Genomic DNA, 54,399 nt, shown 5'->3' on the forward strand with positions numbered 1-54,399 from the left:
GGAGATCGCCAAGGCGGCCACGGACCACGGCACCCCGATCCGGATCGGGGTCAACGCCGGCTCGCTGGACAGGCGGCTGCTGCAGAAGTACGGCAAGGCCACCCCGGAGGCGCTGGTCGAGTCCGCGCTGTGGGAGGCGTCCCTCTTCGAGGAGCACGGCTTCCGGGACATCAAGATCTCCGTCAAGCACAACGACCCGGTCGTGATGATCGAGGCCTACCGCCAGCTCGCCGAGAGCTGCGACTACCCGCTGCACCTCGGCGTCACCGAGGCCGGCCCCGCCTTCCAGGGCACGATCAAGTCCGCCGTCGCCTTCGGCGCGCTGCTCTCCCGGGGCATCGGCGACACCATCCGCGTGTCGCTGTCCGCCCCGCCCGCCGAGGAGGTCAAGGTCGGCATCCAGATCCTTCAGTCCCTGGGGCTGAGGCAACGGCGGCTGGAGATCGTCTCCTGCCCGTCCTGCGGACGCGCCCAGGTCGACGTGTACAAGCTGGCCGAGGAGGTCACGGCGGGCCTGACGGGCATGGACGTCCCGCTGCGCGTCGCGGTCATGGGCTGCGTCGTCAACGGCCCGGGCGAGGCGCGCGAGGCCGATCTGGGGGTCGCCTCCGGCAACGGCAAGGGGCAGATCTTCGTGAAGGGCGAGGTCATCAAGACCGTGCCCGAGTCGAAGATCGTTCAGACCCTGATCGAGGAGGCCATGAAGCTCGCCGAGCAGATGGAGCGCGGCGGCGTCACGGCAGGCGCCCCCACCGTCACGGGGACGCCGACGGTGACAGTGAGTTGAAGCACGGCACGGACCTAGAGGGGGCCCAGCGTGACCATTCTGGAGAGCATCCGTGGACCTCGCGACCTGAAGGCGCTGTCCGAGGCGGAACTGGGTGAACTGTCCGACGAGATACGTGAGTTCCTGGTGCACGCGGTCGCCAGGACCGGTGGTCACCTCGGACCCAATCTGGGCGTGGTGGAGCTCACCGTCGCGCTGCACCGGGTCTTCGAGTCGCCGGTCGACCGGATCCTGTGGGACACCGGACACCAGAGCTACGTACACAAGATGCTGACGGGACGTCAGGACTTCTCCAAGCTGCGCGGCAAGGGCGGCCTGTCCGGCTATCCCTCGCGCGAGGAGTCCGAGCACGACGTCATCGAGAACAGCCACGCCTCGACCGCGCTGGGCTGGGCCGACGGGCTCGCCAAGGCACGTCAGGTGCAGGGGGAGAAGGGGCATGTCGTCGCCGTCATCGGGGACGGCGCGCTGACCGGCGGGATGGCCTGGGAGGCACTGAACAACATCGCGGCCGCCCGCGACCGGCCGCTGATCGTCGTCGTCAACGACAACGAGCGTTCCTACGCGCCGACCATCGGCGGCCTCGCCAACCACCTGGCCACCCTGCGCACCACCGACGGCTACGAGAAGTTCCTCGCCTGGGGGAAGGACGTCCTGCAACGGACGCCGGTCGTGGGCAACACCCTCTACGAGTCGCTGCACGGCGCGAAGAAGGGCTTCAAGGACGCGTTCGCGCCGCAGGGCATGTTCGAGGACCTGGGGCTGAAGTACCTCGGCCCGATCGACGGACACGACATCAGAGCCGTGGAGTCGGCGCTGCGCCGCGCGAAACGCTTCCACGGGCCGGTCCTGGTGCACTGCATCACCGAGAAGGGCCGCGGCTACGAGCCCGCCCTGGCCCACGAGGAGGACCACTTCCACACCGTGGGCGTGATGGACCCCCTGACCTGCGCACCGCTGGCCCCGGCCGGAGGCCCGTCCTGGACCTCCGTGTTCGGCGACGAGATCGTGCGGATCGGCGAGGAGCGCGAGGACCTCGTGGCGATCACCGCCGCCATGCTGCACCCGGTGGGCCTGGACAGGTTCGCCGAACGCTTCCCGGACCGGGTCTGGGACGTCGGCATCGCAGAACAGCACGCGGCCGTCTCCGCGGCGGGCCTGGCCACCGGTGGCCTGCACCCGGTCGTCGCCGTCTACGCCACCTTCCTCAACCGTGCCTTCGACCAGCTGCTGATGGACGTCGCGCTGCACCGCTGCGGGGTCACCTTCGTCCTGGACCGGGCCGGTGTCACGGGCGTCGACGGCCCCTCCCACAACGGCATGTGGGACCTGTCCGTGCTCCAGGTGGTGCCCGGCCTCAGGATCGCCGCGCCGCGCGACGCCGACCAGCTGCGGGCGCAGCTGCGGGAGGCCGTCGCCGTGGACGACGCGCCGACGCTGGTGCGGTTCCCGAAGGAGTCGGTGGGCCCGGAGATCCCCGCGATCGACCGGGTGGGCGGCATGGACGTCCTGCACCGGGCCCAGCGGCCCGAGGTGCTGCTGGTGGCCGTGGGTGTCATGGCACCGGTGTGCCTGCAGGCCGCCGAGCTGCTCGAGGCCCGCGGCATCGGCTGCACGGTGGTCGACCCGCGCTGGGTCAAGCCCGTCGACCCGGCGCTGCCGGGCCTGGCCGCCGGACACCGGCTGGTGGCCGTGGTCGAGGACAACAGCCGGGCGGCCGGGGTGGGCGCCGCCGTGGCCCTGGCACTCGGCGACGCCGAAGTGGACGTACCGGTGCGGCGGTTCGGCATCCCGGAGCAGTTCCTCGCGCACGCCAAGCGCGCGGAGGTGCTCGCCGACATCGGTCTGACGCCGGTCGAGGTCGCCGGCCGGATCGGCGCGAGCCTGGCCGTCCGGGAGCAGGCCGGGGCCCGCCCGGCGCAGCAGATCGCCGGGGCGGCGGGGGCCGCCACGGCAGTCAAGGAGACAACCCAATGACCACGGAGTTCGACCTCGGCGCCCTCCTGGCCGAGCGCGGCGGCGAGCGCTACCAGCTGCACGCCAGGCACCTCAACCACCAACTGCCGCGCATGCTGCACACGATCGGCTTCGACAAGGTCTACGAGCGGGCCGAGGGCGCCTACTTCTGGGACGCCGACGGCAACGACTACCTGGACATGCTCGCCGGGTTCGGGGTGATGGGCCTGGGCCGGCACCATCCGGTCGTCCGCAGGGCGCTGCACGACGTCCTGGACGCCCAGCTCGCCGACCTCACCCGCTTCGACTGCCAGCCGCTGCCCGGCCTGCTGGCGGAGCGGCTGCTCACCCACAGCCCGCACCTGGACCGGGTGTTCTTCGGCAACAGCGGGACCGAAGCGGTGGAGACCGCGCTGAAGTTCGCCCGCCGCGCCACCGGCAGGCCGCGCGTGCTGTACTGCGAGCACTCCTTCCACGGCCTGACCACCGGCTCGCTGTCGGTGAACGGCGAGGAGGGATTCCGGGACGGCTTCGCCCCGCTGCTGCCCGACACCGCCGTGCCGCTCGGCGACCTCGACGCGCTCGCCCGCGAGCTGCGCAAGGGCGACGTGGCCGCGCTGATCGTCGAGCCGATCCAGGGCAAGGGCGTGCACGAGGCGCCGCCCGGCTATCTGCGCGCCGCCCAGGAGCTGCTGCACAAGCACAAGGCCCTGCTCATCGCCGACGAGGTGCAGACGGGCCTCGGCCGGACCGGGGACTTCTACGCCTACCAGCACGAGGGCGGCGTCGAGCCGGACCTGGTGTGCGTGGCCAAGGCCCTCTCGGGCGGCTATGTGCCGGTGAGCGCGACGCTCGGCAAGGACTGGATCTTCAAGAAGGTCTACTCGTCGATCGACCGGGTGCTGGTCCACTCGGCGAGCTTCGGGTCCAACGCCCAGGCCATGGCGGCGGGCCTGGCCGTGCTGTCCGTGATGGAGAACGAGCAGATCGTCGCGAACGCCCGGGCCACGGGCGAGCTGCTGAAGTCCCGGCTGGCGGCGCTGGTCGGCAAGTACGAGCTGCTGGCCGGCGTGCGCGGCCGGGGCCTGATGATCGGCATCGAGTTCGGCCGGCCGAACTCGCTGAAGCTGCGCGGCCGCTGGGCCATGCTGCAGGCGGCCCGCAAGGGCCTGTTCGCGCAGATGGTGGTCGTACCGCTGCTGCAACGGCACCGGATCCTGACCCAGGTCTCCGGCGACCACATGGAGGTGATCAAGCTGATCCCGCCGCTGGTCGTCGGCGAGCGGGAGGTGGACCGGTTCGTGGACGCCTTCACCGCCGTGATGGACGACGCGCACGGCGGCGGGCTGATGTGGGACTTCGGGAAGACGCTGGTCAAGCAGGCCGTTGCCAACCGGTGAGCACTGCCGGACGAGGAGTTTTTGCCTCTTAGGCAAGAAATTTGCCGCAGAGGCAAGACTGCGGATGAATGGGGGCATGAGCTCTTCCGAGTCCGAGCCCTCGGCGGGGCCGGTCGAGAACCTGCCCGCCGTCGCACCACAGCTGCGTGCGCTGCGCCGCCGCGCCTCCCTGACCCTGGAGGCCGCGGCCCGCGCCGCCGGGCTGTCGCCCGCCCACCTCTCCCGTCTGGAGACCGGACAGCGCCAGCCCTCGCTGCCGATGCTGCTCGCGCTCGCCCGCGTCTACGGTACGACGGTCTCCGAGCTGCTCGGTGAGTCGGTCCCCGGCCGGGACGCCGTCGTGCGGGCCGCGGAGATGGAACCCACCCGGGCCGGCGGCTGGACGTACTGGCAGACGGGCGCGTCCGGGCGCGGGATGCAGGCCCTGAGGGTCCGGGTGCCGCACGGCTCCCAGGGCGACATCGTGCGCGTCCACCCCGGCGAGGAGTGGCTGTACGTCCTCAAGGGCCGCCTGCGGCTGCGCCTGGGGGACGCGGCGCACCTGCTCGCACCGGGCGACAGCGCGCACTTCGACTCGCTCACCCCGCACCGCATCGCCGCCGAGGACCCGGACGGGCTCGAGCTCCTCTTCGTCCACACCCTGCTGCAGAGTCCCACGGCCGCGCTGTGCCTGGGCCCCCACACCGGAGAGACACCATGAGCAACATGGAAGAGAAGTTCCCGCGTGCCCTGTGGATCCGGCTCATCATCTACATCGCCGTCGGGCACCTCTTCGCCGCCTTCGTCTGGCTGCTGTTCGAGGTCGGCGCCAAGTAGCCGCGGGGCGGGCCGCCGGAGCCGGCCGGGTCAGTCGATCAGCCGTTCCCGAAGGCGCTCCCGGGTCCGCGGGGCGAGCCGCAGACCCCGCTCCAGGTAGGTGTCGACACCGCCCCAGGTCTCCTCGATGGTCTCCAGGGCCGCCGTCAGATACTCCGCCCGCGCGTCGAACAGGGGGCTGAGCAGCTCCATGACCTCGGGGGAGTAGGCCGAGGCCGAGGTGCCGCTGCGGTGCACCTTGTAGCGGCGGTGCTTGGCGTTGGACTCCAGGTAGTCCGCCACGATCGCCTCCCGCTCCACGCCCACGGCGAGCAGGGTCACGGCGATCGACAGCCCCGCGCGGTCCTTGCCGGCGGCGCAGTGCATGAGGGCGGGCACGCTGTCCTCGGCGATGGCGTGCAGCACCTGGGAGTGCTCGGCGGTGCGCTCCTTGATGATCATGCGGTAGGAGGCGATCATCCGGTCCGCGCCCTTGCCGTCGGCCAGGATCCCGCGCAGCTGGTCGAGGTCGCCGTCGCGCACCATCTTCCAGAACTCGGCGCCGTCCGCCGGGTCGCTCAGCGGCAGGTTCACATTGCGGACCCCGGGCAGCTCGACGTCCGGCCCCTCGAGCTTCTGGTCGGCCGCGTTGCGGAAGTCGAAGATGGTGTGCAGTCCCAGCGAGGACAGGAACGCCGTGTCCTCGCCGGTCGCGTGCGCGAGGTGGCCGCTGCGGAACAGCACTCCGTGCCGCACCCGCCGTCCGTCCAAGGTCGGCAGCCCGCCCACATCGCGGAAGTTGCGCACTCCGGCCAGCTCGGGCTCGGTCGACGGGACCTGCTGCGTCACGGGAACTCCTCCCTTTCGGCCCCGCCTTCGCGGCTCGTCGGCGGGCGCGGCTTCGACGATACGACATGGATTCCTGGGGCAATGAGTTGTCCACGTCCAAGCGCGGTGCGGTGTGTTCTCGGTGGCGAGAGCGTCGTCCCGGCCCGGGCGCGTCGTGGGCGCGTCTCGACTGCAACGGTTTTTCGCATCCGTTGCAATTGAGGTCTCTTATGACTTCTTGAGGTTTATGTCGGTATTGCAGCCTTGATTCCAACTCGCCCTCAAATGAAGGACTCTGGAATGCCGCACGTGATCAGGCTCATACTTGTGACCGTCCGTCGCTCGTCATGCCCACGTAATTCCAGCGGTTTTCCAGTGAATTGAGGAAAGGGAAAGCCGGGTGAATCAACGGAGGGTGACGGTAATTCCCGTAACGGATCAAGCGAAACGGGTACGAACGGAACCATCTGCTTGTCCCTGTGCGTCCGGGTCGCTTACGTTCCACACCGATCCGGACGGACGCACAGTCCTGCCGTCGTCCGGGACCCGCACACCCACCCGTGCACGGCAGGAGCGGGGGACCCACAGGTACCACGCCTGTTCCGGTCTCTCCGGAACGGCTAGGGGTGAAGCCGCGACCACCGCGGCCGGGCATCTCCAGTCCGAACCCGACAGCTCACCTCGCAGGCGCCGGAGAGGAATCCGCCATGCCCGCGAAGGGTAAGCACCGCCGTCCGAAGACCCAGCGCCTCACCCGTTCCATCGCCGCCGCCGGTACGGGCGGCGCCGCTCTCGCCCTGCCGCTGATCGGGGCCACCGGCGCGCACGCCGCCCCGGCGAAGGCCGTTCCGGAAAAGCCCGTGCGCACCGCCGCGGTGGCGGAGCGGACGGCCACCGAGGGTGCGGGCGTCCGGACCTACTCCGTCCGCACCGGCGACTGTCTCTCGAAGATCGCCGAGGAGCAGCACGTCCGCGGCGGCTGGCACCGGCTCTACGCGGACAACCGCCGGGCCGTCGGCGACAAGCCCTCGCTGATCCACCCGGGCCTGCGGCTGACGCTCGGCGGCAAGGCCGCGGCGACCGGCGCCGTCCGGACGCCCGCGCCTTCGAAGGCAGCTACGTCTTCGAAGGCCTCGAAGGCACCGGCGTCCGCGACGCCGTCCTCGTCCTCCGCCTCGAAGGCCACGACGGTGACCAGGGCGGCCGAGACCACCTCCACCGGGTACACCCTTCCGGTGGCCGGCGGCACCGGCTACCACGTGGCCGGCAGCATGTGGTCCAGCGGCTACCACACCGGCGTCGACTTCGTCGTCCCGACCGGCACCCCGGTCAGGGCCGTGGCCGCGGGCACCGTCGTCTCCGCCGGCTGGGGCGGCGCGTACGGCAACCAGGTCGTCATCCGGCTCGGCGACGGCCACTACGCCCAGTACGGCCATCTGTCCGCCCTCTCCGTCTCGGCGGGCCAGAGCGTGGCCGAGGGCCAGCAGCTCGGCCTGTCCGGTGCCACCGGCAACGTGACCGGCCCGCACCTGCACTTCGAGATCCGCACCACCCCGGACTACGGCTCGGACACGGACCCGGTCGCCTACCTCCGCTCGCACGGCGTCGCCGTCGGCTGACGGCCGCGCGCACACCCTCACGACCACCTGCCTGACACGCAGCCGAAGGCCGGACCCACGATCCCCGGGTCCGGCCTTCGGTGTTCCACCACCGTGGTGTCGCCGCGTATTCCCAGGTGGGGCATGCAGTTGACGTGGCTTATCTCACCGCCCGTCAACCCCTGCCTACGGTCGCGTAGGTCACATTCGAAGGTGAATCATGGGCCGATGTGGCAGACGATTCGAAGAGTGACAGCAGATCAGTGATCGGGTCGTACGTGGCGGTGGGGGACAGCTTCACCGAGGGCGTCGGCGACCCCGGCCCCGACGGAGCGTTCGTCGGCTGGGCCGACCGGTTCGCCGTACTGCTCGCCGACCGGCGGCCCGAGGGCGACTTCCAGTACACCAATCTCGCCGTGCGCGGAAAGCTGCTCGACCAGATCGTGGCGGACCAGGTCCCGCGGGCCGTCGAACTCGCCCCCGACCTGGTCTCGTTCTGTGCCGGCGGCAACGACATCATCCGTCCCGGCACCGATCCCGACGAAGTGGCCGAACGCTTCGAGAAGGCGGTCGCCCGGCTCGCGGCCGTCGCCGGCACCGTCATGGTGACCACCGGCTTCGACACCCGGGGCGTGCCCGTGCTCAAGCACCTGCGCGGCAGGATCGCCACGTACAACGGGCATGTGCGGGCCATCGCCGACCGGTACGGCTGCCCGGTGCTGGACCTGTGGTCCCTGCGGACCGTCCAGGACCGCCGCGCCTGGGACCACGACCGGTTGCACCTCTCGCCCGAGGGGCACACGCGCGTGGCGCTGCGCGCCGGCCAGATCCTCGGTCTCGACGTCCCGGCCGATCCGGAGCAGCCGTGGCCGCCGCTGCCGCCCCGCGGCACCCTGGACATCCGCCGCGACGACGTCCACTGGGCGCGCGAGTACCTGGTCCCGTGGATCGGCCGCCGGCTGCGCGGCCAGTCCTCGGGCGACCACGTGACGGCCAAGGGCACCCTGTCGCCGGACGACATCAAGATGCGCATCGAGTCGGTGGCCTGAGGTCTGAGGTCTGAGGCCTGAGGCCGGTCACGGTCACGGCCGTGGTCGTGGTCGCGGCAGCGGCATGGGGTGACGGGTGAGCGGTCGCCGTCGCGGCCCGGCGGCGGAGCGGACGGTTGTGGTCATGGCCCGGCGGGCGGGAGCGGAGCCACCCGCAGCATCGGCGTGCGGGCAGCGGCGCTGCCCGCCCCAGGACTGCGGGCAGCGGCGGTGCCCGCAGTCCTGGGGCGCAGGCAGCCGCGGTGCCCGCAGTCCTGGGGCGCAGGGAGCCTGGGTCCCGCGCGGGCGGCGTCACCGCGCCGCCGCGGCCGTCGGCGCCGCGTGCTGCAGACCCAGTTCGCGGGCGAGCGCATCGTCCACCCACTGCTGAGCCCGCGCGCGGGAGACCGCGCCGTCGTAGGCGGTCATCTGCACGGCCAGCCCGTCCAGCAGGGCCGTCAGACGCAGGGCGGCGCCGGCGGGGTCCGGGCACCGGAACTCGTCCGCCGTCACGCCCTCGGCGATCACCCCGGTGATGGCCGTCTTCCACTGCCGGTCCAGATCCCGCGCGACCTCCCGAAGCGCGGGTTCACGCAGCGCGGCCGCCCAGCTCTCGATCCACAGCCGCCAGCCCTTGGCGGTTCCGGTCGGCGCGTACCAGCGCACCGCGGCCCGCAGCCGGCGCAGCGCCGTCGTACGCCGGCCCAGCAGCTTGCGCAGGTGCGCGAGGTCGTCCTCGGCGGCGTGCGTGAAGGCGGCGGAGACCAGTTGCTCCTTCGTCGAGAAGTGATAGAGCACCAGCGCGTTGCTCACGCCCAGGGCCGAGGCCACATCGGCGATCCGTACCGCCGCCACACCCCGTGCCTCGATCTGCTCGATGGCCGCTCTCAGCAACTCCCCGCGCCGCTCCGCCACGCTCAACCGCACTCTCGCCACGCGGTCACCCTAATCGCTCGTGTCACAGGGACAAGGCGAGACCTGGCCACACACGCCACCGCTGCCGGCGGCCGTGATCCCGTCGACCCCGTCCCCGTACTCGGGCCTTCGGCGTGGCCCCGGCCGCCGTCACCGGTACCACCCGAAGCGCTCCGCGATCAACGGCAGCCGGTCCGCCACGATGGCGTGCGCGGCGCCGCGCGGGCTCGTCCCGTCGGCCTCCGCGCGGGCGAGCATCCGCTCGACCAGGGCCCGCATCGAGCGCCGTGTGTACCCAAGCGCCTCGTCGGCGTCGGCGCCGATGTCGCCGAACAGCGTCCACCACCACCAGGCGTTCGTCCCGGAGTTGACGACCACGTCCGGCAGTACCGTGACCCCGCGCGCGGCCAGCAGTTCCTCCGCCTCGGGCAGGACGGGCATATTGGCCGCCTCGACGATCCAGCGGGCGGTGATCCGCTCCTGGTTCGAAGGGCCGATCGCGTAGGAGACGGCGGCGGGCACCAGGATCTCCGCGTCCGCGGACAGCCAGTTCCGGCCCGGCAGTTCGCGGTCTTCGGGGCGCAGCGCGCGGCGGTCCACCGTGCCGTGGGAGTCCCGCGCGCTCAGCAGTGCCTCGACGTCGAGACCCGCCGGATTGGCGATGGTGCCCCTGATGTCGGCGACGGCCACGACCGTCAGTCCCGCGCGCGTGAGGAAGCGCGCCGTGGCCCCGCCCATGGTGCCCAGCCCCTGCACGGCGACCCGCGTTCCCGCGTGCGGCACACCGGCCCGGTCCAGCGCCGCCAGCACCGACTCTGCGACCCCGCAGCCGCCGACCAGCTTCTCCAGCCCGATGCCGTCCACCTCGACGGCGAACGCGTCCGCGAGCCGCCGCCGGGCGGCGGCCTCGTCGTCGAGCAGCGGATACACGGCCTGGATCGAGGACACGAGTCCCGCCTCGACGGCGGCCCGGTCGACCAGGTCCTGACTGAGGCCCAGGTCCTCGCCGGTCGTCCAGCAGCTCTCGACATACGGCCGCATCGCCCGCAGATAGCGCACCAGCAGCCCGTACGCCCCCGGGTCCCGCGGATCGCAGTCGATGCCTCCCTTGGCTCCGCCGAGGGGGACGTAGCGGCCGTCCGGGTCGTAGTGCAGGGCCTCCTTCATGGTCATTCCGCGGGCGAGCCCGGCCACCTCCTCCAGCGTGCAGCCCGCGCGCATCCGCAGCCCGCCGCTGGAGACGCCGCGCACCAGCCGGTCGACGACGAGGAAACCCCGGCGCCCGGTGACGTGGTCGGTCCAGGTGACGGACATCAGGGGGACGGTCACACGGGCTCCCGGGACGGCGTGCGGATACTGAACAGAAAGTCAGTTTCCGGACGGGGCTCGCGCCCTGTCAACGGCGAACGGATCAACGGATCACCGCCGCGCGGCGGCGCCGCCCCTCGTCCCCGCGCCGCCCCTCGTCCCCGCGCCGCCCTTCGTCTCCGCGCCGCCCTTCGTCCCCGCGGTGTCCTTCGTCCCCGGGGCGCCCGGCACCTCGCACGTGTCCTTGAAGCCCTGACTCGTCAGCCCCAGGGCGGAGTTGATGCGCGAGCGCAGGTTCTCCACCGCCACCATCGCGGTGAGCTCCACCAGGGCGGCCTCGCCGAGCCGGTCGCGCAGCCGGGCGACGAGGTCGTCGTCCACAGTGGGCGGCGTCGCGGTCATGGCCTCGGCGTAGGCCATGACATCGCGTTCCAGCGGTGTGTACGCGTCGCTGTCCCGCCACAAGGGAACGTCGTGCACCTTGCGCGGCGCCATGCCGCGCTCCCGGCTGACCCAGTGGCCGAAGTCCATGCACCACGAGCATCCGATCGCGGCGGCGGTCGCCATCTCGGCCAGTGCCTTCAGGTCGGGGCCGAGCCGGTTCCACTTCGCCACCGACCGCTCGAACCGCAGGTCGCTCCACAGCACCCGCGGCTGGTGGGCGAGCGCCTTGGCGGGGTCGAGGACCTTTCCGTAGGTGCGCTTGCTGTACCACTCCACGAGGCGGAAGAGGCGGGTGCGGGGCGGAGTGAGCGAGACGCGGGCCATGGCGGCCACCTCCTGTACGTCGGTCGTACGGCTCCGTGCACCGGCTCCGTACGGCGGATTTCCGTCGGCACCGGCGGGTGCCGTCACGGGATACGACGGACGGGGCGGCGCCCCTGTGACATCGGGCTGTCACAGGGGCCCTCCATAATGGAAAGCCTGACCGACTCCACCTGGAGGTATCGTGGCCGGTTTCCGTTCCCTGAGCCGCGGGCTCCGCGCGCTGCAGCCCGCGGCCTTCGGCGCGGACCCAAGTGGTGAGCGCATGGCGCGCATCCGCCGATCACCCCACTTCAAGGACGGCGTCTTCCAGAATCCCGGAGGCGTCGCGGGGACCCGGCCCTCCGGCTCGGTGCTGGACTTCGCCAAGCTCTACTTCGACAAGGACGAGCGCCCCCGGCGTTCCCCGCGGGGCACCGTTCCGGTGCACGCCACCACGCTCGCCGACCTGGCCCGGCCCCCGGCCACCGGACTGCGGCTGACCTGGATGGGGCACTCCAGCGTGCTCGCGGAGATCGACGGCCGGCGGGTCCTCTTCGACCCGGTGTGGGGCGAGCGCTGCTCGCCCCTCCCCTTCGTCGGCCCCCGGCGCCTGCACCCGGTACCGCTGCCGCTGGCCGCGCTCGGCCCGGTGGACGTGGTGGTGATCTCCCACGACCACTACGACCACCTGGACCTGCCCAGCATCAAGGCGCTGGCCGGCACGGACACCGTGTTCGCCGTGCCGCTCGGCGTCGGCGCCCACCTGGAGCACTGGGGTGTGTCCGCGGACCGGCTGCGCGAGCTGGACTGGCACGAGTCCACCGAGGTCGCCGGCCTCACCCTCACCGCGACCCCGGCCCGTCACTTCTGCGGCCGCGGCCTGCGCAACACCCAGCACACCCTGTGGGCCTCCTGGGTCGTCGCGGGCGAGGAGCACCGCATCTACCACAGCGGTGACACCGGCTACTTCGACGGCTTCAAGGACATCGGCGCCGGCCACGGCCCCTTCGACGCGACGATGATTCAGATCGGTGCGTACTCCGAGTACTGGCCCGACATCCACATGACGCCGGAGGAGGGCATGCGCGCCCACCTCGACCTGCAGAACGGCCGGCCGGGGGGTGTCATGCTGCCGATCCACTGGGGGACCTTCAACCTCGCGTTCCATCCCTGGGCCGAGCCCGGCGAGTGGACCCTGGCGGCAGGCGAGGCGGTCGGCCAGCCGGTCGCCGTTCCCGTCCCGGGCCGGCCCTTCGAGCCCGCGGGTGAGCTGCCCGAACGCCCCTGGTGGGGTGAGCTGTCCCCGCCCCTCACCCGCGCTTGGCCGGTGCCCGAGATCGGGCTGGAGACGACGCGCGGTCTGGATCTCGTGGGGGAGGACTGACCGCCTGCGGATGAGCCCGGGCGTGTGACGGGGGCGCAGCCGCGGCCGCCGGGCCGCATGTCACGGGCTGGGCAGGAACCGCCGCTCTCCCGGCCGCGGCCCGGTCGGCCACAGCACTGGACGGTGACGGCGCAGGCCCGTGCGGCGGCCCCACCTCGCCTGAGCGGGCGGGGCGGGGCCTTGGGGGCCGGGTGCGGGACCGTGACGGTGGCCGCCGGTGCCGTCGGCAGTCGCGGGGCTCACCGCCGGTACTCGCGGTGGTCGTCGTGCCTGCCCATGTAGTGCCGCTCCTCGACGACCTCCCGCTCGTTGGGGCGCAGGACCGCGCCCGGCGTGGCCATGAAGGCGATCAGTCCGAGGACTCCCGCCGCCATGAGGAAGAAGCCGACGACGAACGAGCTGTAGCCGAACACCAGGCAGGCGCCCAGCACCGTCGCGCCGATCAGCATGAGGGGGATCATGGCTACCTTCTCTCACGTGCCCCCGCGGGGGCACCGGATCGCGTGGACGCCGTGCGCCGGGGCGCGACGGCCCACAGCTTGCGCAGCCGGTCGTCGGCCACGCCGTGCAGGGCCTGTTCGGCCGGTCGCAGGACCGGTGTGAGGCGGGACGGTGACGTGGACGGCCCACGCCGGGCCGCAGGGGGCGGCGCGGCGCCGGGCCGGTGCGTGTCGCTGACCGGTGTCAGCGGTTCACGGTCAGCGGCACGGTGTCGACGGTGACGGGCCTGCCGTCCTTGGGCGAGAGGTAGTACGCCCTCAGCAGCCCCGCACCGGTGCGGGTGGCCTTGTAGGGGAAGGTCACGTCGAAGGTGCCGCGGGTACCGGTGCCGGACGTGGCCCGCACGAGGACGTCGGCGGCGGTACGGCCCGCGGTGTCGGTCACCTTCAGACGGAACTCGGCCTCGAAGGTGTTGGCGCTGCCCCAGACCCGGACGGGACTGCGGACGGTGTCACCGATCATCGGCGACTCCATCAGCACCGCCGGGGCGATGTCCTCGAAGTCCGCCCGTCCCACCGGGCCGTTCAGGACGACGCCCTCGCCGCCGAACTCCTTCACCGGTTTGCCGTCGAGCGCGAAGCGGACCGTGTGGACGGTGGCGAACCGGGTCACGGTGAACACGACCTGGGCGAGGCGTGCGCGCATGGAGAGGCTTCCGCCGCCGTCGTCGTACCGGCCGGAGAGGTCGACTGTGGCGACGTGGTCGCGTATCACCACGGAACGCAACTTCGTCCCGGAGGGGATCGAGGTGGTACGGCCGTGGGCCCGTTCGTAGCTGGTCGGGCCGGCCAGCAGGGACCGGACCGCCGCGGTGGCGGTGGCCGGAGCGGTCACCGAGCGGGGAGCGGCCGAGACGTGTTCCCCGTGCAGGAAGTACACCGCCGTGCGCACGGTGCGGGCCGCGGGTGCCGGCGGAGCCGGCGCGGAGGCCCGCGGGCTCGCGGGTGCTGTTCCGGTGGCTCCGGAGGACCCCGAGGTCCCTCCGGAGGTGCCTCCCGGCGTTCCGGTTTCCGTCGTGGGTCCGGCGGGGCGGCCGTTGCCGTCCGGCGTTCCCGGTGCGGTGCTCGTCCCGCATGCTCCGACGACGAGGAGCGGCAGGGCGAGGGCCGCTGTGCGCATCCGTGGACGGCGCCCGCGATGGCGGGAAGCCGAGGTCACGCTGTTCATGGGAACCTCCTCCGACGCTTCCAGCGAACCGCCGAACGAGCCCGCGCACCAGGGACCGGTCGGCACTGGCGGGAGGGACCGATGGCCGGCCCCGGAGGCCATTCGGCTCGTCAACGGGTGGCCGACCGAGGGCGCCTGTCGGAGCGTCCGGCTCCGCCGGCCGGGAGAGCAGGACGGTGCTGTGGGGAGCCGGGCTTCGTCCTGGGCGGGCCCGCCCGTGAGGAGAGGGGAGCACACACGGCGGGGTCGGGGAGCGCGTGACTGCCGGACCCCCGCCGCCTGTTCGTGACCAATCCTGATCGGCTGAGATCGGGTCGCTTCGGTTCTTCGGGGAATGTTCGAAGGTCTGCTCGGTCTGTTGTGCGAACCCTCATACCAGAGCGGGACCCTTGCCGGGGGAATTTGTCAACTGCCCGCCGCGCATGATGCCTTGGTGACTACTGTGAGTGGCCGCCGGGCGACGCGGAGCCGACCCACCCGACTCTCCCGACCGGTACAGCGATGGCGCATGCCCGCTCGCGTCCGACACGCGAGCACAAAGGCCCGACGGACCAGTACGAGGAACAGATGTCTCACCTCCGTGCACCGGCCGCCCGAGCAGACCGCCGTGAGGGCGGGCGGCACGGGCGCCCGGTGGCCCGACCCGTCCCCTCGCTGCCCGAGACCCATATACGGCCTCAGCTTCTGCGTCTGGCGGTGCTGCCGCCGACCGCGGTCGCCCTCAGCGCCTGTGCCGCCGTGCTCTTCACCGTGCGCTCCACGGGGGCCCGTCCAGGGCTCGCCCTGTGGTCCGTGCTCGCCGGGGCGCTCGCGGTGGCGCTCGTCGGCATCGCGATCGCCGCCGTCGCCGCGGGCCGCGCCGCCCGGACCGTCCACGACCGGGTCGGCGCGCTGCGCCGCAGTACCGCGCGGCGCGAGGCCGACCTGCGCGCCCTCGTCGACGCGCTGCGCCACGGCGACGCCCCGGCCCCGCGCAAGCCGCGCGGCGGACCGCCGGACGACGCCGACGACTTCGAGCTGCTCGCCGCCGACCTGGCCCGCGCCCACGACGGCGCCGTCGCCGCCGTCGTCAGGGCCACCCAGCTCTCCAGCCAGGCCGGCAGCGAACAGAAGCTCGAGGTGTTCGTGAACCTCGCCCGGCGTCTGCAGTCCCTGGTGCACCGCGAGATCTCCATCCTCGACGAGCTGGAGAACGAGATCGAGGACCCCGACCTGCTCAAGGGCCTCTTCCACGTCGACCACCTCGCCACCCGGATCCGCCGCCACGCCGAGAACCTCGCCGTGCTCGGCGGCGCCGTCTCCCGCCGTCAGTGGAGCCACCCCGTCTCCATGACCGAGGTGCTGCGCTCCGCCATCGCCGAGGTCGAGCAGTACTCACGGGTCAAACTCGTCCCGCCGATCGACGGCCAGCTGCGCGGCCACGCCGTCGCCGACGTCATCCACCTGCTGGCCGAACTCGTCGAGAACGCCACGGTGTTCTCCGCCCCGCACACCCAGGTCCTGCTACGCGCCAACCTCGTCACCGCCGGACTCGCCGTGGAGGTCGAGGACCGGGGCCTGGGCATGCCCGTCGGCGAGCAGGTCAGGATGAACGCCCTGCTCGCCGACCCCGACCAGGTCAACGTCGCCAGCCTGCTCGCGGACGGCCGGATCGGGCTGTTCGTGGTATCCCAGCTCGCCCGTCGGCACGGCATCACCGTCCGTCTGCAGACCAACATCTACGGCGGTGTCCAGGCCGTCCTCGTCGTGCCGCAGGGACTGCTCGGCACGGCTCCCGGCCGGCCCGGGGACGTGTCCCAGGCGCAGCCCACCCCCGCCGGCGGTACGAGACTGCCACCGGCCGGACCCGGCTCGCCGTTCTCCGGGCCACCGGTTCCGGGCGCCCCCGGCTCCGGTGCCCCCGCCCCAGGTTCCCCCGTCCCCGGTTCCCGGATCGCCGGGGTGCCGCACCCGCCGCACCCAGCGCACCGGACTCCGGCGGCACACCCCGCCACGGGACCGTCCGGCAACGGGCACCCGCCCGCGGGCGGGCACGGCACCCACGAGCGCCCTGCGACGGACCCGCACGGCGGCGGGGTACGCCCCGCGCCGGATGCCGGTGTCCCGGCCGGCAGCAGGCCCGCTGCCCCGATGGGCCCGGACGACGGCGACGTATGCCCCGCCCCGCCCGCCGACGGCGGTCCCGCGCCGTTGCCACGGCGTGGGGCGCGGGACGGCCGGCCCAACCCCGCGGAGGCCGTACCCGGGATCCGCGCCGAGGACCGGTCCGCCGTCGACGCGAACGCAGGGGCTCCGCCCACCCCGCGCGTCGGACCGGTGCGCGGCACCATGGGCCGGCCCCAACTGCCCCGGCGCCGCGCCCAGGAGCACATCGTCCCCCAGCTGCGCGGTGTCCCGGTGCCGCGTCAGGACACCGAGCAGGTCGCCGGGCACGACCCCGGTCTGATGGCCGCCTTCCAGCGCGGCATCGGTCTCGCCGAGTCCGAACCCCCGCCCCTGGAGCCGGCCCGTCCGCAGGGGGTCACGGTCTCCGCCCCCGATCCCGCACCACCGGGGGCGTTCGGCGCCCACGACGGCGTGCCCGCGCCCGGACACGACCCGACCGCCCGCCACGACGGGAGCGCATACGACGGGAGCGCACCGGCCGGATGACCCGCCCACTGCCCGCCATCACCCCCCTCTCCCCACCCACCCCCGCGCCCGCCCCTGCCCCCACCCCCGTCCTCACCTCCGCCCCCACCCTCGTCCGCACCCCCAGCGCCAGCGCAGACCTTCGTACCCCAAGGAGTCGATCCACCATGGCGAGCGATGCGCCGACCGGCCAGGCTTCCGACCTCGACTGGCTGATGAGCGGCCTCGTGCAGCGCGTTCCGCACACCACCAGCGCGGTCCTGCTGTCCTGCGACGGGCTGGTGAAGTCCGTCCACGGCCTCGACCACGACAGCGCCGACCACATGGCCGCCCTGGCCTCCGGCCTGTACTCCCTCGGCCGCAGCGCCGGCATCCGTTTCGGCGACGGCGGTGACGTACGGCAGGTCGTCGTCGAACTCGACTCGACCCTGCTGTTCGTCACCACCGCCGGCTCCGGCACCTGTCTCGCCGTGCTCGCCGGCCGCGAGGCCGACGCGGCGGTGCTCGGCTACGAGATGGCGATGCTGGTCAAGAGCGTCCGTCCCTACCTCGTGACCGCCCCCCGCCAGCAGTCCGCCGAACCCCCGGCGCTGCGGCCTTGAGCGCGGCGGCGGCCGGCGACGGGCCCTGGCTCGACGACGCGGCCGGACGGCTGGTACGCCCCTTCACGGTCAGCAACGGCCGCACCCGGCCCAGCATCGCGCTGGACCTGATGTCGCAGGTGATGGTGACCGGGGTGACGCCGCTGGGCTATCTCGGCCCCGAGCACGGCCAGGCGCTCGACCTGTGCCTCGGCCCCGTCTCGGTCGCCGAGGTCGCGGCCCATCTGCGGCTGCCGGCGGCGGTGACCAAGGTGCTTCTGTCCGACCTCGTGGACTGCGGGGCGCTGACCACCAAGTCCCCCGTGTTCCACCACCAACCCACTGACCGGGCCCTACTGGAGGCAGTGCTCGATGGACTACGACGACAGCTCTGACCACGACAGTGGCCGCGACCCCTTCCCCACCGCGCTGAAGATCCTGGTGGCGGGAGGGTTCGGGGTGGGCAAGACGACCCTCGTGGGCGCGGTCAGCGAAATCGCGCCGCTCAGCACGGAGGAACTGCTCACCACGGTCAGCGCGGCCACGGACAACCTGGAAGGCATCGAGAACAAGGTCGAGACGACCGTGGCGATGGACTTCGGCCGCATAACCCTGGATCCCCAGCACGTGCTGTACCTGTTCGGCACGCCCGGACAGGAGCGGTTCTGGTTCATGTGGGACGAGCTGTCCGAGGGCGCCCTGGGCGCCGTGATCCTCGCCGACACCCGCCGTCTGGATGAGTGCTTCGCGGCCGTCGACTTCTTCGAGCAACGCGGCCTCGCCTTCGTCGTCGCCGTCAACGAGTTCGACGGCGCCCACCGCTACGACCCCGGGGAGGTACGGGCGGCGCTGGACCTCGACCCCGAGGTCCCCGTCGTGCGCTGCGACGCCCGGATCTCCAGTTCCGGTGTCCAGACCCTGCTGACCCTCGTGCGCCACCTCATCGCCCACGCACCCGCCCCCGCGCCGAGCCACGGCGCACACATGTGATCCCCGCACACCGCCACGGAGCCCGTACATGACATACGCGCACAGCGCCGGAGCCCGGCCATGAGCTACGACCCGCCGCGCCCGGCCGGTCGCCTGCTGCTCACCCCCGAGGACAAGGACGTCGCCGCCCGCACGCTGCGGCTGCGCAGGCTGGGGCTGGGCGAGCGCCCCGAGCCTGCTCTCGACGCCTTCGCGGACCACCTGGCCGGGCTCACCAGGGCGCCGTACGCGATGGTCAACTTCCTCGACGACAAAGGGCAGTTCTTCGCCGGGCTGCACCGGCCGGAGCGGGACGTCCTGACCGTCGACACCGACGGCCCGATGAGACCCGCCGGACCCGCCGGGCCGCCTGCCGGTCCCGCAGGGCCCGCCGGTTCCGTCGGCGGTGCCGCGACCCGGCGTGAAGTGGGCCGCCGCCTCGCCCGCGACCACGGCTTCTGCCCGCATGTGGTGGTGCGGCGCAAGGCGCTGGTGCTGGAGGACGTCTGCGACTACCCGCGGTTCGCGGGCAACCCCGTGGTCGACGAGTTCGGCATCCGCTCCTACCTCGGCGCCCCGCTGATCGACAGCACACAGATGGTGCTGGGCACCGTGTGCGTCGTCGACGTAGAGCCGCGGCCGTGGGGCCGGCAGGGCCTGACGACCATCAAGTCGGCGGCCGCGGAGCTCGCGCTGCGGCTTCAGCGGCGGGAGTCGGAGGGCCTGCCGCTCTGAGCGGGTGACGGCACGGGCCGCGGACGGCGTGAAGGAAAGCTGTGGCCGCGCTTAAGAAAACCTCGATGGACCGGGGCGCCGCCGTACGGCAGATTGCTGTCCGATTCCACTCCTCCCCCCGGATGCGGGCTCCTTCGGCGTGCCCGGAGACCATGCCCGGACCCGGGACCCGAACACAGGAGCCGTAGCGTTGAAGGCGCTGGTCAAGCAGAAGGCGGAGCCCGGGCTGTGGCTCGCGGACGTGCCCGAGCCCGTCGTGGGACCCGGTGACGTACTGATCAAGGTCCTGCGGACCGGCATCTGCGGCACCGATCTGCACATCCGGGCCTGGGACGGCTGGGCGCAGCAGGCGATCCGCACCCCGCTCGTCGTCGGGCACGAGTTCGTCGGCGAGGTCGTCGAGACCGGCCGCGACGTCGTCGACATCAAGGCCGGCGACCGGGTCAGCGGCGAGGGCCACCTGGTGTGCGGCAAGTGCCGCAACTGCCTGGCCGGCCGCCGCCACCTGTGCCGGGCCACCGTCGGACTGGGGGTCGGGCGCGACGGTGCCTTCGCCGAGTACGTCGCCCTGCCCGCCGCCAACGTCTGGGTGCACCGGGTTCCCGTGGACCTCGACGTCGCCGCGATCTTCGACCCGTTCGGCAACGCCGTGCACACCGCGCTGTCCTTCCCGCTGGTCGGCGAGGACGTCCTGATCACCGGTGCCGGCCCGATCGGCCTGATGGCGGCGGCGGTCGCCCGGCATGCGGGAGCGCGCAACGTCGTCATCACCGATGTGAGCGAGGAGCGGCTGGAACTGGCCCGCAAGATCGGGGTGAGCCTCGCGCTCGACGTCTCCCGGGGCACCGTCGCGGACGGCCAGCGCACCCTCGGCCTGCGCGAGGGCTTCGACATCGGCCTGGAGATGTCCGGCCGCCCCGAGGCCATGCGCGAGATGATCGCCAACATGACGCACGGCGGCCGGATCGCCATGCTGGGTCTGCCCTCCGAGGAGTTCCCCGTCGACTGGGCCAGGATCGTCACCTCGATGATCACCGTCAAGGGCATCTACGGCCGCGAGATGTTCGAGACCTGGTACGCCATGTCGGTGCTGCTGGAGGGCGGCCTCGACCTCGCCCCGGTGATCACCGGCCGGTACGGACACGAAGAGTTCGAGGCGGCGTTCGCCGATGCCGCGAGCGGCAAGGGCGGCAAGGTCATCCTGGACTGGACCGCGTAACCGCTCAACTCCCCTCCTCCGCCAGCACCTTCAAGGAGCTCCCTCATGTTCGACTCCGTGCGCGACGACCTGCGCGCCACCCTCGACGAGATCCGCGCCGCCGGCCTGCACAAGCCCGAGCGCGTGATCGGCACCCCCCAGTCCGCGACCGTCAACGTCACCGCGGGCGGCCGCCCCGGCGAGGTCCTCAACTTCTGCGCCAACAACTACCTCGGCCTCGCCGACCACCCCGAGGTCGTGGCCGCCGCCCACCGGGCCCTGGACCGCTGGGGCTACGGCATGGCCTCCGTGCGGTTCATCTGCGGCACCCAGGAGGTGCACAAGGAACTGGAGGCCCGGCTGTCGGCCTTCCTCGGCCAGGAGGACACGATCCTGTACTCCTCCTGCTTCGACGCCAACGGCGGTGTCTTCGAGACGCTGCTCGGCCCGGAGGACGCGGTCATCTCCGACGCCCTCAACCACGCCTCGATCATCGACGGGATCCGCCTGTCCAAGGCCCGCCGCTTCCGCTACGCCAACCGCGACATGGCGGACCTGGAGCGGCAGCTGAAGGAGGCCGCCGAGGGCGGCGCGCGCCGCAAGCTGATCGTCACCGACGGCGTCTTCTCCATGGACGGCTACCTGGCCCCCCTCCGTGAGATCTGCGACCTCGCCGACCGCCACGGCGCCATGGTGATGGTCGACGACTCGCACGCCGTGGGCTTCGTCGGCCCCGGCGGCCGCGGCACCCCCGAGCTGCACGGCGTCATGGACCGCGTCGACGTCATCACCGGCACCCTCGGCAAGGCCCTCGGCGGCGCCTCCGGCGGCTATGTCGCCGCCCGCGCCGAGATCGTCGCCCTGCTGCGTCAGCGTTCCCGGCCGTACCTCTTCTCCAACACCCTCGCCCCGGTCATCGCGGCCGCCTCCCTGAAGGTGCTGGACCTCCTGGAGTCGGCCGACGACCTGCGGGTCCGGCTCGCCGAGAACACCGCGCTGTTCCGCTCCCGCATGACCGAGGAGGGCTTCGACATCCTCCCCGGCGACCATGCCATCGCGCCCGTGATGATCGGCGACGCGGCGGAGGCGGGCCGGATGGCGGAGCTGCTCCTGGAGCGCGGCGTGTACGTGATCGGCTTCTCCTACCCGGTCGTGCCGCAGGGCCAGGCACGTATCCGCGTCCAGCTGTCCGCCGCGCACTCGACCGAGGACGTGAACCGCGCGGTGGACGCCTTCGTCGCGGCGCGCGCGCAGCTCGCGGGCTGACGGCTCGCGGGGTGACAGGCCGCCCGCATACCGGACGGCCGACGGTCTTGCGATAATCGGTCCCATGATCGAAGCGCGGCGGCTGCACATCCTCCGTGCGGTGGCCGACCACCGCACGGTCACGGCGGCTGCCGCCGCGCTCTACCTCACGCCCTCGGCGGTCTCGCAGCAGCTCACGGCCCTGGAGCAGGAGACGGGCCACCGGCTGGTGGAGCGCGGCGCCAAGGGCGTACGGCTCACCCAGGCCGGCGAGATCCTGCTCAGCCACACCAACGCGGTCCTCGCCCAGCTGGAGCGGGCGGAGGCCGAGCTCGCCGCCTACGGTTCCGGCGCGGCGGGCACGGTCACCGTCGCCGCCTTCGCCACCGGGATCGCCGAGGTCGTGGCGCCCGCGGTGGGCCGCCTGGCCCGGACGGCGCCCGGCATCCGCATCCGCGTCCAGGACGCGGAGGGCGACGCCAGCCTGCCGATGGTGCTGGACCGGCAGGTCGACGTGGCGGTCGCCGTCGAGTACCGCGGGGCGCCGTCCGCCGACGACCCCCGCCTGACCCACGTGCCGCTCTACGCCGAGCCCTTCGACGCGGTCGTCCCGGTCGCCCACCGTCTGGCCGACGCACCCGAGGTCCCGCTCGCCGAGCTGGCAAAGGACTCCTGGATCGGCCCCTACTCGGGCAACCCCTGCCATGACGTGGTCGTCCTGGCCTGCGAGAGCGCCGGCTTCCAGCCCCGCCTCGAACACTCCTCGGACGACTTCCGCGCGGTGGTGGCCCTCGCCTCGGCCGACGCCGGAGTGGCCCTCGTCCCGCGCTCCGCGCTGCGCGGCATGGACCTCGCGGGCGTGGTCGTGCGCCCCGTCGACGGTGTGGCGCCCACGCGCCGCGTGTTCGCGGCCGTGCGCCGGGGAGCGGAGGAACATCCGCTGATCCGCCCGGTACTGGAGGCGCTGGGCGAGGCGGCGTCGGTGTCGGCGTCGTAGGCCCGGCACCGGGCCGGGCCCTGCGACAGGGCCTGAGGTGAGCGTCCGGAAATACGGCCGTCTCACATCCGGGACAACTTCCCGAACATGAAACAGGAGCTGATCGGGAGCGCCTCCGCTCCGGACCCGGTCGACGCCCGTCTCGGCGCCCGGCTCGCCGCGCTGCGTGCCGAACGCGGCTGGTCGCTGGGGGAGCTGGCGGAGCGCAGCGGGGTGAGCAGGTCGACGCTGTCGCGGGCCGAGCGGGCGGAGACCAGCCCGACCGCCGCGCTGCTGGGCCGGCTGTGCCAGGTGTACGGCCGGACCATGTCGCAGCTGCTCAGCGAGGTCGAGGCCGAACACGCGCCGCTGCTGCGGGCCGCCGAACAGCCGGTGTGGGAGGACCGGGCCTCCGGGTTCGTCCGGCGCTCCGTGTCGCCGCCGCACGCGGGGCTGCGCGGCGAACTCGTCGAGGGACGGCTCGCGCCCGGCGCCGACATCGCCTACGACCGTCCGCCCGTACCCGGCCTGGAACAGCACATCTGGGTGCTGGAAGGGGAGTTGGACGTGACCACGCAGGACGTCGGCCATCACCTCGGCACGGGTGACTGCCTGCGGCTGCGGGTGTGGGGGCAGACCCGGTTCCGCTGCGCCGGTCCCGGGGACGTCCGCTACGTCCTGGCGGTGGTGCGGCCGTGACGGTGACCGTGACCCGGCTGGACGCCGCGCGACTGGAAGAAGGCGTGGAGGAGTTGGCCGGCCTGCTGGCCGACGCGGTGGCGGGCGGCGCCTCCGTGGGCTTCCTCGCGCCGTTGCCTCACGCCCAGGCCGTCGCCTGGTGGCGGGAACGGGCGACGGGCGTGGCCGCCGGCCGGCTCGCCGTATGGGCGGCCCACGACAGGGACGGCCGGGCGGTCGGCACCGTGAGCCTGGCCTTCCCGGACAGGCCCAACAGCCGCCACCGCGCCGAGCTGGTGAAGCTGATGGTGCGCGGGGACGCCCGCGGACAGGGCCTCGGCCGCCGGCTGCTGATCACGGCCGAGGAGGCGGCCGCCGCGTCCGGGATCGCCCTGCTGCACCTGGACACGGAGACCGACAGCCCCGCCGAGCGCCTGTACGGCTCGGCCGGCTGGACGCGTCTCGGGGCCATCCCCGGCTACGCGGCCGATCCGGGCGGGACGCTGCGGCCGACGACCATCTACTACAAGCACATCGCGGCGCATGGGCCGCACGCTCCGAGCGGGTGACTGTCAGTGGCAGGGGCTAGCGTGCGTGACATGCCGGATGCCGAAGACGTACGCCTTGTCGCGCTGTCCCTGCCGGACACGACGGAGAAAACCGCCTGGAGCATGCCCACGTTCCGGGTCGCGGGGAAGATGTTCGCCACGCTGCCGGAGGACGAGACCTCCGTCGCCGTGCGCTGCCCCAAGGAGGAGCGGGACGAACTGGTCCTGGCCGAACCGGAGAAGTTCTGGATCGCCGGTCACGAGGCGCAGTTCGCCTGGATCCGGGTCCGGCTCGCAGCGCTGGAGGACGAGGCCGAACTGCGCGACATCCTCGCCGACTCCTGGCGTCAGGCGGCCCCGCCCCGCCTGGTCGACGCCCACCCCGAGTTGGGCCCGCCCAGCACGCACTGAAAAGCCCTCGGGCGTTGTCAGTGCCACATGGCATGATCCGAAGGCAGTGGGGGTCCGCGGGGGCAGCCGGGACAGGAGGGGATCCCGGCTGCCACCACCGGGCAGGGCGGGGAGCGCCCGGGGAGGGGAGCGCCGAAGGGATGACCGTCACGTCGTCGCAGTCGTTCATCGAAGTCGTCGCCGCGGCTTGACATCGTCGCCAGGGCCAGGGCCAGGGCCAGGGCCAGGGCCGGACTCGGCGTCCCAGTCATGGCGGCGGGGGCTGCCGTCGCCGGGGCGGGGATGTCGTTCCGGGGCGTGATGTGGGCGACCGGCGTCCAGACCCAGCTCCCGCCCGACGTCCTCAACCGCATCCACGCCTACGACGTGGCGGGCTCCCTGGCCATGATGCCGGTCGGCCAGGCCCTGGCCGGCCCGGCCGCCGCGGCCCCGGGCGCCGGCCATGTGCTGCTGGTGGCCGGGCTGATGAGCCTCGTCGTGCCCACCGCGCTGCTCGCGGTCCCCGCGATACGTGACCCGATACGTGTCGACGCACGGACCCACGGCCCGCGCGCCGAGGCGGTACGCGGCCGGGCCCGCCCGGAGAGGCGCTGACGCCACCGGCCGCCTCCACGTCCGCCGCCCGGGTGCCGGACCTCTCAGGAGTTCGCCGGGCCCGTCCCAGGCCCAAGGAACCCCGAGATCCGCTCCCGCAGCGACCGGACGTCGAGCCCGTGCGCGGCGACGTGGTCCTCGACGTGCCCGTAGCGCCGCAGTTCGGCGCGGCCCACGCCGAGGCCCAGTACGCGGTGGGGGAGATCGGCGAGCGCGTCGTTCGCGGCGGCCGTCGAGGTGCCGGCCAGACAAGGCTCGACCAGGACGACGTCCGTCCCGGCCGCAGCCGTGGCCCGGCGCAGCGCGGCCCTGTCGAAGGGCCGTACGGTCGTCGCGTACAGCACGGTGGCGTCGAGCCCTTGCGTCGCGTCCAGCACCGCGTCGAGCAGGGGCCCGACCGCGACCACGACACCGCGGCGGCCGTGGCGCACGGTTGCGAAGCGCTCGCCGTCGACCGGACGGCCCTGCGCGTTGGACAGCACGGACAGCCGCACGTACACCTTGTCGTCGCCCGCGGCGACCGCCTGCCGCAGCAGTGTCTCGGCCTCGTCGGGATGCCCCGGCACATGCACGGTCCAGCCGTCCAGGGTGTCGAGCAGCGCCACGTCGCCGGGCGCCATGTGGGTGTAGCCGCCCGCGGGCCAGTCGAAGGAGGCGGCGGCGCTCACCAGCACCGCGCCCACGCCCTGATGCCCGAGGTCCAGTTTGACCTGCTCGAAGGGCCGCTCGACCAGGAAGCTCGCGAAGGTGTGCAGCACCGGCCGCATCCCGGTGAGCGCCAGCCCGGCGCCGGCTCCGACGAGGAGCTGTTCGCGGATGCCGACGTTGATCACCCGGTCGGGATGCCGCCGCCGGGCCTCGGCGAAGCCGTCCTTGCCGATCTCGGCGAGGACGACCGCGACCCGGGGATCCTCGTCGAGCAGACCCGAGACGACGGGGGCGAAACGGTCACGCATGGTGTCCATGAAGGTCGAGCCCTTCTGCTGTGGCAGGCAAGCACGGAGAACGAGGGGCGGGGAAGCCAGGAGCAGGAAGATCAGGCGTTCTTCGGCTCCACCCGGGCCACCACCACGTGCGGGCGTCCCGGATGTGGTGCGGTGAACGCGGAATGCAGCGCCTCGTGATCCCGGCCGTCGACGGTGAGCGCCGACCAGCCCGCCGCCATGAAGCGGGCCGCGATCCCGCCGGGACGGGCATGGACGGCTGAGGAGTTGTCGACGACGACGGTGTGCAGCCGATCCAGCCCGGCGGGCCCGGCGAAGGCGATCGCCTCGTGATTGCTGCCCTCGTCCAGTTCGGCGTCCCCGATCAGCACCCACACCCACGGCCGCTCGAGCCCCTGCGCGCGCAGCCCCAGGGCCGTGCCGACGGCGATCGGCAGCCCGTGCCCCAGCGACCCGCTGCCGATCTCCACGCCCGGGACCAGGGTGCGGTCCGGGTGGTGCCCGAGCGGAGAGTCGTAGCCGCCGAAGTCCGGCAGCCACCGCACCGGCACGAAACCCTTGGCGGCGAGGACCGCGTAGTAGGCCATCGGTCCATGGCCCTTCGACAGCAGGAACCTGTCCCGCTCCGGGTCCTGGGACCGCTGGGGACCGACGCTCAGCACGCGGTCGTACAGGACCCAGAGCACGTCGAGCGTGGACGTGGCCGCCGGTCCGTGCTTCTCGTCGCCGGTCATGAGCCCCATCAGTCGGGGCAGGTCGGTGTACCCGTGGGTGCGCCCGACTTCCTCGGTGGTCGTCATGCCGACGATCGTGCAACCTCAACCAAACTCGAGGTCAAGTCCTGTCGTGCGCCATGGCCGCGCATAAAGGTGTGCGCGACCACCGGCCCGGGTGCGGTATGGTTTTCCTGCGCGTTCGGCCGGGGGAAACCCCAGGTCAGACGGGTAACGGGACGTGGCGCAGCTTGGTAGCGCACTTGACTGGGGGTCAAGGGGTCGCAGGTTCAAATCCTGTCGTCCCGACTTGCGCAAGCAGGTCGAGGGGCCGTATCGGAGGACATCCGGTACGGCCCCTTGGTTCGTTCCGGGCCGACCGTGGCCGACGTCGCCCGGCCGGCCGCGGTGGCTCCTCCACCGCGGCCGGCCAGGACGATCACCTCGGGGTGGAAGCCGACGTGGCCGCGGACCGCGGCCGGATGTCGGCCCGGGAGACGGCCAGGTAGCCGACGAGGCCGAGGATGGCGAGCGTCCAGGACACGGTGACCGGCCCCAGGCCCAGCGCGAGGCCGCCGCGGGCGTGGGGGAGGGCCATCCAGTCGGCTGTCGAGGCACCGAGCGGGCGCGTGATGACGTACGCCGTCCAGAAGGCGGTCACCGAGCCCAGGGTGCCGCGGCGGTGGGCGAGGGCGGGCACGCAGATCGCGACGCCGAACAGGGCGACGGAGCCGAGGTAGCCGAGACCGGCGGTCGCGGTGAGGTCGCCCGCGGCGGTGCCCAGCGCGAACGTGGCCAGCACGGCGGCCCAGTAGAAGGCCTCGCGGCGCCGGGTGTGGATGCTGTGGATCGACAGGGTCCGCTCGACGGCGTACCAGAGGGCGAAGACCGCGGCCAGCGCCACCATGAAGGCGGGCGTGGAAACGGTGTAGGGGACGCCGAGACCCACGTGCAGGACGTCGGCGGCCATCGTGCCGAACACGCTCACCATCACGATCGCCGTCCAGTAGATCCAGGCCACGTACCGGCGGACGGCGAACTGCACGACCAGTGAGACGGCCAGGCCGAGACCGCCGAGCGCGACCGCCGGAACGGGGCCGAGCAGATGAGCCAGGTAGTCGGACGCCGTCTCGCCCATCCCCGTCGTCAGCACCTTGATGATCCAGAAGTAGACCGTCACCTCCGGCACCTTGTTCGCCATCCGGCGGATGTGGGCGCGGGGGTGGGGACGTTGATCCTCGCGGCGTTCGTCGAGGACGTGCTCAGTGTTCATGGCGCGCACGATCGCATGGTCAACTGTCCTGGTCCCAGACCCCTTTGCCAGGGTTTTGGGACTTCCTGTGCAGGAGTTGCCCGACGGCCCGGGAATCCGGAAGGCGACCCGGGCGCAGGTGGACGGCCCTGGTCACGTCAGGACGCCGTGCCCAGCTGCTTGGCGTAGCGCGCCTGGACGATCTTGGGGTAGCGGGCGGTGAAGACGGCCGGGACGGTGAACCCGAGTACCTGCACGGTGACCTTGACCGCGGCGCCCGCGCCCTCGGCGTCGCAGACGGTGAGGGCGGCCGCCGTCACGAGGAAGGCGCCGGCCCACACCGCCGTGATGACGTTGTTGATGCGCAGGAACTGCGGCGTCTTCCAGAACTTCTCCGGCACCGAGCGCCGCGCGATGCCCAGTGTGAAGGGGCGGCGGACGGCGAGGGTGGTCCCCGCGGTCACCGCCAGCCAGCCGAAGGAGATCGCCCCGCCGTAGTCGGCCACCTTCGAGTGCGGCGCGGCGAAGGCGACCGCGGTCAGCGCCACGAAGAAGCAGGCGGTGCTGAACTCCAGGATCAGCGCGTCCGCGGACACCCCCGCCCTGCGGTTTACGGCGATGAGGACCAGGGCAACGACCAGTCCGGTGAGGGCACTCCACTGCCACCCGAGCGGCGACAGGCAGGCGTAGGCGATCCAGGGGAGGAAGCCGCGCAGGTAGTGCATGGGAACCCCTTCCCGGGGCAAGTGATATTCCACTATTGACATGTCAAAGCTATGGGGTCAGCTGTGACATGTCAAATATGGAGGTACGGTGGGGTCATGAGCCTTCGCCACGCACTGCTCGGTCTTCTGGCGGACCGGTCCGCCAGCGGCTACGACCTGATGAAGCTGTTCGACACGTCGCTGGCCCATGTCTGGCCGGCCACGCAGAGCCAGATGTACGGCGAACTGAACCGGCTGGCCACCGCCGGTCTGGTCGACGTGTCCGCCGAAGGGCCGCGCGGCCGCAAGGAGTACACGCTCACCGAGCTGGGCCGCGCGGAGCTGGCCGGCTGGCTGGCGGCGGCCACGCCGGCACAGCCGCGCCGCAGCGAGCTGCTGCTGAAAGTGTTCTTCCTGGACCTGGCCACCGGTGACCAGGCCAGAGCGATCCTGGCCGAACGGGAGCGGCAGGCGGCGGCCGAGCACGAGCGGCTGTCGGAACTGAGGGCCGCGCTCGGCGATGAGCAGGGCCGGCTCACCGTCAACGGGCGCATCGGACTCGAGTACGGGCTGCGCATGTCCGCGATGGAGCGGGACTGGGCCCGGTGGGCCGCCGCGCAGCTCGGGACCCGCGAGCAGGTGCCGGCCGCGGCGGCGTACGAGGTCTGAGCGGCCGCGCCCGGCGCCGGGCACCGCTCAGTACACGTAACCCACATGGGCGAGCGCCTGCTTGAGGAGGACGCCGTGCCCGCCGGGCATCTCGCTCTGCACCGCCTCCGAGGCCGCCTCCTGCGGGCTGAACCACACCAGGTCCAGGGCGTCCTGGCGGGGGCGGCAGTCACCGGTGACCGGGACGATGTAGGCGAGCGACACGGCGTGCTGTCGCGGGTCGTGGTAGGGCGTGATGCCGGCCGTCGGGAAGTACTCGGCGACGGTGAAGGGCTGCAGGGAGGCCGGCACCCGGGGCAGCGCCACCGGACCGAGGTCCTTCTCCAGATGGCGCAGCAGGGCGTCCCGCACGCGCTCGTGGTGCAGCACCCGGCCGGAGACCAGGGTCCGGCTGACCGTTCCGTCCGGGCCGATGCGGAGGAGCAGGCCGATGCTGGTCACTTCGCCGCTGTCGTCGACGCGCACGGGAACCGCCTCGACGTACAGGATCGGCATGTGGGCGCGCGCCGACTCCAGTTCGTCGTCGGTCAGCCAACCGGGCGTGGTTTCGGTCATGTCAGACATTGCTTGATCATACTTTCAACGTTTCCCGCTGGGTGCGTGCCGCTCCGGGTGACTGTGACCGGCCGCACGTCCGTCAGTTCTCTCCCCTGTCATCGGTGAGTTCGGCAGGTCCGGTGAGCCCGTAGACCCGCCGTGCGTTGTCCCGTGCCGCCCAGCGGGCGATCCGCGACGCGTCCTCGAGGCTCAGTTCGTCGGCGTCCACCCGCTCCCGCAGCAGCCCGGCCAGCCCCTGCCGGAAGGCCACCGCGCCGAGGTGGTGGAACTCGGCCACACCATAGGCGTCAGAGCTGTACAGCAGTTTGCGGAACGGTGTGATCTCCAGGGCTTCGGCGAGGACCGCGCGGGCCCGGGCGGGACCGACATGATGGAGCGTCAGTCCGACATCGAGGTGGACCTGCTCGAACACGGCCGCCAGGTAGGCGGCCTGGCGCTGGTAGGGCCAGCAGTGCAGCAGCAGCACCGGGATGGTGCCGGCCGTCAGGTGCAGCCAGTCGGTCAGGTGCGCGGGGTCCGCACGGTGCAGGCGGATGTCGTTGTCGCCGAACCCGGTGTGCAGCTGGAGCGGCAGACCGAGGTCGACGGCCGTCCACAGCAGATGCCGTACGAGGACCGGGTCGTCGAGCCGGTGACCTCCGCGGGCGAGCCAGCGCGCCGCCGCACGCGCGACCTCCGCCTCCCCCGGGCGCGCCGGGTCCAGGTCGAGCCCGGTGCGGTAGGCGGCCACCGATTTCACCGCCACCACACCCGGCCGCCGTACGGCCTCCTGCGCCGCCGCGCACACTGCGGCGGCGTACTCGCCGGCCTCCACGCCACGCGCCGCCACCGCCTCCGCGACGCCCTCCAGCCGTACGACCTCGTGGGCCACCGCGCCGTCGCCCGCCGCGCCGGCCAGTTCCGCCGGGGTGGTGAGGCGGTCGGCGGCATAGCCGGTGTCGACGCAGAACACCCGCGTCCCGGCGGCGGCCAGAAACCGCCGGTTCACCTCCTCGGCGCCCAACTCCACCCGCCGGGCCAGGTATTGACCGACCGGGGCGTGGCGGGGCAGGTCCAGGACCGGGGCGCAGTGGCGGCGCACGGCCACACCGGCCGGGCTGTCGAACGGCGAGATCCCGCTGCCGGGCCAGGCCTCGCCCTCGGTGAGCAGGGACTCGAAGCCCGTCCGGTCCAGGTCGGCGCTCACGATCCCGTGGCAGTGGTGGTCGACGAGCGGCAGGGCGGCGACCACCTCGTCGACCGCCTCGCCGGCGGCTGGTTCGGCCATCAGTACGCCCAGCGGTAGGCAGCGGCGATCTGCTCGTCGTCCAGTCCGTCGACGGCCGCGATCTCACCCTGCCGCACGGCGGTCACCGCGTCGGCCAGCACCGGTCCCAGGGCGGTGCGCACAGTCGCGTCCGCACGGAACGCGGCGACGGCCTCCGCGAGGGAGGCCGGCAGGCGCCGTACGTCCCGGGCCGCCGCCTCCGCCTCGCCGAACCGTGCCGGATCGCCGGTGATCTCCTCGGGCAGGGGCTTGGACGCCGCCAGCCCGTCCAGACCGGCGGCGATCAGGCAGCCGAGCGCCAGGTACGGGTTGGCCGCGAGGTCGACCGGCTTGACCTCCAGGTTGGCGGCCTGGTCGTGCAGGCCCCGCGTCCCGGTGACGACCCGCAGCGCCGCCTCGCGGGTCTCCCGGCCCCAGGCGGTGAACACCCCGGCCCACTGGGAGGGTTTGAGCCGCAGATAGCTGGCCGGGCTCGGCGCGGTCACCGCGGTCAGGGCGGGCAGATGGGCGAGCACACCGGCGGCGAACGACTCCGCCTCGGCCGTCATGCCGTGGCGGCCCTCGCCCCCGGAGTGCAGATTGCCTCCGCCGCGCCAGGCGGAGAGGTGGACATGGCCGCCGTTGCCGACGCCCCGGGCGAGGACGGCCGGGGCGAAGGAGACCTTGAGCCCGTGCCGCCGTGCCACGGCCCGCACGGTCTGCCGCACCAGCACGCTCCGGTCGGCCGCCGCCACCGGGTCCAGCGCGCCGACGGAGATCTCGAACTGCCCGGCAGCGTACTCGGGATGGATCTGTTCGACGTCCACGCCCTGCGCCGCGCAGGCCGCCAGCAGATCGGCGGTGTACTCGCTCAGCTCCACCTGCCGGGTGGCCCCGTAGGCCGGACCCGAGACGGCGGGCACGAACTCCCCGTCCGGCGCCGCCCCCTGCCCGACGGCCCACTCGATCTCGATGCCCGCCTTGAAGGTGAGGCCGTGGCGCCGCTCGGCGTCCGCGACGATCCGGCGCAGGAAGGTGCGGCTGCAACCGGGGTGCGGCTCGCCCTCCTGGGTGATCCGGTCGACGGGGGCCCACGCCCAGCCGGGCTGCCCGGACAGGGCGACCAGGTGGTCGAGGTCCGGGTAGAGCCGCAGATCGCCGTCGGGGGAGCCGAGGACGTCGGTGGTGACGATCGAGTCGTCGGCCAGGAAGGTGTCGAACACCGGTGACATGCCCACCCCCCAGGCCGCCGCCGCGGCGAGCCTGGCCGTCGGGACCGTCTTCACCCGGCCGATCCCGGCGGTGTCGACATAGGCCAGGACGACGCCGTGCACGCCCCGGCCGGCGAGCTCACCGCTGAGTGCCGTGGCCCGTTCGACGTCACCGGGACGCCCGCCGGGGACGGGGTCGGCAAGGGTGGTCATACGTCCTCCTCGACGGGCTCGCACGGTGCGGCGGCCGGTTGCGCCGCCCGTGCGTCAGGGTTTCACGGCGACGGCGCCGAACTGCGGTACCGCGGCGGGGACGTCGCCCTCGGGATGCCACTGGGAGCACGGCACGAGACCCGGCTCGACCAGGTCCAGGCCCTCGAGGAAGGCGGCGACCTCGGCGCGGCTGCGGGCGGTGATCGGCGGAGTGGCGTTCTCGTTCCAGAACTCCATGGCCCGGACGTTGCCCTCGCCGCCGAGGTCGGCGTCGAAGGTGGGGTGCGTCAGGACCAGGAAGCTGCCGGAGGGCACCGCCGCCATGACGCGGCGGACGATGTCGCGCGCCTCGGTGGTGTCCAGGACGAAGTTGAGGATGCCCAGCATCATGACCGCGACCGGCTTGCCGAAGTCCAGCGTGGCGGCCGCGCGTTCGACGATCGCGTCCGGGTCGTGCACGTCGGCGTCGATGTAGTCCGTGACGCCCTCGGGGGTGCTGGTCAGCAGGGTGCGGGCGTGGACGAGGACGATCGGGTCGTTGTCGACATAGACGATCCGCGCGTCGGGAGCGATCCGCTGCGCTATCTCGTGGGTGTTGTCCACCGTCGGCAGTCCGGTGCCGATGTCGAGGAACTGCCGCACCCCCCGTTCGCCGGCCAGGTGCCGCACCGCCCGGCCCAGGAACTCGCGGTCCGCGCGGGCCACGTCCCGGATCACCGGGAACATCCCGGCGACGTGTTCGCCGACCTGCTGGTCGACCTCGTAGTTGTCCTTGCCGCCGACCCAGTAGTTCCACACCCGCGCGTTGTGCGCCACGCCGGTGTTCAGCCTCGGCGACCCGCCCGACGGGGTGGGGCTCTCGCTCACGTCTGTGCTCCTGGTTCGTCCGGTGGCTCGTCTCGTGGTCCGGCTCGCCGTCGTGCCGTCCGCGCGGTCGTCGCCGCCATTGTGCCGCCCGTTGATCACGGTGTCCGGGGAACGGGCCGACACGCCCGGGAGCGTGCCGGGCTTTTTGGTGAGGACTCTTGCCTTGAAGGTGTCGCACGTGCTTCGCTCGATTTCTAGTAAGGAGTCTTGACCAAAGAGGAAGGGAGGCGCCGATGGACGGGAGGTCGACGATGACCACCACGATCGACGACCGGGGGCCCGCCGGGGCCCTGCCCCACTGGGAGACGACCCCGGAGGACCTGCCCGCGGCGATCCGGGAGACCAAGGCGGCCCTGCGGGCCCGTATCGAGGCCTCGGGCCGGACGGTGCAGGAGGTCTTCGCCGCCGTTCAGCGGCGGATCGCGGCCCGGGTCGCCGAGATCGAGGCGCACAAGGAGCGCGGCGAGAGCGTCTGGCCGGTCGTCGACTACGCCGACATCGAGAACGGCACGGTCGGCCCGCGGCAGCTGGCCCGGCTCAAGAAGCGCGGCTGTCTGGTGGTGCGCGGCCACTTCCCCCGGGAGCAGGCCCTGGCCTGGGACGCGGAGATCGTCGACTACGTCGGCCGGAACCGCTTCTTCGAGACCTATGCCGGCCCCGGCGACGACTTCTTCGGCAGCGTCGGCTCCAGGCCCGAGATCTACCCGGTCTACTGGTCCGGGGCCCAGATGGAGGCCCGGCAGAGCGACCGCATGGCCCGCGTGCAGTCCTTCCTGAACTCTTTCTGGCGGCACACCTCCGACGGCGTCCAGTGGTTCGACCCCGAGCGCGGCGCGCTGTACCCCGACCGGATCCGCCGCCGGCCGCCGGGCACCGACTCCGGCGGCCTGGGCACGCACTGCGACCCCGGGACGCTCGACCTGTGGATGACCGAGGCCCACCAGAAGGCGTTCCGGCACCTGTGGGACGGCGCCGCCGAGGAGTACGACCCGTGGGACGCCGCCCACCGCACCGCGGGCCCCCAGTACCCGGGCACCACCATGTGCTCGGCCTTCCGCACCTTCCAGGGCTGGACCGCCCTGTCGGACATGGACCACGACCAGGGCGTCCTGCACACCGTGCCGATTCCCGAGGCCATGGCCTACCTGCTGCTGCGCCCGCTGCTGCCGGACGTGCCGGAGGACGACATGTGCGGCGTCACCGTCAACCAGGTCTTCCCGGCGAGCGAGAGGTGGCACCGGCCGCTGCTCGAGGCCCTCACCGGCATCCCCGACGTCCGGGCCGGTGACTCCGTGTGGTGGCACTGCGACATGATCCACAGTGTCGCGCCGGTGCGGGACCAGAAGGGCTGGGGCAATGTCATGTACATCTCCGCCGCACCCTGGTGCCCGCGCAACGAGGAGTACGCCGCCCGGGTCCGGGAGGCCTTCCTGTCCGGGTCCAGCCCGTCCGACTTCCCCGAGGAGCACTACGAGCGCTCCTGGACCGGCCGCTTCACCCCCGGCCTGCTCAATGGGACCGGCCGTCGCGGCCTCGGTCTCTAGTAAGGAAGGAGCCCTTACTCGCCTGGGCTCGGTAGGGTGGCGTAGCGCCGCGACCCGGCGGCGCGAGGACCCGACCGACGAGAGGTGCGATGGAGATCCGCCGGGAGCTCGCGGGAGCGGCCCTGCCGAGCATGGCGCTGGTACGGGAGCTGACCGACCAGATCGTGCTGGACACCGTGTTCGAGCGGGCGCCGGTCACCCGCGCGGAGATCGCCCAGCGCACCGGCGTCTCCAAGACCACCGTCTCGGAGTCGGTACGGCGGCTGGAGGAGATGGGGCTGCTCCGGCCGGCCGGCGAGCAGCGGGGCCGCCAGGGCCGGGTGGGCACCTACTACCAGGTGGCCGCCGACGCGGGCTTCGTCCTCGCCGTCGATCTGCACCCCACCGAGATCCGGCTGTGCGCCGCGGATCTGTTCGGCCGCCCGTTCCTGCAGAGCACCCACCGGCCCATGCGGCCCCGCAACCCCGGGCACACCGCCCGGCAGCTGCGCACGCTGGTGGCCGGTGGCGTCGAACAGGGCGGCGTCGACCACGGGCGGCCGCTGGCCGTCGCGATCTCGGTCGCCAACCCGGTGGACCCCCGGACGTCCGCGGTGATCCCGCTGCGGGACACGCCCTTTCCGGGCGGAGTGTTCCAGCCGCAGGAGGCCCTCGCCGACCTGACCGGCGCGCCGCTGCTGGTGGAGAACGACGTCAACCTCGCCGCCGTCGCCGAACGCCGGCACGGCGCGGGCCGCGACGCCGACAGCTTCGCCTATGTCTACATCGGCGCCGGTCTCGGCATGGGCCTGGTGGTCGGGGACCGGCTCGTCCGGGGCGCACGGGGAGTGGCCGGCGAGATCGGCTATCTCAGTGTCGGCTCGCAGCCGCCCGGCACTCCGCACGGTCTGGCCCGCGCGGTCGCCGAGGCGGGCTTCCGCGCGGGGCAGCTGCCGGAGAGCGAGGATACGGACCCCGTGGCCGCGGCCCGGGAGATCCTGCGGCGCGCCGAGCAGGGCGACGCCGAGGCCCTGGCCGTGGTCGCCGAGGAGGGCCGCACCATCGGCGAGGCGATCGCCACCGTCTGCGCGGTCGTCGACCCCGAACTGGTCCTGCTCGGCGGCCCCATCGGCAGCCACCCCGCCCTGCTCGGCCCGGTCCGCGAGACGGTGCGGGCGCTCGCACCGCTGCCCCCGCCCGTCGAACCCGGCGCCCTGGGCGACGCCGCCCCGCTGCGCGGTGCCCTCGCCGTCGCCCTCAGCCGCGCCCGCGCCGACCTGCGCACCCGCGAGGGGGCCGGATGACGGTACGGCGCACCTCCTTCCCGCGTACGGCAAAGGCGCCGGCGCACCACCCGGGCGCGCCCGCCGCGCCCGCCACGGAAACCCGGACATGCCCAGCACTCCCTCGCCCCTGTACACCGCCCCCGGCCTCGCGGCCGGCCCCGCCGACATCCGGCTCATCGTCACCGACATGGACGGCACGCTCCTCGACGACGCCAAGCGGATCCCCGCCGGCCTGTGGCCGACGCTGGCCGAGCTGCGCCGCCGCGGCGTGCTCTTCAGCCCGGCCAGCGGCCGCCAGTACGCCACGCTGGCCGGGCAGTTCGCCGCCGTCGCCGACGGCATGGTGTTCATCGCCGAGAACGGCACCCATGTCGTCCGGGACGGCGTGGAGCTGAGCTCGGACCCGCTTCAGCCGGGCGTCGCGGCGCGCCTCGTCCACGCCGTGCGGGACCTCGCGGCCCGGGGCGTGGACGTGGGCGCGGTCGTGTGCGGCAAGCGGTCGGCCCATGTGGAGCGGACCGACGAGGCCTTCCTGGCAGAGGTGCGCAAGTACTACGTACGGCACCGGATCGTGGCGGACGCGGCGGACGTAGCCGACGACGTCATCAAGGTGGCGCTCTTCGACTTCGGCTCCGCCGAGCGGACCACCGCCCCCGCCCTGGCGCCGTTCGCCGCGACCCACCAGGTCGTCGTCTCCGGAGAGCACTGGGTCGACGTCATGAACCCCTCCGCCAACAAGGGCGCCGCCCTGCGCGGGCTGCAGCGGGAACTCGGGATCACCCCCGCCCAGACCCTGGTGTTCGGCGACTACCTCAACGACCTGGAGATGCTGGACGCCGCCGAGTGGTCGTTCGCCATGGCCAACGCCCACCCCGAGGTGATCCGCCGGGCCCGCTACCTGGCCCCGTCCAACAACGACAACGGTGTGCTGCGGACGATCGCGCGGTTGCTGCGTCTGCCGGGGGCTGATGGCTGATGGCTGTGGGGTGAGGGCCGGCAGTGATGGGTGAGGGCCGGCAGTGATGGGTGACGGGCGGCGGCGTGGCTGACGGGCGGCGGCGCGGCCGGCGGGTGGTCGAGCCGCTCGGCCGGGAGGGCACGGCTCAGTCGCGGCGGGTGCGGCGGGTGGCAAGGTCCCGCCAGGAGTGGCTCCTGGCCAGGAGGCCGGTGAGCCGCCCGGCCGTCCGCGCCCGCAGGCGTCGCCATGCCCGGCCGCAGCGATCCACGAACTCGACGTACAGGGCCCCGGAACCGGCGGGCGGGAAGCCCAGGCGGCCCTGGAGGCGCCGGAAGAGGCGACCGGGGTCCGGCAGCAGCGCGGGCCGGGAGGCGGAGGCGGTCGCGCGGTCGTCGGTCAGTGTGAGCCGCAGGCCCCCGGCGTACTGCGACGTCAAGTTGTGGAGGAGAGCGACCAGCGCCGCCAGGGCGGCCCCGAGGGACACTTCCGCCACCACGACGGCCACGCCCATCAGGAGCCCCCAGCCGAGGGAGGGCCAGGGGTCCACATCCATCGCCGGCAGCAGGATCCAGACCACCGCCATGGTGGAGGCGACGCACAGCCCGAGCCCCAGCAGGACCAGCGAGCTCGCCTTCAGCACCGACCACGGACCGGCCCCGGATATGTGCAGGCGGAGCACGGCCGCCCGGGACGGGGGAGGTTCGTCCGTGGGATCGTCGGCGGGAAAGGTGAGGCCGCCGAGATCGGCGAGTCCGGGCGGGTCGGCAAGTGTGGCCGCAGTGTCGGGGGCGGGGTGCTGGTCGGGGCTCATGCCTGTCTCCTCACGGTGCGGTGCGACCGCGCCGCGCGGCGCGCACGACGGCGTCGGTGGTCCCCGCGGCGTCGATCGGCGGCGCGGGGTGGGGGTCGCGGGGTCGGTGTGCGGGGCGGTCAGGGGGTGGGACCTACGCGCACGGCGGCCGCGGAGACGAGGTGGCGCCGGGTGACACGGCCGATCTCGTGCCAGAACGGCTTCGCGGTCAGGTACGCGCCCAGCACCGAGAGCACACCGAAGCACACGTCGACGCTCAGGCGGCCCTCCTCGGCCCAGTAGACGTCCTGCAGATCCAGCAGCAGCGCGAACTCGTCGCAGATGAGGGCGCTTCCGCAGCCGTAGGCGGCCGCCACGGCCGGGTGCCCCACGGCCCGCTCGTCCCCGCGCACCGCGACGAGCCCCAGGCCGGCCAGGGTGGCGATGCCGAAGTCGTAGTGGTGCAGGTGCTCGCCGCCGACGGAGATGTTGCCCCAGGGCAGCCAGCCGCCCCGGATGCCGTGCGTGATGACCCGTACCGTGCCGAAGGTCACGCCGAAGGAGACCCAGGTGATCAGCAGGGACCGTTGAACCGGGTTCAGATGCCGGTTCGCCGCCTCACGCCACCGGTGGACGAGGAGGGGCCTGTCCCGGTCGCGGCGGCGTGCTGCGGTGAGTCTCATGGCTGAAGGGCCTCCCACGCCGAACCGGCACGCGCGGACGGCGTCGGACCGCCCGGGGGTACCGCCACTGGTGTGCGATTTCGACGCTATGTGCGCACCCCTGCGCGCGCATGCCCGCGGCCGCGGGGCGGGGCCGTTCGGGTGACGGTGGGGGGCACTGCCCGCCGGTCCCGGGGCGGGTGGGACGCACCCGGAGCCCGCGGTGGTCACGCGGCGTGTGCGAGGCACTCCTGCGCCAGTCTGCGGTCCAGCGCCGCGCGCACCAGGGCCGCCGCCAGGACGGCCGGGTCGGTGTCGCCGGCCAGGGCGAGGAGCGTGCCGGGGTCCTTCGTCAGACCGAGGCGCTCGGCGCCGGAGCGGGTCTTGGCGTCCAGGTAGGGCGCCACTTCGGGCCAGACGTGCTGGACCTCGCGCAGGAAGATGTCCGCGCCGGCCGGGCCCAGCCCCGGTACCTCCCGGAGCAGGGCACGCAGTTCCGGCACCCGGCCGCCGGCCTCCTCACGCAGGCGGCGCAGGTCGCCGCCCCAGCGTTCGGTCACCAGCTCGGCGCCGTCGCCGAGCTGGGTGGCCGTGCGTTCGTCGTAGCGCCGGTAGCCGCCGCGGCCCAGCGCGTCCACGCGCTCCTGCCAGTCCGCGGCCGCCATGCGGCGCGGGTCGCGCAGCCCCGCGTCGGACAGGGCGCGGGCCGCGGCGACGGCGACCGAGCCGCGGATGCGGGCGCTGAGCAGGACGGCGAGCACCAGCAGGCGGTACAGCGGTTGCGGTGTGTTCTTCAGGGTGATGCCGGCCTCCCGTGCGAATGTCTCGCCGTGCGCCCGGACCAGCTCCCGCAGGACCCGGGCATCCCGCTCCCGGCCCCGGACCCGGCCCCGCCCGTCCTGCTCCCGCTCCCGGCCCCGGTCCCCGTCTCGGGTCACCGGGCCGCCTTGAGCGGATCGTGGCCGAGGGTCATCAGCCGGTGCCGCCGGCGGGTCTCCTCGGCGTCGGCCGACTCGGGCTCGGGTTCGTTCTCCAGGTCGGTCTGGGAGGTGACCGTGTCGACGACCTTCCGCATCACGCGCAGGTCGTCCTCGGTCAGGTCCATGCGCCGCTTCTGCAGGATCGCGAGCACATGCCGGCCCGTGGGCGTACCCGCCTCCTGCGGCAGCGGTTCGGTGTTCTCCTCGGCGTCCCGGACCCGCAGCCAGGCCGCCAGCTCCGCGGAGGTCACGTTCACCACGCGGTGGAAGTCCTCCCACAACGCGTCGAGTTCGAGGACGTCGGTCATCGGGTGCCCCTTTCGTTCGTCGTGCCGGAACGCGCCGGAACGCGCCGGAACGGTGCCGGAACGGTGCTGGAATGCGCAAAGCGCGCAACGCGAGGGAACGCTCAGAGCGCGCAACGCGCGCGTGAAGCGGGCGCGCCGGTCAGCCGTCCTGGGAGACGCTCTCGGCGGCGAACATCCAGCGCTGCTTCTCCAGCTCGGCGGTGATGGAGATCAGCAGGTCCTGGGTCACCGGGTCGGCCTTCTCGGTCGCCTCGATTCGCTCACGCAGCCGTCCGACGGCGGCGTCCAGGGCCTCGATCATGACCTCGACGACCTCCGTGTCGCGCACCCAGCCGTCCTTCGGGCCGGGCAGCGTGAAGGCGGAGGCGATCGTCTCCGGGCGGCCGTCGGGCGGCACCCCGAGTGCGGAGGCCCGCTCCGCGACCGTGTCGGCGAAGTCCCTCGCAGCCGTCACCACTTCGTCGAGCTGCAGGTGGATGGAGCGGAACCGCGGTCCCACGATGTTCCAGTGCGCCTGCTTCCCGATCAGGGAGAGCCCGAGAAGATCGACGAGTGTGGTCTGCAACGCGTTCCCGGTGACCTGACGGGCGGCCTCGGGGATCGTGCTCTTCACGACAGTCATACGGTGCTTCTCCTTGCGCAGTCGTCTCTGGCGGTACGGAGCAGTTCGAGGCGCTCCTCTTCGCAGGTCCCGCCCCACACACCCGAGGTCTGGCCGCTGCTGAGCGCGTAGGACAGACACGGGGTGACCACCGGGCAGCGGGCACAGACGCGTTCGGCGGCCGCGACGTCCCGCAGCGCCGGTCCCCTCGTGCCCACGGGGAAGAACAGCTCCGGGTCCTCACCCACGCAGGCGGCACTGCGCAACCACTCCATGGGGGCGCGGGTGCCCCTGGCGAGCCACCGCAAACAACCGTGGCGCCGCGAGGACGGCCCAGCTCACGCCCACTGACGCCTCAGCGGGGGAGCACCTCGTCGAGGAAGTCCGTCACGTCCGCGAAGACCTCGGCCCGGTTGGTCTCGTGGAACACCTCGTGCCGGGCGCCCGGGTGGATCCGCTCGGTCAGCACCCCGCCACTGAGCAGTTCGACGCCGACCCGGCTGCCCGCGAGCGGTACCAGCCGGTCGTCGTCGCCGTGCAGCCACAGCACCGGCAGCCGGCCGACGTCACCACCCTCGGCGACGGTCTCCAGGGTTCGCGCGAACGCCTCCACCGTCGGCCGCTTCATCGGGCCGTGCCACACCAGCGGATCCGCCGCGTACGCCGCGCCGACCGCCGGGTCCCGGGAGAGCGCGGCCGGGCTGATCGGAGTGTCGGGGATCTCCTCGAGCGCCAGCAGCCGCCCCGGCAGCTCCCAGGCGCCGATGACCGGGCCGGACAGCACGAGCGCGGTGAGCTCGTCGCCGTACCGCTGGGCGTACCGGGCGGAGATCAGGCCGCCCATGGAGTGGCCGACCAGCACCAGCGGCAGCCCCGGATGCGCGGCCCGGGCGAGGTCGGCCACGGCGTGCACATCACTCACCACGTCCTCGAAGTCCTCGACGACCACGCGCTCGCCCGCCGACCTCCCGTGGCCCATGTGATCGGGGCCGTACACGCAGGCGCCGTGCGCGACCAGCACCCCGGCCAGCTCCGCGTAGCGGCCGGCGTGCTCGCCGTAGCCGTGCACGGCGAGGGCGACGTACCGCGGCCGTGGACGCGCCCACTCGCGGACGGTGAGCGCGCCCCGGGTTCCGGCGAGGACGTGCTCCCGGGCGTGCTCGCGGGCGTCGGCCATGGTTCCTCCAGCTGCGTCGGCGGCGGTGAGGGGGATCTTCCCAGGCGCCCGGTCGGAGGTCTATAGTCCAAAACTAGCAGTGCTAATTAATGGGCCGTCCAAGGAGTCCTCTCGTGCGCCCCGTCCACTTCGCGGCCGCCCGCCGCACCCCGATCGGCAAGCTGCGCGGAGCCCTGTCCTCCGTGCGCCCGGACGACCTGGCCGCGGCCGTGGTCCGCGTCCTGGTCGCCGACGTGCCCGCGCTCGACCCGGCCCGCATCGACGACGTCTACTGGGGCGCCGCCAACCAGGCGGGCGAGGACAACCGCAACGTCGCCCGCATGGCCGCCCTGCTGGCCGGGCTCCCGGAGTCCGTCCCCGGCGCCACGGTCAACCGGCTGTGCGCCTCCGGCCTGGAAGCCGTCACCACCGCCGCCCGCACCATCGCCGCCGGCGAGGCCGACATCGTGCTCGCGGGTGGCTCGGAGTCGATGAGCCGTGCCCCCTTCGTGCTGCCCAGGCCCGACGAGGCCCTGCCGCACCGCATCGACACGCACGACACCCGCCTCGGCTGGCGCCTGGTCAACCCGGCGATGAAGGAGCTGCACGGCCTGCTGGCCATGGGCGAGACGGCCGAGGAGGTCGCCGCTCGGTACGGCATCGCGCGCGAGCGCCAGGACGAGTTCGCCCTGCGCAGCCACCAACGGGCCGCCGAGGCACGCAAGATGGGCCACTTCGACCACGAACTGTTGTCCGTGGAGCGCCCCGACGGCGTGGTCGTGGCGAGTGACGAGTGCATCCGTGAGGACACTTCCTACGACAGACTCGCCCGTCTCAGGCCGGTCTTCCGCGAGGGCGGCACGGTCACCGCGGGCAACGCCTCGCCGATGAACGACGGCGCCGCCGGGCTCCTCCTGGTCAGCGAGGAGGCCCTGAACGAGCTGGGCCTGGAGTCCCTCGGCCGCTACGTGGCCGGCGCCTCCGCGGGCGTCCACCCCGATGTGATGGGGATCGGGCCCGTCCCGGCCACCCGCAAGGCGCTCACCCGCGTGGGCTGGAGCATCGACGACATCGAGGAGGCCGAGTTCAACGAGGCGTTCGCCGCCCAGGCCCTCGCCTGCGTCGACCAGCTCGGCATCGACGAGGACCTCGTCAACCCCAGCGGCGGCGCCATCGCCCTCGGCCACCCGCTCGGCTGCTCCGGCGCCCGCATCCTCACCACCCTGCTGCACCGCATGCGCCGCACGGGCGCGGCCCGCGGGCTGGCCACCATGTGCGTGGGCGTGGGGCAGGGCAGCGCGGTGCTGGTGGAGCGGCACTAGCCCTGCGCATCCCAACGGGGGCTCCCCGCACGGAAGTCAGGAACAGAGCCGCAACGAAACGGAGCAACCCTCCATGGCAACCCTCTCCGTCGCCGCGATCCTCGCCGAGAACGCCCGGCGCCGCCCGGACCGGACCGCCCTCGTCGAGGGCGACCTGCGACTCACCTTCGCCCAGGTGTGGCAGCGGGCCCGCGCGCAGGCCGGCGCGCTCGTCGGGCTCGGCGTCCGGCCGGGGGACCGGGTCGCGCTGATGGCGCCCAACACCGCCGAGTTCCCGCAGGCGTACTACGCCATCGCGGCGGCCGGCGCGGTCGTGGTCCCGGTCCACCTGCTGCTGTCGGCACGGGAGGTCGAACACGTCCTGAAGGACAGCGGCGCCACGCTGCTCCTGTGCCACCCGGCGCAGGCGGAGACGGGCACGGCCGCCGCCGGTGCCCTCGGTGTGCGGGTCGTGACCCTGGGGGCCGAGCTGGACGGGCTGGCCGCCCGGGCCGAGCCGCCGGCGTCGTACGTCACCCGTGCCGCCGACGACCCGGCCGTCATCTTCTACACCAGCGGCACCACCGGCGTCCCCAAGGGCGCCGTGCTCAGCCACTTCAACCTGGTGATGAACGCGACCGTCAACGCCTTCGACGCCAACGACATCCGCCCCGACGACATCGCGCTCGGTGCGCTGCCGCTCTTCCACGCCTTCGGCCAGACGGTGTCCATGAACTCCACCTGGCGGGCCGGGGCCACGCTCGTCCTGCTGCCCCGCTTCGACGCGGCCCGGGCGATCGAGCTGATGGTGAGGGAGGGCGTGAACACCTTCCACGGCGTGCCGACCATGTTCGTCTCGCTCACCGCCGCCGCGGCCGACGCCGGCGTGCTGCCCGAACTGCGGGTGTGCATCTCCGGCGGTGCGTCGCTGCCCATCGCCGTGCTCGAACGGTTCGAGAAGGCGTTCGGGGCGCGGATCCACGAGGGGTACGGGCTGTCGGAGACCTCGCCGACGGCCAGCGTGAACCAGCCGTGGTTCGGCACGAAGGCGGGCACCATCGGCCACCCGCTGTGGGGCGTGGACGTGGAGATCGCCCGCCCGGAGGTCGAAGGGCGCATCGAGCTGCTGCCGCCGGGCGAGCTGGGCGAGGTCGTCATCCGCGGCCACAACGTCTTCTCCGGCTACCTCGGCCGCCCCGAGGCGACCGCCGAGGCGCTCGTCGACGGCTGGTTCCGCACCGGCGACCTCGGCACCAAGGACGACGAGGGCTTCCTCAGGATCGTCGACCGCAAGAAGGACGTCATCATCCGCGGCGGTTACAACGTCTATCCGCGCGAGGTCGAGGAGGTCCTGCTGCGCCACCCCGGCATCGCCCAGGTCGCCGTCATCGGCCTGCCGGACGAACTGCACGGCGAGGAGGTGTGCGCCGTGGTCGTCCCCGCGCCCGGCACGGAGCCGGACCCGGCCGCGGTCACCGCGTGGTCCAAGGAGCACCTGGGCCGTCACAAGTACCCACGGCGTGTGGAACTCACGGACGCGCTGCCGCTGGGGCCGAGCATGAAGGTGCTCAAGCGGGAGCTGCGGGCGCGGTACACCCGGGTCTGACCCCTGGCAGGGGCCACCTGGCGAGACGGTCCTCACGGGCTGCGGTTGTCCGGACATAGCATCGGTCTCCGCATGAACACGATGACGCTCTGGCACCTGTCCGGCTGGGGGTTCGCGGCGCTCGCCCTCGCGGCCCTGCTCGTCGGCTTCTCCAAGACCGCCGTCAGCGGCGCCAACACGGTCAGCCTCGCGGTCTTCGCGGCCGTGCTGCCCGCCCGCGCCTCCACCGGGGTGCTGCTGCCGGTCCTGATCGCCGGTGACGTGCTCGCCGTCCTCACCTACCGGCGGCACGCCCACTGGCCCACGCTGTGGCGGCTGTTCCCGGCGGTGGCGGCGGGAGTGGTGGTCGGCACGCTGTTCCTGGTGTGGGCCGACGACGGGGTCGTACGGACCTCGATCGGCGCGATCCTGCTGCTGATGGCGGCCGTGACGGTGTGGCGGCGCCGCACGGCGGGCCGGGAGGAGGAACCGGACTCGGTCACCACCCGGTCCGGCCGCCTCAAGGCCCGCTCCTACGGCGTCCTCGGCGGCTTCACCACGATGGTCGCCAACGCGGGCGGCCCGGTGATGTCGCTGTACCTGCTGTCGGCGGGCTTCCGCAAGCTCGGCTTCCTCGGCACGTCGGCGTTCTTCTTCCTCATCGTCAACGTCTCCAAGGTGCCCTTCAGCGCCGGTCTCGGCCTCATCGACGGCCGGTCGCTGCTCCTCGACGCGGCGCTGGTGGTGTTCGTCGTGCCCGGGGCGCTGTTCGGCAAGTGGGCCGTGCACCGGATCAACCAGCGGCTGTTCGAGCAGCTGGTGATCGCGGCGACGGTCGTGGGCGGCGTACAGCTTCTGCTGCGGTAGGTCCGGCCCGGCCTAGGAGGCGGTCGCGCGTGCCAGCGCGGCCCTCAGGCGGTTGTAGCGCTCCACGTGCGCCCAGTCGTCGGTGCGCCGCCGGCGTCCTGTGCAGCAGCTCCAGACGGCGGCCATGAACGCCGTCGCCAAGGGGATGAGAAGCCACGTCAGAGGGGCCATGGTCGTCCTCCCTTTCCTGAGTGGATCAGCAGGTAGGGCGACCATGACATAGATGATCAGCTCTACATATTTGCACAAAGAGCGACTCTCTGCTTTTCACTCTTAGGGGTTCATGTGAACGAGCGACTTCTCGGCCGGCTCCCAACCGCCTTCTGGACCGTCCCCTACGCCGGCTCCCGCCACCCGGGCTCGCCCGCGGTTCCCGAACTGCCCGAACCCCCCGGACTGCTGCCCGCGCTGGCGGCCGGGGCCAACTGCCAGCTCTTCGCCTACGCGGTGCTGCGGCACTTCGCCCTGGCTCCTCCTGAGCTGCGCTCGAGCGAGTTGTGGGCCGACACCCGGGCCACCGTCCGCGTGTCCCGGGCCCGGCCGCTGGACCTGCTGCTGTTCGGCGCCACGGAGGACGCCTACGGTGCCCACGTCGGGGTCTGGGCCGACGACGACCAGGTGCTGCACCTGTGTGCGGAGGCCGGACGCCCGGCGGTCTGGAGCCTGCGGGAGTTCGCCCGGCGGGAGCGCTACCGGGTGCTGATCGGTGTCAAGCGGGTGATCCGCGCCGGGACCGCGCCGGTCGGCGACACACCAAGTGATCGTTAGGATGGGCCGGTTGCCGCGACCCGTGTGCGCTGCCCGGCTGCTGCCGTGCCCGCCGCGGGGGCGCGGGCGTGCGGGTGGGACTTCGGGGATTGAGGGCGGGGCTACGGGTGCTGGTGGCTGATCGGTACCGGCTGCACACGGTCATCGGGCGGGGCGGGATGGGCGAGGTCTGGCGGGCCCTCGACGAGGTGCTCGGCCGGCCGGTCGCGGTCAAACTGCTGCTGAACGACGTCGCGGACGCCTCCGCCGAGGCGAGGTTCCGGCTGGAGGCCCAGACCTCGGCGCGGCTGCACCACCCCCACGTGGTGGGCACGCTCGACTTCGGCGCCTGGGAGGACCGCTGTTTCCTCGTCATGGAGCTGGTCGAGGGCGGCAGTCTGGCCGGCGAGCTGGCCGCCGGCGGGCCGCTCACCCCGGACCGCCTTGCCCAGGTCGCGCAGCAGGCCGCCGAGGGCCTCGCCGCCGCGCACGCGCAGGGCATCGTGCACCGGGACATCAAACCCGGCAACCTGCTCAGCGACCGCGACGGCACGGTCCGCATCGGTGACTTCGGCATCGCGCGTTTCGTCGACGACCCCTCCGCCGGGCTCACCACGACCGGTCAGATCGTCGGCACCGGCCTGTACCTGGCCCCCGAACGCGCCATCGGCACCCCGGCGAGCTCGGCCTCCGACCTGTACTCGCTGGGCTGTGTGCTCTACGAACTGGCCGTCGGCCGCCCGCCGTTCGAGGCCGACACCGCGACCGCGCTGCTGTACCAGCACGTCGACGCCCCGCCCCTGCCGCCGCACCAGCGCGGCGCCGCGCTGCCGCCCGCCTTCGAGGCATACCTGCTGAGCATGCTCGCCAAGCGCCCCGAGGAGCGGCCCACGGCCGGGCAGGCGGCGGACTGGTTCGCCGGCGGTGCCTGGCTCGGCACGCCGGAACCCCTCCCACCGGAGCAGCCGGCCGCCGGCCGCGCGCGCCACCGCGGACCGCAGCACCCGGGCCCCGCCCCCGCACGCCACCGCGGACCGGAGCGGCGGGGAACGGGGGGCGCCCCGACCCCGCCCGCATCGACGCCCGCCGTGGAAGCCGGCTGGAACACCAGCGTGCACCGGGTGCCCCCGCGCCGCCCCGGCCTGCGCACCGCGCTGCGGCGCCATTCCCGCGCGGTGGCGGTCGTGGGCGGCGCCGTCCTGTTCGTCTCCGCGCTGCTGGTCGGCATGACGTTGTTCTGAACCGGCCGCACGACGTTGTTCTGAAGACTGGTGCCAGGTGCCAGGTGCCAGGTGCCAGGTGCCAGGTGCCGATGCCGGGACGGCTGCCGGGGCCGGAACCGGCCGCCTTGGAGCGGGCGGGCGCGCTGGGTAGTCTGACCGGACATGCGGATCTCCGTCTCCTCGGACATGGACGAACCCGTGGCCCGGCTCCTCGTCGCCCAGCTGCGCGAGCGCGGTCACGAGGTGCTGACCCACGGCGCGCTGCACCCAGGGGCCGACCCGCAGTGGGCGGCGTGCTCGGAGGCCGCCGCGCGTGACGTCGCCGCCGGGCGGGCCGACCAGGCCGTCGTGTGCTGCTGGACCGGCACCGGCGCGTCCATCGCCGCCAACAAGGTGCCGGGCGTACGCGCGGCCCTGTGCACCGACGCCTGCACGGCGGACGGCGCCCGCCGCTGGAACGACGCCAACGCGCTTGCGCTCAGCCTGCGGCTCACCTCCGGGCCGCTGCTGCGGGAGATCCTGGACGCCTGGTTCGCCGCGGTGCCCAGCGCGGACGCCGAGGACCGGGAGAACGTCGCCCGCCTCGCACGCCTGGACCTCGGCAGGACGAGTCCGTCGGCGGGGGCGTAGGACGGGCGTATGACAGGCGTAGGACGGGCGTCGTTCACACGTCCCGGGCGCCCCGGCGCCGGCCCGCCCCGGCGGCGTGCACGACATGGGCCAGCGCGTCCTCGCGGAACAGCGCCCGCCCGGCCGCGATCCGCCGGTCGCGCTCCGGCCCCGGCGCGGTGAGCCGGGCCAGGGAGCACAGCAGGCCGGCCTCGTCGGGCGTGTCGTCGCAGACCTCGAGGGCAGCCATACGGCGCACCCCCTCCGCCCCGTGCCCGGGCAGCGGCCGGTGGCCCACGACCGGGACCCCGGCGGCGAGCGCCTGCACGGCGGTCTGCCCGGCCGCGTTGTCCACCAGGCCGGCGCAGGCGTGCAGCAGGTCGGGCATGTCGCTCACCCAGCCCGGTACCAGGGCTCCGGGGATGCCGGACAGGGTGCGCCGCAGCCGTTCGTTGCGCCCGCACAGCACGACCGGCAGGAAGCCGTTCGCGGCGAGCAGCCGAGCCGTGTCGGACAGGTGCGCCCCGGTTCCCCAGGCGCCGGCGGAGACCAGCACCGCGGGCCGCCCGCCCCCGTGCCGCTCGAACCGGCGCCGCCACGCTTGTGTCCCCGGCCCCCCGGTGAAGAAGCCGGGCGCCACCAGGGGGCCGGTCGCCTCCGCCGGGCGGCCGGTGCCCCGGCGCACCTCCCTCGCGGTCTCGTCGCAGACACAGAGATGAAGGTCGTTGCCCGGATGCAGCCATTGCCGGTGCACGGCGAAGTCGACGACCACCACCACGCTGGGCACCCGCAGCACTCCGCGGGCCCGCAGATGGCCGGTGAGCTGGGCCGCCAGATGGAAGACGGGCACGACCACGTCGGCGCGCGTCTCGCGCACCAGGTCCATCAGACGGCCGCCGGCGAGCCGCGCCAGCGGAGTCCCGCTCGGACGGGGACGGGGACCGGGCCGGAGGAAGAGGCCGTAGATGCCGGCGTAGACCCAGGGTGCGTCGCGCACGACGGTCCGGTAGAAGCCCCGCAGCCCGCTTCCCAGGCCGTGCGGCAGGAGGGCCAGCACGTCGACCACGTGGGCCTCTTTGCCGGCTTCGCGGGCCCGGCGGGCCAGCTCGGCGGCCACCGTGTCGTGGCCCGAGCCCATGCTCGCGCTGACGACGAGCAGCCGTTCGGCCTCGGGCACGGGAGCCGGACCGGGCCGGGCGCGGGCGTGTTCGCTCAAGGCCGCCCCGGGGGCGGGCAGCGGTGGCGGCACGGGCGTTTCGGACGACACTGGAAGTGAGTAACCCCTACCCACCGCAGTCAAACGGGCGGGGCACGTCCTCCCGCCCGCCCGCGTTTCGGGTACGGCCGCGGGGATACTTCACCCCCGTCAGGCCGTCCCGGACCGCCGGGGCCGCACCGGCGGCCCTCGGTCCCGTCCGAACCAGAGGTGCGCCCCGATGTCCCACGCCCCTTCCCGCATACGGTCCGGCTCCGGGACGCCGCCGTCCGAGGCACCGGCCGGGCTGAGCGCCGTACGCCGCCAGGACGCCGACGCGGCGGCACCGGGCGGGGGCGCGCTCGTGACCGGCGCCTCCTCGGGCATCGGCGCGGCGGTGGCGCGGCGGCTCGCCGCGCAGGGCGGCTGGCGGCTCGTGCTCAACGGGCGCGACCGGGCACGGCTGGACGAGGTGGCGCGGGGAACGTCGGCCGTCGTCTTTCCGGCGGACCTGTCCGGGCCGGGCGCCGAGCGGCGGCTGGCCGAGTTCGCGCTCGACAGCGTCGGCCGGGTGGACCTGCTGGTGGCCGGGGCGGGCATCGGCTGGGCCGGGCCGTTCAGCACCATGCCGCAGCCCGCCATCGACGAGTTGTTCGACGTCAATGTGCTGGCGACGGTGCACCTGGTCCGGCTGCTGCTGCCGCACATGGTCCGGCGCGGCACCGGTCGCGTGGTCATCATCGGCTCGCTGGCCGGCACGGTCGGCGTGCGTGACGAGGCGGTGTACTCCGCCGCCAAGGCCGCGCTGGGCACCTTCGCCGAGGCGCTGCGCTACGAGCTCCGGGGCACGGGGGTGGGGATCAGCCATGTGGTCCCCGGCGTGGTGGACACGCCGTTCTTCGACCGCCGCGGAGTGCCCTACGGGCGCTCCCGGCCCAGGCCGGTACCGGCGAGCCGGGTCGCCGACGCGGTCTGGGAGGCGGTCGCCCGGGGCCGGGACGAGGTGTACGTCCCGGGCTGGACGCGCCTGCCCGGCCGGGTGCGGGGCGCCGCGCCCGCCCTGTACCGGCGCCTCGCCACCCGATTCGGGTGAGGGTCGCGGGTGAACGCTCTCACCGTCGTACTCGCCCTGCTCGCCGCATTCACCAACGCCGCGGCCTCGGTGCTGATGAGACGCGCCGCCACGGAGACGACGCACGGCGGGAGGTCCGGCGGCGCGGCACACGACGGCAGCGGAGACCGCGAAACGGACGGGGCGGCCCCGGCCGGCCCGGGTGGCGCGGGAGGGGGCACCCGTCGCCCGGCCGGTACCGCGGTGGATGCGGTGCCCGGCCGGCCCACGGGCCGCCGGGGCGCGGGGACGGTGGCGGGCAGCGGAAACACGGGGACGGCTGAAGACGGCGGGGACGTGGGGGCGGGCGGCAGCGGGGACGTGGGACCGGCGGGCTGCGGAGGCGGGCCGGGTGCTGAGCGGCCGGGCGGCACGGGCGACGCCGGCGCCCGGGGCGGAGGAGACACGGGCGGCCGGCGCCCGGGCAGCACGGTGCCCGATGCGCCGGACGGCAGGGGGACGGGCCACCTCGGGGCGGGGACGGCGGGCGGCGGAGGCGGGCCCGGCTCGGGGGCCCCGGGCACTTCGATGGACGGGGCCGGGCGGTCGTCGCGGGCCGTTCGGGGCAGGCGGCGGCGGTTCTGGGTGGGTGGGGCCGCCCTCCTCGGTGGGTCGGCGGTGCTGCAGGCCGCGGCCCTGGCGGTCGGGAGTCTGTCGCTGGTCCAGCCCCTGATGGCGACCGAACTGCTGTTCACGCTGGCGATCGGCAGCATCGTCTTCCGCCGTCGCCCGGACCGGATCACCTGGCTGTCCTTCCTGGCCCTGGCCGTGGGACTCGCCCTCTTCCTCGGCGCCGCCGCGCCCGCCGCCGGGCGCACCACGGCGGACGGGGCGCGCTGGATCCCGGTCGGTGCCGCCGTCCTGTGCGCGGTGCTCGTCCTGACCGGTGTCGCACGGCTGGTCAGGGGCGCGCCCCGGGCCGCCGTGGTCGGCCTGGCCTCGGCGATCATGTTCGCGGTGACGGCCGCCCTCCTCAAGGAGGTCACGGGACTGTACCCGCGGGGCCTGGCCGAACTGGCCGCGGACTGGACGCCGTACGCCACGGCGTTCACCGGCCTCGTCGCCTTCGGGCTGCTCCAGCTCGCCTTCCGGGCCGGCACCCTCGTCGCCTCCCAGCCCGCCCTCACCCTCGGGGACGCGCTGACCAGCGTGGCGCTCGGCTGGGCGCTGTTCGGGGAACACATCGCCCTGGGCGTGCGGATGCTGCCCGAGGCGGCCGGCGTGGGCCTCCTCGCCGCGGGCACGGTCGGTCTGGCCCGCGCCCCCGCGGTGTCCGGCAAGTGGGACGTGGTCCCGGCGCCCGACCCGAGCCGCGACCGGGGGAAGGCAGGGGCGGAGAGCTCATGACGAGCAGGACGGGACAGGCGGGCGGAACGGACACCGGCGGGGCACGCACCGGGACGGGCGTGGCGCGGCCCGTGGCGGCGGCCCTGGTACCGGTCGCCGCCCTCGCCGCCGCGCACATCCTGCCGGCGGCCACCTGGCTGCCCGGGTTCCGTGCCGTCTGCCTGCCGCGCCTGGCCGGTGCCGGCCGCCCCGACCACGTCGCGCTCACCTTCGACGACGGCCCCGACCCCGGCTGCACCCCGCACTTCCTCGACGCGCTCGACCGGCTCACCGTGCGCGCCACCTTCTTCGTCCTGGGCGAGAGGGCCGCCCGCTTCCCGGAGCTCACCCGGCACATCGCCGAGCGGGGACACGAACTCGCCGTGCACGGCTGGACCCACAGCCGCCCCTGGTTTCCCGCCCCGGGGCGGGACCTTCGCGAAATGGAGCACGCGGCGCGAGCCGTGTACGACACGGGGCGGCGGCCCCGGTGGTACCGGCCGCCCTACGGCATCCTCACCGCCGGCCGCTGGGCGGCCGCCCGGCGCACCGGTCTGCGGCCCGTGCTGTGGACCGCCTGGGGCCGGGACTGGACGGCGCAGGCCACCCCCGCCTCCGTCCGCGCGACCGTCGGCGCGGACCTGCGCGGCGGCGGCACGGTCCTCCTGCACGACTCGGACCACGCGGCGTCCCCCGGTTGCTGGCGCGCCGCCCTGGGCGCCCTGCCCGGCCTGGTCACCACCTGGCGCGAGGCCGGCTGGGAGGTGGGCCCGCTGGCGGAGCACGGGCTGGGCGGGGACCGGGCGGGGTGACGGCACAGGGTGCCGGCCGCCGTTCCGGGAGGGAACGAGGGCCGAGGCCGTGTCGCATCCGGACACGGTCTGCAGGGGCTGTCGGTGCCGTGTCCCGCGCCGGCCCGTAGGCTCGGCGCCATGTCCCCGCACGTCCTGATCCTCGGCGGCACCACCGAGGCACGTGAATTGGCCGCGGCCCTCGCCGCTCGCCCCGGCGTGCGGGTGACCACCTCGCTGGCCGGACGCGTGGCCCGGCCGGGCGCACTGGACGGGGAGGTGCGCGTCGGGGGCTTCGGCGGAGCGGCGGGGCTGGCCGGCTGGCTGCGCGAGCACCGCGTGGCCGCCGTCGTCGACGCCACGCACCCCTTCGCCGAGGCGATCACGCGCAACGCGGCCGCGGCAGCCGCCGCGGCCGGCGTGCCCGCCGTGGTCCTGCGCCGGCCCGGGTGGCAGCCGGGCCCCGCCGACCACTGGCACCCGGTCGTCTCGCAGGCCGCCGCCGCACGGTTGCTGCCCCGGCTCGGGCGCCGGGTGTTCCTCACCACCGGGCGGCTCGGCCTCGCCGCCTTCGCCCACCTCTCGGGCCTGCACTTCGTCGTGCGCTCCGTGGAGCCGCCCGAGCCGCCGATGCCGCCCGACACGAAGGTGGTGCTGGCCCGTGGACCGTTCACCGTGTCCGGGGAGACGGCGCTGCTGCGCAGGCACCGCATCGGCGTGCTGGTGACCAAGGACAGCGGGGGAGCGGCCACGGCGGCCAAACTCACCGCCGCGCGGGAGCTGTCCCTGCCCGTCGTCGTCGTACGGCGACCGCCGCTGCCGCGCGGGGTCACGGCGCTACCGGACGTGGCGGCCGTGCTGCGGCGTCTGGACCTGGGCACGGCGGGATGACGCCGGGCGGTCCGGCGGTCCGGCGGTCCTACTCCCCGGGGTTGCGGCGCAGCAGATACGTGTCCATGATCCAGCCCTTGCGTTCGCGCGCCTCGGCGCGCAGCCGCTCGATGCGGGGCGCGGCCTCGGCGATCGGACCGGAGACGAGGATCTCGTCCGGGGTGCCTATGTAGGCGCCCCAGTAGATGTCGATGTCCTCGTCGGCGTACTGCCGGAAGGTCTGGTGGGCGTCCAGCATGACCACCACGTCGTCGGCGCCCTCGGGGAGACCCTCGGCCAGCCGCCGGCCGGTGGTGATCTGCACCGGCCGGGCGACCCGGTTGAGCCCCGTACCGTGCCGGGCCACCAGGGCGGAGACGCTGCTGATGCCGGGCACCACGTCGTAGGTGAAGTCCACCGTGCCCCGCGCCAGCACCTCCTGGAGGATGCCGAGCGTGCTGTCGTACAGCGCGGGGTCGCCCCACACCAGGAACGCGCCGCTCTCGTCCGCGCCGAGTTCCTCGGCGATCAGCCGCTCGTAGATGTCGGCGCGGGCGCTGCGCCAGTCGCCGACGGCCGGAGAGTAGGCGGCACCCCCCGCCGACCGGTCCCGCTCCGGGTCGCGCGCCTCCACCAGGCGGTACGTGCCCTCCGGCACATGCGTGTGCAGGATGTCCCGGCGCAGCCCGGCGAGGTCCGACTTCACCTCGCCCTTGTCGAGGACGAAGAACACGTCCGTGCCGCGCAGCGCCCGGACCGCCTGCAGCGTGAGCTGCTCGGGGTCGCCCGCGCCGATACCGATGACATGAATCTCTCGCACACCCCGAGTCTGCCGTACGGCACTGACAACGCGTGCACCGGTGCCACACCCACCGCTATGCCCCGCCGCGCAGCCGGGGCGCCCGCTGCGCGGCGTCCACGGCCCCCGGCGCCCCGCGCTCCACGGCGGTGGCCAGCTCCCGCGCCCACCGGACGACGCCGCCGGTGTCCAGGCCGTACCGGTTCGGCTCCCCCGACTCCGCCACCCACTGCGCCACGGCGTCCGCCCCGCGCCGCAGCAGCCGGGCGCCGCCGGTGGCGTTGCCGCGAGCGGCGTGGGTGAGACCCACCGCCAGCTGGGCCAGCCCACGCCACAGGGTGCGCTCCGCCGCGG

General features: G+C 73.5%; 58 protein-coding genes, 1 tRNA gene, 1 pseudogene and 1 riboswitch (1 of these 61 only partly in view). Of the genes and pseudogenes, 35 read left to right on the top strand and 25 right to left on the bottom strand.

Translation table 11 applies throughout. The annotated features are described in order from the left end of the window. From ispG to ACH4UM_RS12010, 5 genes are all read left to right on the top strand, one after another. The coding region (gene ispG, locus ACH4UM_RS11990; protein WP_398176757.1) for a flavodoxin-dependent (E)-4-hydroxy-3-methylbut-2-enyl-diphosphate synthase at positions 1-787 on the top strand (787 nt) is incomplete at its 5' end. A gap of 30 nt (positions 788-817) precedes the next feature. After that, entirely contained in the window at positions 818-2,764 is a 1,947-nt protein-coding gene (gene dxs, locus ACH4UM_RS11995) for a 1-deoxy-D-xylulose-5-phosphate synthase (protein ID WP_398176759.1), read from the top strand. Beyond that, positions 2,761-4,143: an aspartate aminotransferase family protein gene (locus ACH4UM_RS12000; RefSeq protein ID WP_398176761.1), complete on the top strand. Its 1,383-nt coding sequence runs from the start codon at positions 2,761-2,763 to the stop codon at positions 4,141-4,143. The genes dxs and ACH4UM_RS12000 overlap by 4 nt, the downstream gene beginning before the upstream one ends. A gap of 76 nt (positions 4,144-4,219) precedes the next feature. Continuing rightward, a complete protein-coding gene (locus ACH4UM_RS12005) occupies positions 4,220-4,843 on the top strand; it encodes a helix-turn-helix domain-containing protein (RefSeq protein WP_398176763.1) in 624 nt (207 codons plus the stop codon). Next, on the top strand, positions 4,840-4,959 hold the full coding sequence (locus ACH4UM_RS12010) for a DUF6126 family protein (protein WP_398176765.1): 120 nt from the start codon (positions 4,840-4,842) through the stop codon (positions 4,957-4,959). Before ACH4UM_RS12005 ends, ACH4UM_RS12010 begins: the two co-directional genes overlap by 4 nt. 30 nt (positions 4,960-4,989) lie before the next feature. Here the strand turns inward: ACH4UM_RS12010 and ACH4UM_RS12015 are convergent, their stop codons facing one another. After that, positions 4,990-5,787, bottom strand: coding sequence for a tyrosine-protein phosphatase (locus ACH4UM_RS12015; protein WP_398176767.1), 798 nt, complete (start codon positions 5,785-5,787; stop codon positions 4,990-4,992). Between the two features lie 524 nt (positions 5,788-6,311). Then, positions 6,312-6,469, top strand: a riboswitch (cyclic di-AMP (ydaO/yuaA leader). Between the two features lie 4 nt (positions 6,470-6,473). Between ACH4UM_RS12015 and ACH4UM_RS12020 the strand changes: the two genes are divergently transcribed. Beyond that, positions 6,474-7,385, top strand: a complete 912-nt coding sequence (locus tag ACH4UM_RS12020; RefSeq protein ID WP_398176769.1) for a peptidoglycan DD-metalloendopeptidase family protein — start codon at positions 6,474-6,476, stop codon at positions 7,383-7,385. 242 nt (positions 7,386-7,627) lie between these two features. Beyond that, positions 7,628-8,413, top strand: coding sequence for an SGNH/GDSL hydrolase family protein (locus ACH4UM_RS12025; protein ID WP_398177661.1), 786 nt, complete (start codon positions 7,628-7,630; stop codon positions 8,411-8,413). Between the two features lie 291 nt (positions 8,414-8,704). Here the strand turns inward: ACH4UM_RS12025 and ACH4UM_RS12030 are convergent, their stop codons facing one another. The 3 genes from ACH4UM_RS12030 to ACH4UM_RS12040 form a co-directional block, all read right to left on the bottom strand. After that, the gene (locus ACH4UM_RS12030) at positions 8,705-9,328 is read right to left on the bottom strand and encodes a TetR/AcrR family transcriptional regulator (protein ID WP_398176771.1); all 624 of its coding nucleotides are present in this window, start codon (positions 9,326-9,328) and stop codon (positions 8,705-8,707) included. Positions 9,329-9,457: 129 nt separating this feature from the next. Next, a complete protein-coding gene (locus tag ACH4UM_RS12035) occupies positions 9,458-10,636 on the bottom strand; it encodes a Glu/Leu/Phe/Val dehydrogenase dimerization domain-containing protein (protein WP_398176773.1) in 1,179 nt (392 codons plus the stop codon). A 90-nt stretch (positions 10,637-10,726) separates the two neighbouring features. Beyond that, on the bottom strand, positions 10,727-11,383 hold the full coding sequence (locus tag ACH4UM_RS12040) for a carboxymuconolactone decarboxylase family protein (protein ID WP_398176775.1): 657 nt from the start codon (positions 11,381-11,383) through the stop codon (positions 10,727-10,729). Between the two features lie 181 nt (positions 11,384-11,564). On the opposite strand from ACH4UM_RS12040, the gene ACH4UM_RS12045 reads away from it, so the two are divergent. Next, positions 11,565-12,746, top strand: a complete 1,182-nt coding sequence (locus tag ACH4UM_RS12045; RefSeq protein ID WP_398176776.1) for an MBL fold metallo-hydrolase — start codon at positions 11,565-11,567, stop codon at positions 12,744-12,746. Positions 12,747-12,985: 239 nt separating this feature from the next. Here ACH4UM_RS12045 and ACH4UM_RS12050 read toward each other — a convergent pair whose 3' ends face one another. Together ACH4UM_RS12050 and ACH4UM_RS12055 are read right to left on the bottom strand one after the other, a co-directional pair. Continuing rightward, complete coding sequence (locus tag ACH4UM_RS12050) at positions 12,986-13,207, bottom strand: hypothetical protein (RefSeq protein WP_398176778.1); 222 nt, start codon at positions 13,205-13,207, stop codon at positions 12,986-12,988. A gap of 223 nt (positions 13,208-13,430) precedes the next feature. Next, a complete protein-coding gene (locus tag ACH4UM_RS12055) occupies positions 13,431-14,414 on the bottom strand; it encodes a GerMN domain-containing protein (protein WP_398176780.1) in 984 nt (327 codons plus the stop codon). Positions 14,415-14,981: 567 nt separating this feature from the next. Here ACH4UM_RS12055 and ACH4UM_RS12060 point away from each other — a divergent pair. From ACH4UM_RS12060 to ACH4UM_RS12115, 12 genes and pseudogenes are all read left to right on the top strand, one after another. Beyond that, the gene (locus tag ACH4UM_RS12060) at positions 14,982-17,066 is read left to right on the top strand and encodes an ATP-binding protein (protein ID WP_398176782.1); all 2,085 of its coding nucleotides are present in this window, start codon (positions 14,982-14,984) and stop codon (positions 17,064-17,066) included. Positions 17,067-17,212: 146 nt separating this feature from the next. Beyond that, positions 17,213-17,647 (top strand): roadblock/LC7 domain-containing protein, encoded by a 435-nt coding sequence (locus tag ACH4UM_RS12065; RefSeq protein ID WP_398176784.1) that lies wholly within the window; start codon positions 17,213-17,215, stop codon positions 17,645-17,647. Then, the gene (locus tag ACH4UM_RS12070) at positions 17,644-18,021 is read left to right on the top strand and encodes a DUF742 domain-containing protein (RefSeq protein WP_398176786.1); all 378 of its coding nucleotides are present in this window, start codon (positions 17,644-17,646) and stop codon (positions 18,019-18,021) included. The genes ACH4UM_RS12065 and ACH4UM_RS12070 overlap by 4 nt, the downstream gene beginning before the upstream one ends. Further along, entirely contained in the window at positions 17,999-18,616 is a 618-nt protein-coding gene (locus tag ACH4UM_RS12075) for a GTP-binding protein (protein WP_398176788.1), read from the top strand. The genes ACH4UM_RS12070 and ACH4UM_RS12075 overlap by 23 nt, the downstream gene beginning before the upstream one ends. Positions 18,617-18,676: 60 nt before the next feature. Further along, positions 18,677-19,330 carry a GAF domain-containing protein gene (locus tag ACH4UM_RS12080; protein ID WP_398176790.1) on the top strand — a complete coding sequence of 218 codons (654 nt, stop codon included), beginning with the start codon at positions 18,677-18,679 and terminating at the stop codon, positions 19,328-19,330. A gap of 190 nt (positions 19,331-19,520) precedes the next feature. Beyond that, the gene (tdh, locus tag ACH4UM_RS12085; protein ID WP_398176791.1) at positions 19,521-20,549 is read left to right on the top strand and encodes an L-threonine 3-dehydrogenase; all 1,029 of its coding nucleotides are present in this window, start codon (positions 19,521-19,523) and stop codon (positions 20,547-20,549) included. A 45-nt stretch (positions 20,550-20,594) separates the two neighbouring features. After that, positions 20,595-21,794, top strand: coding sequence for a glycine C-acetyltransferase (locus ACH4UM_RS12090; RefSeq protein ID WP_398176793.1), 1,200 nt, complete (start codon positions 20,595-20,597; stop codon positions 21,792-21,794). A gap of 64 nt (positions 21,795-21,858) precedes the next feature. Further along, positions 21,859-22,770, top strand: a complete 912-nt coding sequence (locus ACH4UM_RS12095) for a LysR family transcriptional regulator (RefSeq protein ID WP_398176795.1) — start codon at positions 21,859-21,861, stop codon at positions 22,768-22,770. 87 nt (positions 22,771-22,857) lie between these two features. Continuing rightward, entirely contained in the window at positions 22,858-23,448 is a 591-nt protein-coding gene (locus tag ACH4UM_RS12100; RefSeq protein WP_398176797.1) for a helix-turn-helix domain-containing protein, read from the top strand. A gap of 2 nt (positions 23,449-23,450) precedes the next feature. Beyond that, positions 23,451-23,996 (top strand): GNAT family N-acetyltransferase, encoded by a 546-nt coding sequence (locus ACH4UM_RS12105; protein WP_398177662.1) that lies wholly within the window; start codon positions 23,451-23,453, stop codon positions 23,994-23,996. 30 nt (positions 23,997-24,026) lie between these two features. Beyond that, a complete protein-coding gene (locus ACH4UM_RS12110; RefSeq protein ID WP_398176799.1) occupies positions 24,027-24,386 on the top strand; it encodes an MmcQ/YjbR family DNA-binding protein in 360 nt (119 codons plus the stop codon). A gap of 192 nt (positions 24,387-24,578) precedes the next feature. Further along, positions 24,579-24,980: pseudogene (locus ACH4UM_RS12115) on the top strand (MFS transporter); the annotation flags it as partial. Positions 24,981-25,024: 44 nt separating this feature from the next. Here ACH4UM_RS12115 and ACH4UM_RS12120 read toward each other — a convergent pair. Together ACH4UM_RS12120 and ACH4UM_RS12125 are read right to left on the bottom strand one after the other, a co-directional pair. Then, entirely contained in the window at positions 25,025-25,945 is a 921-nt protein-coding gene (locus tag ACH4UM_RS12120; protein WP_398176801.1) for a transketolase family protein, read from the bottom strand. A gap of 71 nt (positions 25,946-26,016) precedes the next feature. Then, positions 26,017-26,724, bottom strand: a complete 708-nt coding sequence (locus ACH4UM_RS12125; RefSeq protein WP_398176803.1) for a transketolase — start codon at positions 26,722-26,724, stop codon at positions 26,017-26,019. A 148-nt stretch (positions 26,725-26,872) separates the two neighbouring features. Between ACH4UM_RS12125 and ACH4UM_RS12130 the strand changes: the two genes are divergently transcribed. Beyond that, positions 26,873-26,946 (top strand) — tRNA-Pro (locus ACH4UM_RS12130). Positions 26,947-27,076: 130 nt separating this feature from the next. On the opposite strand, the gene ACH4UM_RS12135 is transcribed toward ACH4UM_RS12130, so the two are convergent. Then, positions 27,077-27,910 carry a hypothetical protein gene (locus ACH4UM_RS12135; RefSeq protein ID WP_398176805.1) on the bottom strand — a complete coding sequence of 278 codons (834 nt, stop codon included), beginning with the start codon at positions 27,908-27,910 and terminating at the stop codon, positions 27,077-27,079. A 137-nt stretch (positions 27,911-28,047) separates the two neighbouring features. Next, positions 28,048-28,614 (bottom strand): hypothetical protein, encoded by a 567-nt coding sequence (locus ACH4UM_RS12140; RefSeq protein WP_398176807.1) that lies wholly within the window; start codon positions 28,612-28,614, stop codon positions 28,048-28,050. Between the two features lie 96 nt (positions 28,615-28,710). Here ACH4UM_RS12140 and ACH4UM_RS12145 point away from each other — a divergent pair, with 96 nt between their 5' ends. Then, entirely contained in the window at positions 28,711-29,262 is a 552-nt protein-coding gene (locus ACH4UM_RS12145) for a PadR family transcriptional regulator (RefSeq protein WP_398176809.1), read from the top strand. A gap of 27 nt (positions 29,263-29,289) precedes the next feature. Here ACH4UM_RS12145 and ACH4UM_RS12150 read toward each other — a convergent pair whose 3' ends face one another. From ACH4UM_RS12150 to ACH4UM_RS12165, 4 genes are all read right to left on the bottom strand, one after another. Beyond that, positions 29,290-29,817, bottom strand: coding sequence for an NUDIX hydrolase family protein (locus tag ACH4UM_RS12150; protein WP_398177664.1), 528 nt, complete (start codon positions 29,815-29,817; stop codon positions 29,290-29,292). An 82-nt stretch (positions 29,818-29,899) separates the two neighbouring features. Further along, a complete protein-coding gene (locus ACH4UM_RS12155; protein ID WP_398176811.1) occupies positions 29,900-31,087 on the bottom strand; it encodes an amidohydrolase family protein in 1,188 nt (395 codons plus the stop codon). Then, on the bottom strand, positions 31,087-32,490 hold the full coding sequence (locus ACH4UM_RS12160; protein WP_398176813.1) for a glutamine synthetase family protein: 1,404 nt from the start codon (positions 32,488-32,490) through the stop codon (positions 31,087-31,089). The genes ACH4UM_RS12155 and ACH4UM_RS12160 overlap by 1 nt, the downstream gene beginning before the upstream one ends. Before the next feature lie 54 nt (positions 32,491-32,544). Next, positions 32,545-33,357 carry an SAM-dependent methyltransferase gene (locus tag ACH4UM_RS12165; RefSeq protein WP_398176815.1) on the bottom strand — a complete coding sequence of 271 codons (813 nt, stop codon included), beginning with the start codon at positions 33,355-33,357 and terminating at the stop codon, positions 32,545-32,547. Positions 33,358-33,608: 251 nt separating this feature from the next. Between ACH4UM_RS12165 and ACH4UM_RS12170 the strand changes: the two genes are divergently transcribed. The 3 genes from ACH4UM_RS12170 to ACH4UM_RS12180 all read left to right on the top strand — a co-directional run bounded on the left by ACH4UM_RS12170 (position 33,609) and on the right by ACH4UM_RS12180 (position 37,142). Next, positions 33,609-34,901: a DUF1479 domain-containing protein gene (locus ACH4UM_RS12170; protein WP_398176817.1), complete on the top strand. Its 1,293-nt coding sequence runs from the start codon at positions 33,609-33,611 to the stop codon at positions 34,899-34,901. A gap of 89 nt (positions 34,902-34,990) precedes the next feature. Continuing rightward, positions 34,991-36,184: an ROK family protein gene (locus tag ACH4UM_RS12175; protein WP_398176819.1), complete on the top strand. Its 1,194-nt coding sequence runs from the start codon at positions 34,991-34,993 to the stop codon at positions 36,182-36,184. Between the two features lie 88 nt (positions 36,185-36,272). After that, entirely contained in the window at positions 36,273-37,142 is an 870-nt protein-coding gene (locus tag ACH4UM_RS12180; protein ID WP_398176821.1) for a Cof-type HAD-IIB family hydrolase, read from the top strand. Between the two features lie 127 nt (positions 37,143-37,269). Here the strand turns inward: ACH4UM_RS12180 and ACH4UM_RS12185 are convergent, their stop codons facing one another. From ACH4UM_RS12185 to ACH4UM_RS12215, 7 genes are all read right to left on the bottom strand, one after another. Continuing rightward, a complete protein-coding gene (locus tag ACH4UM_RS12185) occupies positions 37,270-37,935 on the bottom strand; it encodes a hypothetical protein (RefSeq protein ID WP_398176823.1) in 666 nt (221 codons plus the stop codon). 119 nt (positions 37,936-38,054) lie between these two features. Further along, entirely contained in the window at positions 38,055-38,597 is a 543-nt protein-coding gene (locus ACH4UM_RS12190; RefSeq protein ID WP_398176825.1) for a hypothetical protein, read from the bottom strand. Positions 38,598-38,803: 206 nt separating this feature from the next. Continuing rightward, complete coding sequence (locus ACH4UM_RS12195) at positions 38,804-39,430, bottom strand: endonuclease (protein ID WP_398177666.1); 627 nt, start codon at positions 39,428-39,430, stop codon at positions 38,804-38,806. Positions 39,431-39,510: 80 nt separating this feature from the next. Further along, on the bottom strand, positions 39,511-39,864 hold the full coding sequence (locus ACH4UM_RS12200) for a DUF3140 domain-containing protein (protein WP_398176827.1): 354 nt from the start codon (positions 39,862-39,864) through the stop codon (positions 39,511-39,513). A gap of 139 nt (positions 39,865-40,003) precedes the next feature. Next, on the bottom strand, positions 40,004-40,486 hold the full coding sequence (locus tag ACH4UM_RS12205) for a Dps family protein (RefSeq protein ID WP_398176829.1): 483 nt from the start codon (positions 40,484-40,486) through the stop codon (positions 40,004-40,006). Continuing rightward, complete coding sequence (locus tag ACH4UM_RS12210; RefSeq protein WP_398176831.1) at positions 40,483-40,740, bottom strand: WhiB family transcriptional regulator; 258 nt, start codon at positions 40,738-40,740, stop codon at positions 40,483-40,485. The genes ACH4UM_RS12205 and ACH4UM_RS12210 overlap by 4 nt, the downstream gene beginning before the upstream one ends. Before the next feature lie 80 nt (positions 40,741-40,820). Then, entirely contained in the window at positions 40,821-41,642 is an 822-nt protein-coding gene (locus tag ACH4UM_RS12215; RefSeq protein ID WP_398176833.1) for an alpha/beta fold hydrolase, read from the bottom strand. Between the two features lie 113 nt (positions 41,643-41,755). On the opposite strand from ACH4UM_RS12215, the gene ACH4UM_RS12220 reads away from it, so the two are divergent. From ACH4UM_RS12220 to ACH4UM_RS12230, 3 genes are all read left to right on the top strand, one after another. Beyond that, positions 41,756-42,943 carry a thiolase family protein gene (locus ACH4UM_RS12220; protein ID WP_398176835.1) on the top strand — a complete coding sequence of 396 codons (1,188 nt, stop codon included), beginning with the start codon at positions 41,756-41,758 and terminating at the stop codon, positions 42,941-42,943. A gap of 73 nt (positions 42,944-43,016) precedes the next feature. After that, entirely contained in the window at positions 43,017-44,528 is a 1,512-nt protein-coding gene (locus tag ACH4UM_RS12225) for a long-chain fatty acid--CoA ligase (RefSeq protein WP_398176837.1), read from the top strand. Positions 44,529-44,600: 72 nt separating this feature from the next. After that, positions 44,601-45,374 (top strand): sulfite exporter TauE/SafE family protein, encoded by a 774-nt coding sequence (locus tag ACH4UM_RS12230; RefSeq protein ID WP_398176839.1) that lies wholly within the window; start codon positions 44,601-44,603, stop codon positions 45,372-45,374. 12 nt (positions 45,375-45,386) lie between these two features. Here ACH4UM_RS12230 and ACH4UM_RS12235 read toward each other — a convergent pair whose 3' ends face one another. Further along, on the bottom strand, positions 45,387-45,545 hold the full coding sequence (locus ACH4UM_RS12235; RefSeq protein WP_398176841.1) for a hypothetical protein: 159 nt from the start codon (positions 45,543-45,545) through the stop codon (positions 45,387-45,389). Positions 45,546-45,659: 114 nt separating this feature from the next. Between ACH4UM_RS12235 and ACH4UM_RS12240 the strand changes: the two genes are divergently transcribed. From ACH4UM_RS12240 to ACH4UM_RS12250, 3 genes are all read left to right on the top strand, one after another. After that, on the top strand, positions 45,660-46,142 hold the full coding sequence (locus ACH4UM_RS12240; protein ID WP_398176842.1) for a hydrolase: 483 nt from the start codon (positions 45,660-45,662) through the stop codon (positions 46,140-46,142). Positions 46,143-46,255: 113 nt separating this feature from the next. Continuing rightward, positions 46,256-47,362: a protein kinase gene (locus ACH4UM_RS12245; protein WP_398176844.1), complete on the top strand. Its 1,107-nt coding sequence runs from the start codon at positions 46,256-46,258 to the stop codon at positions 47,360-47,362. Between the two features lie 144 nt (positions 47,363-47,506). Then, positions 47,507-47,974 (top strand): RpiB/LacA/LacB family sugar-phosphate isomerase, encoded by a 468-nt coding sequence (locus tag ACH4UM_RS12250; RefSeq protein ID WP_398176846.1) that lies wholly within the window; start codon positions 47,507-47,509, stop codon positions 47,972-47,974. A 34-nt stretch (positions 47,975-48,008) separates the two neighbouring features. Here ACH4UM_RS12250 and ACH4UM_RS12255 read toward each other — a convergent pair whose 3' ends face one another. Next, positions 48,009-49,091, bottom strand: coding sequence for a galactosyldiacylglycerol synthase (locus ACH4UM_RS12255; protein ID WP_398177668.1), 1,083 nt, complete (start codon positions 49,089-49,091; stop codon positions 48,009-48,011). Between the two features lie 298 nt (positions 49,092-49,389). On the opposite strand from ACH4UM_RS12255, the gene ACH4UM_RS12260 reads away from it, so the two are divergent. The 4 genes from ACH4UM_RS12260 to ACH4UM_RS12275 all read left to right on the top strand — a co-directional run bounded on the left by ACH4UM_RS12260 (position 49,390) and on the right by ACH4UM_RS12275 (position 53,267). Next, a complete protein-coding gene (locus ACH4UM_RS12260) occupies positions 49,390-50,241 on the top strand; it encodes an SDR family NAD(P)-dependent oxidoreductase (RefSeq protein WP_398176848.1) in 852 nt (283 codons plus the stop codon). 9 nt (positions 50,242-50,250) lie between these two features. Continuing rightward, positions 50,251-51,606: a DMT family transporter gene (locus ACH4UM_RS12265; RefSeq protein WP_398176850.1), complete on the top strand. Its 1,356-nt coding sequence runs from the start codon at positions 50,251-50,253 to the stop codon at positions 51,604-51,606. Continuing rightward, on the top strand, positions 51,603-52,397 hold the full coding sequence (locus tag ACH4UM_RS12270; protein WP_398176852.1) for a polysaccharide deacetylase family protein: 795 nt from the start codon (positions 51,603-51,605) through the stop codon (positions 52,395-52,397). The genes ACH4UM_RS12265 and ACH4UM_RS12270 overlap by 4 nt, the downstream gene beginning before the upstream one ends. Positions 52,398-52,517: 120 nt before the next feature. Beyond that, on the top strand, positions 52,518-53,267 hold the full coding sequence (locus tag ACH4UM_RS12275) for a cobalt-precorrin-6A reductase (protein WP_398176854.1): 750 nt from the start codon (positions 52,518-52,520) through the stop codon (positions 53,265-53,267). Positions 53,268-53,295: 28 nt separating this feature from the next. Here the strand turns inward: ACH4UM_RS12275 and cobF are convergent, their stop codons facing one another. After that, entirely contained in the window at positions 53,296-54,066 is a 771-nt protein-coding gene (gene cobF / locus ACH4UM_RS12280; protein ID WP_398176856.1) for a precorrin-6A synthase (deacetylating), read from the bottom strand. 55 nt (positions 54,067-54,121) lie between these two features. Further along, positions 54,122-54,399: the 3' portion of a DUF309 domain-containing protein gene (locus tag ACH4UM_RS12285; protein WP_398176858.1), read on the bottom strand. 247 nt of this gene lie beyond the right edge of the window; only the last 278 of its 525 coding nucleotides appear in the window; the start codon falls outside the window, past its right edge; the stop codon is at positions 54,122-54,124.

Source organism: Streptomyces sp. NPDC020801 (genome assembly GCF_044334385.1).
GTDB lineage: Bacteria > Actinomycetota > Actinomycetes > Streptomycetales > Streptomycetaceae > Streptomyces.

Coding starts and splice junctions, on each gene's coding strand:
- ACH4UM_RS12185 (WP_398176823.1), bottom strand. CDS start 37,935: ATGAGCCCCGACCAGCACCCCGCCCCCGACACTGCGGCCACACTTGCC.
- ACH4UM_RS12075 (WP_398176788.1), top strand. CDS start 17,999: ATGGACTACGACGACAGCTCTGACCACGACAGTGGCCGCGACCCCTTC.
- ACH4UM_RS12215 (WP_398176833.1), bottom strand. CDS start 41,642: ATGGCCGACGCCCGCGAGCACGCCCGGGAGCACGTCCTCGCCGGAACC.
- ACH4UM_RS12160 (WP_398176813.1), bottom strand. CDS start 32,490: ATGACCACCCTTGCCGACCCCGTCCCCGGCGGGCGTCCCGGTGACGTC.
- ACH4UM_RS12200 (WP_398176827.1), bottom strand. CDS start 39,864: ATGACCGACGTCCTCGAACTCGACGCGTTGTGGGAGGACTTCCACCGC.
- ACH4UM_RS12235 (WP_398176841.1), bottom strand. CDS start 45,545: ATGGCCCCTCTGACGTGGCTTCTCATCCCCTTGGCGACGGCGTTCATG.
- ACH4UM_RS12230 (WP_398176839.1), top strand. CDS start 44,601: ATGAACACGATGACGCTCTGGCACCTGTCCGGCTGGGGGTTCGCGGCG.
- ACH4UM_RS12135 (WP_398176805.1), bottom strand. CDS start 27,910: ATGAACACTGAGCACGTCCTCGACGAACGCCGCGAGGATCAACGTCCC.
- ACH4UM_RS12175 (WP_398176819.1), top strand. CDS start 34,991: ATGGAGATCCGCCGGGAGCTCGCGGGAGCGGCCCTGCCGAGCATGGCG.
- ACH4UM_RS12225 (WP_398176837.1), top strand. CDS start 43,017: ATGGCAACCCTCTCCGTCGCCGCGATCCTCGCCGAGAACGCCCGGCGC.
- ACH4UM_RS12095 (WP_398176795.1), top strand. CDS start 21,859: ATGATCGAAGCGCGGCGGCTGCACATCCTCCGTGCGGTGGCCGACCAC.
- ACH4UM_RS12120 (WP_398176801.1), bottom strand. CDS start 25,945: ATGGACACCATGCGTGACCGTTTCGCCCCCGTCGTCTCGGGTCTGCTC.
- ACH4UM_RS12010 (WP_398176765.1), top strand. CDS start 4,840: ATGAGCAACATGGAAGAGAAGTTCCCGCGTGCCCTGTGGATCCGGCTC.
- ACH4UM_RS12170 (WP_398176817.1), top strand. CDS start 33,609: ATGACCACCACGATCGACGACCGGGGGCCCGCCGGGGCCCTGCCCCAC.
- ACH4UM_RS12155 (WP_398176811.1), bottom strand. CDS start 31,087: ATGGCCGAACCAGCCGCCGGCGAGGCGGTCGACGAGGTGGTCGCCGCC.
- ACH4UM_RS12150 (WP_398177664.1), bottom strand. CDS start 29,817: ATGACCGAAACCACGCCCGGTTGGCTGACCGACGACGAACTGGAGTCG.
- ACH4UM_RS12190 (WP_398176825.1), bottom strand. CDS start 38,597: ATGAGACTCACCGCAGCACGCCGCCGCGACCGGGACAGGCCCCTCCTC.
- ACH4UM_RS12270 (WP_398176852.1), top strand. CDS start 51,603: ATGACGAGCAGGACGGGACAGGCGGGCGGAACGGACACCGGCGGGGCA.
- ACH4UM_RS12000 (WP_398176761.1), top strand. CDS start 2,761: ATGACCACGGAGTTCGACCTCGGCGCCCTCCTGGCCGAGCGCGGCGGC.
- ACH4UM_RS12080 (WP_398176790.1), top strand. CDS start 18,677: ATGAGCTACGACCCGCCGCGCCCGGCCGGTCGCCTGCTGCTCACCCCC.
- ACH4UM_RS12055 (WP_398176780.1), bottom strand. CDS start 14,414: ATGAACAGCGTGACCTCGGCTTCCCGCCATCGCGGGCGCCGTCCACGG.
- ACH4UM_RS12110 (WP_398176799.1), top strand. CDS start 24,027: ATGCCGGATGCCGAAGACGTACGCCTTGTCGCGCTGTCCCTGCCGGAC.
- ACH4UM_RS12205 (WP_398176829.1), bottom strand. CDS start 40,486: ATGACTGTCGTGAAGAGCACGATCCCCGAGGCCGCCCGTCAGGTCACC.
- ACH4UM_RS12040 (WP_398176775.1), bottom strand. CDS start 11,383: ATGGCCCGCGTCTCGCTCACTCCGCCCCGCACCCGCCTCTTCCGCCTC.
- ACH4UM_RS12050 (WP_398176778.1), bottom strand. CDS start 13,207: ATGATCCCCCTCATGCTGATCGGCGCGACGGTGCTGGGCGCCTGCCTG.
- ACH4UM_RS12255 (WP_398177668.1), bottom strand. CDS start 49,091: ATGGGCTCGGGCCACGACACGGTGGCCGCCGAGCTGGCCCGCCGGGCC.
- ACH4UM_RS12260 (WP_398176848.1), top strand. CDS start 49,390: ATGTCCCACGCCCCTTCCCGCATACGGTCCGGCTCCGGGACGCCGCCG.
- ACH4UM_RS12125 (WP_398176803.1), bottom strand. CDS start 26,724: ATGACGACCACCGAGGAAGTCGGGCGCACCCACGGGTACACCGACCTG.
- ACH4UM_RS12275 (WP_398176854.1), top strand. CDS start 52,518: ATGTCCCCGCACGTCCTGATCCTCGGCGGCACCACCGAGGCACGTGAA.
- ACH4UM_RS12210 (WP_398176831.1), bottom strand. CDS start 40,740: ATGGAGTGGTTGCGCAGTGCCGCCTGCGTGGGTGAGGACCCGGAGCTG.
- ACH4UM_RS12005 (WP_398176763.1), top strand. CDS start 4,220: ATGAGCTCTTCCGAGTCCGAGCCCTCGGCGGGGCCGGTCGAGAACCTG.
- ACH4UM_RS12100 (WP_398176797.1), top strand. CDS start 22,858: ATGAAACAGGAGCTGATCGGGAGCGCCTCCGCTCCGGACCCGGTCGAC.
- ACH4UM_RS12090 (WP_398176793.1), top strand. CDS start 20,595: ATGTTCGACTCCGTGCGCGACGACCTGCGCGCCACCCTCGACGAGATC.
- ACH4UM_RS12145 (WP_398176809.1), top strand. CDS start 28,711: ATGAGCCTTCGCCACGCACTGCTCGGTCTTCTGGCGGACCGGTCCGCC.
- ACH4UM_RS12060 (WP_398176782.1), top strand. CDS start 14,982: ATGTCTCACCTCCGTGCACCGGCCGCCCGAGCAGACCGCCGTGAGGGC.
- ACH4UM_RS12180 (WP_398176821.1), top strand. CDS start 36,273: ATGCCCAGCACTCCCTCGCCCCTGTACACCGCCCCCGGCCTCGCGGCC.
- ACH4UM_RS12140 (WP_398176807.1), bottom strand. CDS start 28,614: ATGCACTACCTGCGCGGCTTCCTCCCCTGGATCGCCTACGCCTGCCTG.
- ACH4UM_RS12020 (WP_398176769.1), top strand. CDS start 6,474: ATGCCCGCGAAGGGTAAGCACCGCCGTCCGAAGACCCAGCGCCTCACC.
- ACH4UM_RS12065 (WP_398176784.1), top strand. CDS start 17,213: ATGGCGAGCGATGCGCCGACCGGCCAGGCTTCCGACCTCGACTGGCTG.
- ACH4UM_RS12250 (WP_398176846.1), top strand. CDS start 47,507: ATGCGGATCTCCGTCTCCTCGGACATGGACGAACCCGTGGCCCGGCTC.